Origin of the sequence: Modestobacter sp. VKM Ac-2982 (assembly GCF_026967935.1) — a bacterium.
Taxonomy (GTDB): domain Bacteria; phylum Actinomycetota; class Actinomycetes; order Mycobacteriales; family Geodermatophilaceae; genus Modestobacter.
The window spans coordinates 628,075-684,891 of record NZ_JAPVBL010000002.1; the positions used below are offsets into that span (position 1 = coordinate 628,075).

Annotated in this window: 56 protein-coding genes (2 of these 56 cut by a window edge); 40 read left to right on the plus strand and 16 right to left on the minus strand. The window is 73.6% G+C overall.

Features of this window, described 5'->3' with window-relative positions:
* Together O2W20_RS09825 and O2W20_RS09830 are read left to right on the plus strand one after the other, a co-directional pair.
* On the plus strand, positions 1-888 hold the 3' portion of the coding sequence (locus O2W20_RS09825; RefSeq protein ID WP_269172812.1) for a M20/M25/M40 family metallo-hydrolase. Its footprint begins 435 nt before the window's first position; the window shows 888 of its 1,323 coding nt (coding positions 436-1,323); the start codon falls outside the window, past its left edge; its stop codon occupies positions 886-888.
* A 4-nt stretch (positions 889-892) separates the two neighbouring features.
* Positions 893-1,717 (plus strand): SDR family oxidoreductase, encoded by an 825-nt coding sequence (locus tag O2W20_RS09830; protein ID WP_269185495.1) that lies wholly within the window; start codon positions 893-895, stop codon positions 1,715-1,717.
* A 6-nt stretch (positions 1,718-1,723) separates the two neighbouring features.
* Here the strand turns inward: O2W20_RS09830 and O2W20_RS09835 are convergent, their stop codons facing one another.
* Positions 1,724-2,464, minus strand: coding sequence for a GAF and ANTAR domain-containing protein (locus O2W20_RS09835; RefSeq protein WP_269172810.1), 741 nt, complete (start codon positions 2,462-2,464; stop codon positions 1,724-1,726).
* Between the two features lie 138 nt (positions 2,465-2,602).
* Between O2W20_RS09835 and O2W20_RS09840 the strand changes: the two genes are divergently transcribed.
* Positions 2,603-3,559, plus strand: coding sequence for an NADPH:quinone oxidoreductase family protein (locus O2W20_RS09840; protein WP_269172809.1), 957 nt, complete (start codon positions 2,603-2,605; stop codon positions 3,557-3,559).
* Between the two features lie 59 nt (positions 3,560-3,618).
* On the opposite strand, the gene O2W20_RS09845 is transcribed toward O2W20_RS09840, so the two are convergent.
* Positions 3,619-3,822: a DUF5703 family protein gene (locus O2W20_RS09845; RefSeq protein ID WP_269172808.1), complete on the minus strand. Its 204-nt coding sequence runs from the start codon at positions 3,820-3,822 to the stop codon at positions 3,619-3,621.
* 148 nt (positions 3,823-3,970) lie between these two features.
* Between O2W20_RS09845 and O2W20_RS09850 the strand changes: the two genes are divergently transcribed.
* Positions 3,971-4,225, plus strand: coding sequence for a hypothetical protein (locus O2W20_RS09850; RefSeq protein WP_269172807.1), 255 nt, complete (start codon positions 3,971-3,973; stop codon positions 4,223-4,225).
* A 66-nt stretch (positions 4,226-4,291) separates the two neighbouring features.
* Here the strand turns inward: O2W20_RS09850 and rpsD are convergent, their stop codons facing one another.
* The gene (gene rpsD / locus O2W20_RS09855) at positions 4,292-4,897 is read right to left on the minus strand and encodes a 30S ribosomal protein S4 (protein ID WP_269172806.1); all 606 of its coding nucleotides are present in this window, start codon (positions 4,895-4,897) and stop codon (positions 4,292-4,294) included.
* Positions 4,898-4,965: 68 nt separating this feature from the next.
* On the opposite strand from rpsD, the gene O2W20_RS09860 reads away from it, so the two are divergent.
* Entirely contained in the window at positions 4,966-5,760 is a 795-nt protein-coding gene (locus O2W20_RS09860; RefSeq protein WP_269172805.1) for a DUF2470 domain-containing protein, read from the plus strand.
* A 54-nt stretch (positions 5,761-5,814) separates the two neighbouring features.
* Here O2W20_RS09860 and O2W20_RS09865 read toward each other — a convergent pair whose 3' ends face one another.
* The 3 genes from O2W20_RS09865 to O2W20_RS09875 are packed head-to-tail and all read right to left on the minus strand — an operon-like array spanning position 5,815 to position 9,063.
* Positions 5,815-6,081, minus strand: a complete 267-nt coding sequence (locus O2W20_RS09865; protein WP_197058299.1) for a GlsB/YeaQ/YmgE family stress response membrane protein — start codon at positions 6,079-6,081, stop codon at positions 5,815-5,817.
* Between the two features lie 57 nt (positions 6,082-6,138).
* Positions 6,139-8,079, minus strand: a complete 1,941-nt coding sequence (locus O2W20_RS09870; RefSeq protein ID WP_269172804.1) for an AAA family ATPase — start codon at positions 8,077-8,079, stop codon at positions 6,139-6,141.
* A 3-nt stretch (positions 8,080-8,082) separates the two neighbouring features.
* On the minus strand, positions 8,083-9,063 hold the full coding sequence (locus O2W20_RS09875; RefSeq protein ID WP_269172803.1) for an aldo/keto reductase: 981 nt from the start codon (positions 9,061-9,063) through the stop codon (positions 8,083-8,085).
* A gap of 160 nt (positions 9,064-9,223) precedes the next feature.
* Between O2W20_RS09875 and O2W20_RS09880 the strand changes: the two genes are divergently transcribed.
* The 7 genes from O2W20_RS09880 (at position 9,224) to O2W20_RS09910 (ending at position 15,110) form a co-directional block, all read left to right on the plus strand.
* A complete protein-coding gene (locus O2W20_RS09880) occupies positions 9,224-10,057 on the plus strand; it encodes an undecaprenyl-diphosphate phosphatase (RefSeq protein ID WP_269172802.1) in 834 nt (277 codons plus the stop codon).
* 72 nt (positions 10,058-10,129) lie between these two features.
* Entirely contained in the window at positions 10,130-10,831 is a 702-nt protein-coding gene (locus O2W20_RS09885) for a histidine phosphatase family protein (protein ID WP_269172801.1), read from the plus strand.
* Between the two features lie 10 nt (positions 10,832-10,841).
* Positions 10,842-11,393 (plus strand): DUF3090 family protein, encoded by a 552-nt coding sequence (locus O2W20_RS09890; protein ID WP_269158438.1) that lies wholly within the window; start codon positions 10,842-10,844, stop codon positions 11,391-11,393.
* 12 nt (positions 11,394-11,405) lie between these two features.
* Positions 11,406-12,269 carry an SCO1664 family protein gene (locus tag O2W20_RS09895; RefSeq protein WP_269172800.1) on the plus strand — a complete coding sequence of 288 codons (864 nt, stop codon included), beginning with the start codon at positions 11,406-11,408 and terminating at the stop codon, positions 12,267-12,269.
* A gap of 56 nt (positions 12,270-12,325) precedes the next feature.
* Positions 12,326-12,712, plus strand: coding sequence for a VOC family protein (locus O2W20_RS09900; RefSeq protein ID WP_269172799.1), 387 nt, complete (start codon positions 12,326-12,328; stop codon positions 12,710-12,712).
* A 68-nt stretch (positions 12,713-12,780) separates the two neighbouring features.
* Positions 12,781-14,064, plus strand: a complete 1,284-nt coding sequence (mshC, locus tag O2W20_RS09905; protein ID WP_269172798.1) for a cysteine--1-D-myo-inosityl 2-amino-2-deoxy-alpha-D-glucopyranoside ligase — start codon at positions 12,781-12,783, stop codon at positions 14,062-14,064.
* A complete protein-coding gene (locus O2W20_RS09910; RefSeq protein WP_269172797.1) occupies positions 14,061-15,110 on the plus strand; it encodes an HD domain-containing protein in 1,050 nt (349 codons plus the stop codon). The genes mshC and O2W20_RS09910 overlap by 4 nt, the downstream gene beginning before the upstream one ends.
* Before the next feature lie 89 nt (positions 15,111-15,199).
* On the opposite strand, the gene O2W20_RS09915 is transcribed toward O2W20_RS09910, so the two are convergent.
* A complete protein-coding gene (locus tag O2W20_RS09915; RefSeq protein ID WP_269172796.1) occupies positions 15,200-16,060 on the minus strand; it encodes a PAC2 family protein in 861 nt (286 codons plus the stop codon).
* A 212-nt stretch (positions 16,061-16,272) separates the two neighbouring features.
* Between O2W20_RS09915 and metH the strand changes: the two genes are divergently transcribed.
* Positions 16,273-20,073, plus strand: coding sequence for a methionine synthase (gene metH / locus O2W20_RS09920; RefSeq protein ID WP_269172795.1), 3,801 nt, complete (start codon positions 16,273-16,275; stop codon positions 20,071-20,073).
* Positions 20,074-20,160: 87 nt separating this feature from the next.
* Here the strand turns inward: metH and O2W20_RS09925 are convergent, their stop codons facing one another.
* Entirely contained in the window at positions 20,161-21,528 is a 1,368-nt protein-coding gene (locus O2W20_RS09925; RefSeq protein ID WP_269172794.1) for a CopD family protein, read from the minus strand.
* Positions 21,525-22,073 carry a copper resistance CopC family protein gene (locus O2W20_RS09930; RefSeq protein WP_269172793.1) on the minus strand — a complete coding sequence of 183 codons (549 nt, stop codon included), beginning with the start codon at positions 22,071-22,073 and terminating at the stop codon, positions 21,525-21,527. Before O2W20_RS09930 ends, O2W20_RS09925 begins: the two co-directional genes overlap by 4 nt.
* 354 nt (positions 22,074-22,427) lie before the next feature.
* Between O2W20_RS09930 and O2W20_RS09935 the strand changes: the two genes are divergently transcribed.
* From O2W20_RS09935 to O2W20_RS09945, 3 genes are all read left to right on the plus strand, one after another.
* The gene (locus O2W20_RS09935) at positions 22,428-23,204 is read left to right on the plus strand and encodes a hypothetical protein (protein WP_269172792.1); all 777 of its coding nucleotides are present in this window, start codon (positions 22,428-22,430) and stop codon (positions 23,202-23,204) included.
* A gap of 78 nt (positions 23,205-23,282) precedes the next feature.
* A complete protein-coding gene (locus tag O2W20_RS09940) occupies positions 23,283-23,987 on the plus strand; it encodes a class F sortase (RefSeq protein WP_269172791.1) in 705 nt (234 codons plus the stop codon).
* A gap of 31 nt (positions 23,988-24,018) precedes the next feature.
* Positions 24,019-24,756 carry an HAD family hydrolase gene (locus O2W20_RS09945; RefSeq protein ID WP_269172790.1) on the plus strand — a complete coding sequence of 246 codons (738 nt, stop codon included), beginning with the start codon at positions 24,019-24,021 and terminating at the stop codon, positions 24,754-24,756.
* Positions 24,757-24,811: 55 nt separating this feature from the next.
* On the opposite strand, the gene O2W20_RS09950 is transcribed toward O2W20_RS09945, so the two are convergent.
* Positions 24,812-25,768 (minus strand): RecB family exonuclease, encoded by a 957-nt coding sequence (locus O2W20_RS09950; RefSeq protein WP_269172789.1) that lies wholly within the window; start codon positions 25,766-25,768, stop codon positions 24,812-24,814.
* Between the two features lie 82 nt (positions 25,769-25,850).
* Between O2W20_RS09950 and O2W20_RS09955 the strand changes: the two genes are divergently transcribed.
* From O2W20_RS09955 to O2W20_RS10000, 10 genes are all read left to right on the plus strand, one after another.
* Positions 25,851-26,798, plus strand: a complete 948-nt coding sequence (locus O2W20_RS09955) for a tRNA (adenine-N1)-methyltransferase (protein ID WP_269172788.1) — start codon at positions 25,851-25,853, stop codon at positions 26,796-26,798.
* Between the two features lie 143 nt (positions 26,799-26,941).
* Positions 26,942-28,732 (plus strand): proteasome ATPase, encoded by a 1,791-nt coding sequence (gene arc / locus O2W20_RS09960; protein WP_269172787.1) that lies wholly within the window; start codon positions 26,942-26,944, stop codon positions 28,730-28,732.
* Positions 28,733-28,834: 102 nt separating this feature from the next.
* The gene (dop, locus tag O2W20_RS09965) at positions 28,835-30,340 is read left to right on the plus strand and encodes a depupylase/deamidase Dop (RefSeq protein WP_269172786.1); all 1,506 of its coding nucleotides are present in this window, start codon (positions 28,835-28,837) and stop codon (positions 30,338-30,340) included.
* Between the two features lie 96 nt (positions 30,341-30,436).
* Positions 30,437-30,646, plus strand: coding sequence for a ubiquitin-like protein Pup (locus tag O2W20_RS09970; RefSeq protein WP_269172785.1), 210 nt, complete (start codon positions 30,437-30,439; stop codon positions 30,644-30,646).
* Between the two features lie 252 nt (positions 30,647-30,898).
* The gene (locus O2W20_RS09975; protein ID WP_269172784.1) at positions 30,899-31,309 is read left to right on the plus strand and encodes an endonuclease VII domain-containing protein; all 411 of its coding nucleotides are present in this window, start codon (positions 30,899-30,901) and stop codon (positions 31,307-31,309) included.
* A 112-nt stretch (positions 31,310-31,421) separates the two neighbouring features.
* Entirely contained in the window at positions 31,422-32,264 is an 843-nt protein-coding gene (gene prcB / locus O2W20_RS09980) for a proteasome subunit beta (RefSeq protein ID WP_269172783.1), read from the plus strand.
* Between the two features lie 3 nt (positions 32,265-32,267).
* Positions 32,268-33,185, plus strand: coding sequence for a proteasome subunit alpha (prcA, locus tag O2W20_RS09985; protein WP_269172782.1), 918 nt, complete (start codon positions 32,268-32,270; stop codon positions 33,183-33,185).
* A gap of 59 nt (positions 33,186-33,244) precedes the next feature.
* Positions 33,245-34,603: a Pup--protein ligase gene (gene pafA, locus O2W20_RS09990; protein WP_269172781.1), complete on the plus strand. Its 1,359-nt coding sequence runs from the start codon at positions 33,245-33,247 to the stop codon at positions 34,601-34,603.
* 21 nt (positions 34,604-34,624) lie between these two features.
* On the plus strand, positions 34,625-35,689 hold the full coding sequence (locus tag O2W20_RS09995; protein WP_269172780.1) for a hypothetical protein: 1,065 nt from the start codon (positions 34,625-34,627) through the stop codon (positions 35,687-35,689).
* A gap of 44 nt (positions 35,690-35,733) precedes the next feature.
* The gene (locus O2W20_RS10000) at positions 35,734-36,483 is read left to right on the plus strand and encodes an SDR family oxidoreductase (protein WP_269172779.1); all 750 of its coding nucleotides are present in this window, start codon (positions 35,734-35,736) and stop codon (positions 36,481-36,483) included.
* A 130-nt stretch (positions 36,484-36,613) separates the two neighbouring features.
* Here the strand turns inward: O2W20_RS10000 and O2W20_RS10005 are convergent, their stop codons facing one another.
* Positions 36,614-37,732 carry a DUF3866 family protein gene (locus O2W20_RS10005; RefSeq protein WP_269172778.1) on the minus strand — a complete coding sequence of 373 codons (1,119 nt, stop codon included), beginning with the start codon at positions 37,730-37,732 and terminating at the stop codon, positions 36,614-36,616.
* A 75-nt stretch (positions 37,733-37,807) separates the two neighbouring features.
* Here O2W20_RS10005 and O2W20_RS10010 point away from each other — a divergent pair, with 75 nt between their 5' ends.
* The 8 genes from O2W20_RS10010 (at position 37,808) to O2W20_RS10045 (ending at position 45,994) form a co-directional block, all read left to right on the plus strand.
* Positions 37,808-38,785, plus strand: a complete 978-nt coding sequence (locus tag O2W20_RS10010) for a helix-turn-helix transcriptional regulator (protein ID WP_269172777.1) — start codon at positions 37,808-37,810, stop codon at positions 38,783-38,785.
* Positions 38,782-39,747, plus strand: a complete 966-nt coding sequence (locus O2W20_RS10015) for a helix-turn-helix transcriptional regulator (protein ID WP_269172776.1) — start codon at positions 38,782-38,784, stop codon at positions 39,745-39,747. The genes O2W20_RS10010 and O2W20_RS10015 overlap by 4 nt, the downstream gene beginning before the upstream one ends.
* Before the next feature lie 50 nt (positions 39,748-39,797).
* Positions 39,798-40,004 carry a hypothetical protein gene (locus tag O2W20_RS10020; RefSeq protein WP_269172775.1) on the plus strand — a complete coding sequence of 69 codons (207 nt, stop codon included), beginning with the start codon at positions 39,798-39,800 and terminating at the stop codon, positions 40,002-40,004.
* A gap of 103 nt (positions 40,005-40,107) precedes the next feature.
* Positions 40,108-40,434, plus strand: coding sequence for a Sec-independent protein translocase subunit TatA (tatA, locus tag O2W20_RS10025; RefSeq protein ID WP_269172774.1), 327 nt, complete (start codon positions 40,108-40,110; stop codon positions 40,432-40,434).
* A 91-nt stretch (positions 40,435-40,525) separates the two neighbouring features.
* Positions 40,526-41,389, plus strand: a complete 864-nt coding sequence (gene tatC, locus O2W20_RS10030) for a twin-arginine translocase subunit TatC (RefSeq protein ID WP_269172773.1) — start codon at positions 40,526-40,528, stop codon at positions 41,387-41,389.
* Positions 41,390-41,405: 16 nt separating this feature from the next.
* Complete coding sequence (locus tag O2W20_RS10035) at positions 41,406-42,302, plus strand: diacylglycerol kinase family protein (protein ID WP_269172772.1); 897 nt, start codon at positions 41,406-41,408, stop codon at positions 42,300-42,302.
* Between the two features lie 80 nt (positions 42,303-42,382).
* Positions 42,383-45,220, plus strand: a complete 2,838-nt coding sequence (locus tag O2W20_RS10040; protein ID WP_269172771.1) for a DEAD/DEAH box helicase — start codon at positions 42,383-42,385, stop codon at positions 45,218-45,220.
* A gap of 522 nt (positions 45,221-45,742) precedes the next feature.
* The gene (locus O2W20_RS10045; protein ID WP_269172770.1) at positions 45,743-45,994 is read left to right on the plus strand and encodes a DUF4333 domain-containing protein; all 252 of its coding nucleotides are present in this window, start codon (positions 45,743-45,745) and stop codon (positions 45,992-45,994) included.
* 9 nt (positions 45,995-46,003) lie between these two features.
* Here the strand turns inward: O2W20_RS10045 and O2W20_RS10050 are convergent, their stop codons facing one another.
* Entirely contained in the window at positions 46,004-46,912 is a 909-nt protein-coding gene (locus O2W20_RS10050) for a 5'-3' exonuclease (protein WP_269172994.1), read from the minus strand.
* Between the two features lie 75 nt (positions 46,913-46,987).
* Between O2W20_RS10050 and O2W20_RS10055 the strand changes: the two genes are divergently transcribed.
* Genes O2W20_RS10055 through O2W20_RS10070 form a run of 4 tightly spaced genes read left to right on the plus strand, consistent with a single transcriptional unit; the run spans position 46,988 to position 51,171 of the window.
* A complete protein-coding gene (locus tag O2W20_RS10055; protein ID WP_269172769.1) occupies positions 46,988-48,139 on the plus strand; it encodes a M24 family metallopeptidase in 1,152 nt (383 codons plus the stop codon).
* A complete protein-coding gene (locus O2W20_RS10060) occupies positions 48,114-48,596 on the plus strand; it encodes an Lrp/AsnC family transcriptional regulator (protein ID WP_269172768.1) in 483 nt (160 codons plus the stop codon). Before O2W20_RS10055 ends, O2W20_RS10060 begins: the two co-directional genes overlap by 26 nt.
* 56 nt (positions 48,597-48,652) lie before the next feature.
* Positions 48,653-48,988, plus strand: coding sequence for a cupin domain-containing protein (locus O2W20_RS10065; protein WP_269172767.1), 336 nt, complete (start codon positions 48,653-48,655; stop codon positions 48,986-48,988).
* Between the two features lie 38 nt (positions 48,989-49,026).
* Complete coding sequence (locus O2W20_RS10070) at positions 49,027-51,171, plus strand: intein-containing Rv2578c family radical SAM protein (RefSeq protein WP_269172766.1); 2,145 nt, start codon at positions 49,027-49,029, stop codon at positions 51,169-51,171.
* Between the two features lie 18 nt (positions 51,172-51,189).
* Here the strand turns inward: O2W20_RS10070 and O2W20_RS10075 are convergent, their stop codons facing one another.
* Positions 51,190-52,035, minus strand: a complete 846-nt coding sequence (locus O2W20_RS10075; RefSeq protein ID WP_269172765.1) for a hypothetical protein — start codon at positions 52,033-52,035, stop codon at positions 51,190-51,192.
* Positions 52,036-52,203: 168 nt separating this feature from the next.
* Between O2W20_RS10075 and O2W20_RS10080 the strand changes: the two genes are divergently transcribed.
* Both O2W20_RS10080 and O2W20_RS10085 read left to right on the plus strand, forming a co-directional pair.
* The gene (locus tag O2W20_RS10080) at positions 52,204-53,361 is read left to right on the plus strand and encodes a glutamate--cysteine ligase (protein WP_269172764.1); all 1,158 of its coding nucleotides are present in this window, start codon (positions 52,204-52,206) and stop codon (positions 53,359-53,361) included.
* A gap of 44 nt (positions 53,362-53,405) precedes the next feature.
* The gene (locus O2W20_RS10085; protein ID WP_269172763.1) at positions 53,406-54,272 is read left to right on the plus strand and encodes a lysophospholipid acyltransferase family protein; all 867 of its coding nucleotides are present in this window, start codon (positions 53,406-53,408) and stop codon (positions 54,270-54,272) included.
* Positions 54,273-54,275: 3 nt separating this feature from the next.
* Here O2W20_RS10085 and O2W20_RS10090 read toward each other — a convergent pair whose 3' ends face one another.
* The 3 genes from O2W20_RS10090 to O2W20_RS10100 form a co-directional block, all read right to left on the minus strand.
* Entirely contained in the window at positions 54,276-55,712 is a 1,437-nt protein-coding gene (locus tag O2W20_RS10090) for a lipase maturation factor family protein (protein ID WP_269172762.1), read from the minus strand.
* Positions 55,713-55,725: 13 nt separating this feature from the next.
* Positions 55,726-56,238, minus strand: a complete 513-nt coding sequence (locus tag O2W20_RS10095; protein ID WP_269172761.1) for a GNAT family N-acetyltransferase — start codon at positions 56,236-56,238, stop codon at positions 55,726-55,728.
* Positions 56,239-56,373: 135 nt separating this feature from the next.
* Positions 56,374-56,817: the end of a KamA family radical SAM protein gene (locus O2W20_RS10100; RefSeq protein WP_269172760.1), read on the minus strand. The gene runs 924 nt beyond the window's last position; only the last 444 of its 1,368 coding nucleotides appear in the window; its start codon lies off the right edge, out of view — the gene reads right to left on this strand; it ends in the stop codon at positions 56,374-56,376.

Consider the following 56,817-nt stretch of genomic DNA (forward strand, 5'->3'; position numbering starts at 1 on the left):
GTGCTCGCCTTCGTCGCCGACGAGGAGGCCGGCGGACGCAAGGGCGCGCACTACATGGTCGACCACCACGCCGACCTCTTCGAGGGCTGCACCGAGGCGATCAGCGAGGTCGGCGGCTTCAGCATCACCGTCCGCGACGACCTGCGCCTCTACCTCGTGCAGACCGCCGAAAAGGGCCTGGCCTGGATGAAGCTCACGGCCCAGGGCCGCCCCGGGCACGGCTCCTTCGTGCACGACGACAACGCCGTCACCCGACTGGCCGCGGCGGTCGCCCGGATCGGCACCACCCGGCTCCCCACCGTGATCACCCCGCCGATGCGCGAGTTCCTCGACGCGGTCAGCGACGCCTACGGGGTGGAGATCGACCCGGACCAGCCCGACGAGGCGCTGGCCCGGCTGGGCAGCATCAGCCGGATGATCGGCGCGGCCCTGCGCAACACGGTCAACCCCACGATGCTCGACGCCGGCTACAAGACCAACGTCATCCCCGGCTCCGCCAGCGCGACCATCGACGGCCGCTTCCTGTACGGGCAGGAGGCGGAGTTCGAGAAGCAGCTGGACGAGCTGATCGGCGAGGGCGTCACCCGGGAGTGGATCGCCTACGACCAGGCCGTGGAGACGACGTTCGACGGCCCCTCGGTCGACCTGATGGTCCAGGCACTGCAGGCCGAGGACCCGGGCGCCCGCGCCGTCCCGTTCACCATGAGCGGCGGCACCGACGCCAAGAGCTTCGAGACCCTGGGCATGCGCTGCTTCGGCTTCTCCCCGCTCAAGCTCCCCGCCGAGCTCGACTTCGCCTCGCTGTTCCACGGCATCGACGAGCGCATCTCCATCGACTCGATGCAGTTCGGCATCCGGGTGCTCGACCGGTTCCTGCGCCAGGCGTGATGTGATGCCGGGCGTGACCGACACCGCTCCCGCGCCCGGATCGCCCGCCCCTGGCGATGTCGCCCTCGTCACCGGAGGGACCGGCGGCTTCGGCCGCGCCCTCGCCGCCCAGCTCCGCGAGCGCGGGGTGACCGTCGTCCTCGCCGACCTGGACAGTGCGGCCAACCGCGAGGTCGCCGCGGGCCTGGGGGCGCACTTCGCTGCCCTCGACGTCACCGACCGGGCGGCCAACGCCGCCGTGGTCGCCGCGGTGGAGGCAGAGCACGGCCGGCTGGACGCCGTCTTCCTCAACGCCGGCATCGCCGGGCAGTCCCGGCACGCCTTGGACGTCGACGAGTTCCTCAAGGTCGTCGACGTCGACCTGTTCGGCGTCGTCTATGGCACCGAGGCGGCGCTGCCGGCGCTGCGCCGTGCCGGCGGCGGGTCGATCGTGGTGACCGCCTCGCTGGCCGGCCTGTCGCCGATGGCCACCGACCCCGGCTACAGCGTCGCCAAGGGCGGGGCGGTGGCCTTCGTCCGGTCGATGGCCTCCCGCCTCGTCGACGACGGCATCACCATCTCCGCGATCTGCCCCGGCTTCGCCGACACCGCGATCATCGACCCGCTGCGCGACGAGTTCGCCGCCGCCGACTTCCCGGTGCTGTCGGCCGGCGAGGTGGCCGAGGCGATGGTCGCCGCCTGGGCCGGCGCGGAGCCTGGCGCGGCCTACGTCGTCCAGCCGGGCGTGGGGGCCGTCCCGTACAAGTTCAAGGGGGTGCCGGCCGCCCGGACGACGAGCGGCGAGACCGCCGTCGTCCCGGCCGCGCTGCGGCCGCCCTCGATGCGCTGAGCCGGGTCAGACCTCCAGCGAACCGGTGTGCACGATCTGCTCGGCGACCACCCGGAGCTTCCGGTTGGTGCGCTGACTGGCCTCGATCAGCCACCGGTGGGCCTGTTGCTCGGTCATGCGCCGGCGCGTCATCACCACGCCGATGGCGGTGGCGATGGTGCGGTTGGTGACCAGCGCCGTCTCCAGGTGGGCGACGCGCTCCTCGGCCTCCGCCTGCGCGGCGAGGGCCGACTCGACCACCGCGCGGTCGAGCTCGCGCGCCGCGGCCACGGTGACCAGGTCGGCGGCCGCCCCCAGCACCGCCAGCTCCGCGGCACCGAACTCAGGGCGGGTCCGGGAGCCGACCGACAGGGTGCCGAGCACGGCCGGTCCCGCGGTCAGCGGGAAGCTGGCGTACGCGGTGGCGTCCAGTTCCCGAGCCAGGGCCAGCCGCTCGTCCGGGTCGGCGTCCACCCGGGCGTGCGCCTCCGGGCGGCGCCGTTCGGCGACCATCCCGCAGACGGCGACACCGAGCGGGACCACCGCGAGGTCCGGTCGGTGCTGCTCGGCCACCCCGATGGTGGTGTGCAGGCGCAGTTCGCCGGCCGCCGGGGGCAGCTCGTACCGGATGGAGAAGTCCAGCCCGAACGGCCGGTTCAGGTCGTCGACGAGGCGTTCGACGAGGTCCTGAGACGGGCTGCCGGCAGCCAGGTCGGCGCCCAGCCGGCCCAGCGTCCGCACGGCGACGGGATCGATGGTGGTGCTCACGGGGGTTCGCCCTCCGGTGTCCGGCGACGCCGTCCTCTCGACGCCAACCGTTCCAGAGTACGAGGCGCTCGGTTGTACGCAATGAGTCGTCGGGCCCCGGGTGACCGGCGTCACCGCCACTCTGGCAAGGTGCCGGGCATGCGTGCATGGCGAGTCCACTCCCTGGGGAACCCGGCCGAGGTCATGTCCCTCGACGAGGTCGAGCAGCCCACGCCGGCCGACGGCCAGGTGCTGGTCAAGGTGCGGGCGGCCGGGTTGAACTTCCCCGACGTGCTGATGGCGATGGGGCAGTACCAGGAGCGGCCGCCGCTGCCGTTCACCCCCGGCGTGGAGCTGTGCGGCGAGATCGTCGAGACCGGCCAGCGGGTGCTCGGCTCACCGTCCGGCGGACCCGGCGCCTTCGCCGAGTACGCGCTGATGGACGCCGCCGCGGCCTGGCCCGTGCCCGACGCGATGTCCGACGAGCAGGCCGCCTCGCTGTACCTGACCTACCAGACCGGCTACGTCGGTCTGCACCGTCGCGCGGCGCTGCAGGCGGGGGAGTGGCTGCTGGTGCACGCCGGGGCCGGTGGCGTCGGCACGGCGGCGATCCAGCTCGGCAAGGCCGCCGGCGCAAAGGTGATCGCCACCGCCGGTGGGGAGCGCAAGACCGAGGTCTGCCGCTCACTCGGCGCCGACCACGTCATCGACTACACCGCCGAGGACTTCGTCCCGTTGGTCAAGGAGATCACCGGCGGGCACGGGGCCGACGTCGTCTACGACCCGGTGGGTGGCGAGGTGTTCGACAAGTCCCGCAAGTGCATCGCCTTCGAGGGGCGGCTGGTCGTCGTCGGCTTCACCAGCGGCACGATCCCGCAGGCGCCGGTCAACCACGCGCTGGTCAAGAACTACAGCATCGTCGGGCTGCACTGGGGCCTGTACCGCAAGCACGACCCGGCCCGGATCGGCATGGTGCACGAGGCGCTGTGCGAGCTGTTCGACGACGGCGCCATCGCCCCACTGGTCGGCCAGTCGCTGCCGCTCACCGAGCTGCCGCAGGCGATGGCCGCCATCGCCGACCGCAGCACCGTCGGCAAGGTGGTCCTCACCCCCTGAGGAAGGACCCCGTCCTGCTCAACCCTCGCAAGCTCGGGCCGAGCCTCTGGACGGGGCCGTCAGACCATGGGGCGGGGGAGGTAGGACAGCCGCGCTCGGCGCCGCATGATCACCTTGCGGGTGCCGTCGGCGTGCAGCTGGAGCCGGGCGAGCTCCCAGCCGCCGCTGTCGGACTGCATGCTCATCAGCTGCGCGGCCGCGGAGCGGGAGATGCCCGCCGGGATGCGCAGCGGGGCGTACTCGTACTCGCCGGGTGCTGACACCTCGTCGATTGTGCCTGCCGGACGCCGGTGGGTCATGTGGTGGTCACCACGACGCCACCCGGACCGGGTGTCGCACCGGCGGAGTGCGGGCAGGGGAGGACGGCGCGGCCCGGCACCCGGCCAGGCCCCCGACCAGCGAGGAGCCCCCATGACCGACCCCGAAGCCACCGACGCCGACCGCCTGGAGCAGCAGCGGACCGTCGCCCCGGCCGGCCCGGAGCTCGCCGACGAGGTGAGCCCGCCGGGCGCCGACGTCCCGGAGGCCGACGCCGTCGAGCAGCAGCTCACCGCGACCCCGGGCACCTCGGCCGGCCTGCGGGACGCCGATCCCGAGGCCGATGAGTACGACGTCCTGGAGCAGCAGGCGGCCGTCCCCGATGACGAGGACGAGCAGCGGGGCTGACCCTCGGACGCCCTCGGTGGGCGCCGCCCGACGGCCGGGGCCGGATCGGCCCCGGCCCGGCCCGGCTCAGCGGGAGTAGTACTCCACGACCAGCTGCTCCTCGCAGACCACCGGGACCTCGGCGCGCTGCGGCCGACGCAGGACCACGCAGCGGAGCTCGGAGAGCTGGACCTCCAGGTACGCCGGGGCGGCGGCGTGCGCGCCGGAGGCGGCGACCTGGAAGGGCAGCTTGGCCTTGCTGCGCTCGGCGATCTCGACGACGTCGTAGGGCTGCACCTGGTAGCTCGGCCGGTCGACCCGCTTGCCGTTCACCGTGACGTGCTGGTGGCTGACCGTCTGCCGGGCCTGGTAGATCGTGCGGGCGAACCCCGCGCGCAGCACGGTCGCGTCCAGCCTGGCCTCGAGCTGGTGGGTGATCAGCTCCTCGCCGGTCTTGCCACCGGTGCGCTTGGCCCGGTCGAACGCCGAGCGGAGCTGGGTCTCGCTGATGTCGTACTGCGCGCGCAGCCGCTGCTTCTCCAGCAGCCGGGTCTTGTAGTCGCTGGTGTTCTTGCGCTTGCGGCCGTGCTCACCGGGCGGGTAGGCGCGCCGCTCGAAGTAGCGGACGTCCTTGGGGGTGAGCGGGATGCCCAGCGCACGAGAGCGCCGGACCTTGGGGCGAGAGCTGTTCACACGGTCCTCCGGGTTCGGTTAGGCTCACCTTACCGCGATGTCGAGTCGTCCTGAACCCGGAGTGCCGCATGACACGATCGACCCGCCCCGCTGCCCCGGGGCCCTCGTCCGATGCAGTCCGGCCCACCGGAGCCGAACGGGCCCGCACGGTGGCCGGCCGGCCGGCCGCTGCGGTCTGCGCCGCCGGCATCGACGGGAGCCGCGTGCTCGGGCACGCGATCACCGCCGAGGGCCAGGTGCTGGTGGTGGTGCCGACCGACGGTGAGGTGTGCAGCGCGGTGCGGTCGTCACCCGACGGAGACCTCGCAGCACTGCTGATGGTCACCGACCACGCTCCGGTGCCGCTGCGGGAGCCGGTGCGCGCCCAGGTCTGGCTGTCCGGGTGGCTCACGCCGTTGCTCGAGACCGACCAGCGGGACGCCGCGCTGGCCTTCGCCGACGTCGCCCCGGTGGGGGCGCTGCTGGACGTCGGGCGCAGCGCCACCCTGCTGCGGCTGGACCTGGCCGAGGTCGTGCTGGGGGAGTGCGGCGCGGTCACCGAGATCGACCCCGACGACTTCCTCGCCGCCGTCCCCGACCCGCTGGCCGCGGTGGAGGGGCAGGCGCTGCAGCACCTGGACGTCGCCCACCCCGAGGAACTGGGCCTGCTGTGCTCGCGGGTGCCGGCCGCCTGGGTGGGGAAGGGCGACGTCGTCCGCCCGCTCGGCCTGGACCGCTACGGCTTCCGGCTGCGGATCGAGCAGCGGTCGGGCCACCGGGACGTGCGTGTCCCGTTCGCCGACCCGGTCTCCGGCGCCGACGACCTCGGGCCGGCCGTGCACCGGTTGATCTGCGCCGTGAGACGCGCCTGCCCCGGGCGCTGACCGCGAGGTCTGCGCCCGGGGGCAGGGGAGTCGTGCTGGAGAGCAGGTGCGAGGTCAGTGGACCTTGCGCCGGCCGCCGCTCATGCCCTCGGCGACACCGATCAACAGCACCGCGGCGACGATCGCGACGATGCCGCCGATGATGTTGAGCTCGCCGAAGTCACCGGTGCCCAGGAGGGTGGCGACGACGCCACCGATCAGGGAGCCGACGACACCGAGGGCCAGAGTGGCCAGGATGCTGAGGTTCTGCTTGCCCGGCTTGATCAACCGCGCCAGCGCACCGACGATCAGGCCGAAGACGAGAAATCCGATGATGCCCATGGGCTCGTGTTTTCCCGCAAGATCAACGCGGCAAACGCACGCCGGCTGACGGGTGGGTCACTCCGCCAGCTCGGCGAGCAGGGCCGCCAGCCGGGTCCGCCGCGGCCGGACGTCGACCTCCCGCACCGCGCGGGCCAGGGCGGCGCCGCTGGCGTGCACGATCGACAGGTGCCGCTGGGCCCGGGTGAGCGCGGTGTAGACCAGCGGCCGGGACAGCATCCCGCCGGCCTCCGGTGGCAGCACCACGACGACGCCGGGCCACTCCGAACCCTGAGCGCGGTGCACGGTGATCGCCCAGCCGTGCCGGAGGTCGCCCAGCGCCTTGCCGATCACCGTGACCGGTCCGGAGCTGAAGTCGACGGTGAGCGAGCCCTCGCCGGTGCCGGTGACCACACCGACCTCGCCGTTGGCGAAGCCGATCGGCTCCAGCTCCAGGTGGTTGGCGGTGGCCACCACCCGGTCGCCGACGTCGAACCCGAACACCGTGCCCTCGCCCGGGTTGAGCTGTGCCTTGAGCGCCTTGTTCAGCTCGATGGTGCCGGCCGGTCCGCGGTGCACCGGGGTGACGACCTGCACCGTCGACGGGTCGATGCCCAGCGCGCGGGGGATCGAGTCGGTGACCAGCTGGACGACCCGCTTGGCCGCCTCGGCGCTGCCGGTGGCCGGCACGATGACCACCTCCCGGTCCGGGGACTCCACCTGCACCAGCTCGCCGCCCCGCACGCCGGTGGCCAGCCGGGCGATCGCCCCACCGGCGGCCTGGCGGTGCAGCGTGGTCAGCTCGGTCACCGGCACCACGCCGGAGTCGATCAGGTCACCGAGGACGTGGCCCGGTCCGATCGAGGGCAGCTGCGCCGGGTCGCCCACCAGCAGCAGGTGGGTGCCGTCGGGGCAGGCCTCCAGCAGCGCCGCGGTCAGCTCGACGTCGAGCATCGAGGCCTCGTCGACCACGACGACGTCGGCGTCCAGCGGCCACTCCTCGTTGCGGGCGAACCCGCCCGTCATGCCCTGGGCGCCCAGCAGCCGGTGCACGGTCACCGCCGGGTGGTCGGTCAGCTCCTCCAGCCGCTTCGCCGCCCGGCCGGTCGGCGCCGCCAGGGCGACCTCGGTGCCCTTGGCCTGCAGCAGCTTCACCAGCGAGGCCACGGTCCGGCTCTTCCCGGTGCCCGGCCCGCCGGTCAGCAGCGAGACGCCGGCGCCGAGCACCTGGGCGACGGCCGCCTGCTGTGCCGGGTCCAGGCCCTTGGCCACCGACCGCACCGATGCCGGGTCGGCGATCCGCCCGCTCGTGGCCGCCAGCCGGTGCACGTTCTCCGCCACCGCCTCCTCCGCCATCCCGTACCGGGCCAGTGACAGGGTGCGCAGCGCCGGGTCCGGCTCGGGCAGCTCGTCGGCGTCGTCGGCCGGCTCGACCAGCGGCGGTTCGTGCTCGAGGACCTCGCCGGACTCCACCGCGGCCACCACGGCGGCGGCCGGGTCCGCGATCCCCTCGGCGCGCAGCGCCGCCACCACCAGGTCGGCGGGGAGCACGGTGTGCCCGTCCCGGGTGGCAGTGCGCAGCGTCAGCGCCACGATGGCCCGGCCGCGGCGGGTGTCCTGCCGGTCGGCGCCGGACAGGACGGCGATCGCCAGCCGGTCGGCCTCGGCCAGCGTCACCCCGGTCAGGCCCAGCAGCGCCCAGGGGTCGTCCCGGAGCCGGCGGGCGGCGTCCGGACCGAGCGCGTCTGCTGAGTTGACGGCCAGCCGAGCGTTCAGGCCGGCGCCGACCAACAGCTCGACCACCTCGTAGGTCGACCGCGCGGCGAGGAAGGAGCTGAACAGCCGCTCGGCGCGCTGTCGGCCCACCCGGGGCAGCTTGAGCAGCCGGTCGGCGCTGACGTCGTCCGGGCCGGTGATGCCGGCGGCCGGCAGGTCGGCCGCGGTCCGCTTGCCCAGGCCCGGCCACAGGCCCGCGGTGCAGAAGGCGGCGAAGACGGGGTCGCCGGCGGGTGTGCTCATGACTCAGTGCTCCCGACGCTGCTCGGGATAGGAGAAGTGCGGTGCGGACACGTCGTCCAGCGCGGTCGTGATCGCCGGCGGCAGCCGGACGCCCTCGGCGTCGAGGGCGGCCTGCAGCTGCTGGGCGGTCCGGGCGCCCACGATCGGGGCGACCACGCACGGCCGGTCGCGCAGCCAGGCCAGCGCCACGCCCAACGGCGTGGTGCCCAGCCCCTCGGCCGCGGTGATCACCGCCTCCACCACCCGGTCCGCGGTCGCCGAGCGCAGCCCGTCGATGAACCCCTGCCACTGCGCCGATGCGCCGCGGGAGTCGGCGGGCGCGCTGTGCCGGTACTTGCCGGTGAGCAGCCCCCGGCCCAGCGGCGACCACGGCAGGATGCCCAGCCCCAGCGCCTCCGCGGCCGGCTGTACCTCGCGCTCGACGCCGCGCTGCAGCAGCGAGTACTCGACCTGGGTGCTCACGATCGGGGTGCGCCCGGGCCAGGCGCGCTGCCAGGTGGCCGCCTGGGCGGTCTGCCAGCCGGAGAAGTTGCTCACCCCGACGTAGCGGGCCCGGCCGGAGGAGACGGCCAGGTCGCAGGCGGCCAGCGTCTCCTCCAGGGGGGTGGCGTCGTCCCAGGCGTGCAGCTGCCAGAGGTCGACGTGGTCGATCCCCAGCCGCTCCAGCGACGCGTCCAGCGCCGAGAGCAGGTGCCCGCGGGAGGCACCGCGGCCCATCGGTCCGGGCCCGGTACGGCCCGCCGCCTTCGTGGCGACCAGCACGTCGTCCCGGGGGACGACGTCGGCCAGCAGCCGCCCGAGGGTTCGCTCGCTCTCGCCGTCGGCGTACACGTCGGCGGTGTCGACCAGCGTGCCGCCGGCGTCGACGAAGGCCGTCAGCTGCATCGCGGCCTCGTCCTCGTCGGTGTCGCGGCCCCACGTGAGGGTGCCCAGCCCCAGCCGGGAGACGACGAGCCCACTGCGCCCGAGCGCCCGCTGTTCCACGACGGGTCAACCTACCGTTGCCCACCGACGTCCCCGGCAGCGACGAACGTCTCGTGCCGGGGTGCCGGGCCCCGGTGTCCCGGCCACCTAGGGTGCCTGTCGTGCGCGAGCCCTCGACCTGCCCTGACCACCGCCCGGCCGAGCAGCGGAGGCGCTGACCGTGGGCTGGTTCGAAGCTCTCGTCCTCGGGGTGGTCCAGGGCCTCACCGAGTTCCTGCCGATCTCCTCCAGCGCCCACCTGCGCGTGGTCGGCGAGGCGTTCGGCTGGGGGGACCCCGGGGCGGCGTTCACCGCGATCACCCAGATCGGCACGGAACTCGCCGTGCTCATCTACTTCCGGCACGACATCTGGCGGATCATCACCGCCTGGGTCCGGGGGCTGTTCGACCGCTCGGCCCGCAGCGACCCCGACGCCCGGATGGGCTGGCTGATCATCATCGGCAGCCTGCCGATCGTCGTCCTCGGGCTGCTGTTCCAGGACTCGATCGAGACGACCTTCCGCGACCTGCGGATCATCGCCGTCGCGCTGATCGTCTTCTCGCTCATCCTCTACTGGGCCGACCGGGTGGGCAGCACCGAGCGGGACCTGCCCGACCTGACCGTCAAGCACGGCCTGACCTTCGGCTTCGCCCAGGCGATGGCGCTCATCCCCGGCGTCTCCCGCTCCGGCGGCACCATCACCGCCGGCCGGTTCCTCGGCTACAACCGGGCCGCGGCCGCGCGGTACTCGTTCCTGCTCGCCGTCCCCGCCGTGCTCGGCGCCGGGTTCTTCCAGGCCTACGAGTCCCTGACCGGCGACACCGAGGGCGGAGCACTGTCCTGGGGCCCGACGCTCCTGGCCACGGTCATCGCCTTCGGGATCGGCTACGCGGTCATCGCCTGGCTGCTGCGGTACCTGGCCCACGGCAGCTTCGCCCCGTTCGTGGTCTACCGGATCGCCCTCGGTGCGCTGGTGCTGGCGCTGGTCGGCACCGGCGTCCTCGAGCCGACCTGATGGAGGACCCCGTCCTCCTCACCCCCTCGCGAGCTCGGGGCGAGCCTCTGGACGGGGCCTTAGAGTCGTCTGGTGACCACCGTCGTGCTGCTCCGACACGGCCGGACGACGGCCAACACCGCCGGCGTGCTCGCCGGCTGGACCCCTGGGGTCCAGCTGGACGACGCCGGCCGGGCGCAGGTCCAGGCGGTCGCGCAGCGGCTGTCCGGCGTCCCGCTGGCCGCGGTGGTGAGCAGCCCGCTGGAGCGCTGCCAGCAGACCGCCGGCACGGTCGCCGAGGGCCGGGCCCTGGACGTGCAGACCGACGACCGGTTCGGCGAGGCCCGGTACGGCGACTGGACCGGGCGCCCGATCAAGGAACTGGTCAAGGAGCCGCTCTGGAAGGTCGTGCAGCAGCACCCCTCTGCCGCGGTCTTCCCCGGCCCCGAGGGCGAGGGGCTCGCCCAGACCCAGGCGCGCGCGGTGGCCGCCGTCCGGGAGTGGAACGCGAAGCTCGGCCCCGACGCCGTCTGGCTGGTCTGCAGCCACGGCGACGTGATCAAGTCGATCTTGGCCGACGCCCTCGGGCTGCACCTGGACTCCTTCCAGCGGATCGTCGTCGACCCGGCGTCCCTGTCGGTCGTCACCTACACCGACACCCGGCCCTTCCTGGTCCGGGTGAACGACACTGGCGGGGACGTGTCCGCCCTCATCCCGCCGAAGAAGAAGCGCGGCCGGCGCAAACCCTCCTCCGACGCGGTCGTCGGGGGCGGCGCGGGCTCCGGCGCCGCGTAACCTGATCTCCGTGCCTCGTCAGGTCTTCCTCTTCGACCGTCCCTCCCGGTTCGTCGCCGGCACGGTGGGCCAGCCCGGCGACCGCACCTTCTACCTGCAGGCCTCCGACGAGGCCGGCCGCACGATCAGCGTGGCGCTGGAGAAGACGCAGGTCCAGGTGCTGGCCGACCGCATGAGCGAGCTGCTCGACGAGGTGGCCAACCGCGCCGCCGTCGTCGTCCCGCCCGACGCCGACGTCGACGACCTCGAACCGCTCACCGCCCCCGTCGACGAGGAGTTCCGCGTCGCTGCGATGGGCCTGGCCTGGGACGGCGAGGAGGACGCCGTCGTCGTCGAGGCCGTCGCCGCCGGCGAGGAGCCGATCGAGGAGGACGCGATCCTCTCCGACAGCGACGAGGGCCCCGACGCCCTGCGCGTCACGATCACCCCGGTCGCCGCCCGGGCGTTCGTCGCCCGCGCCCGCCGGGTGATCGCCGCCGGCCGGCCCTCCTGCCCGCTGTGCTCGCTGCCGCTGGACCCGGCCGGTCACGTCTGTCCCCGGCAGAACGGCTACCGCCGCTGACCCGGCGCAGCGATGACGGCGCCTGATCCCCGCGACGACCGGCTGGAGCACCCGCTGACCGACGAGCCCCTCGAGCTGGACGACGAGCTCGACGACGACGAGCTGGACGGCGACGTCGTCGAGCTGGACCTCGCCGGGCTCGACCACGGCGACCGCCGGCCACCCAGCGGCGCCGACGAGGTCGCCACCCTGCTCCGCGAGGGTGCGCTGGACATGGAGGGCCGGCTGCTCGACGCCAGCAACGTCACCCTCATCGGGGCGATCCGCACCGAGGAGCTGGCCGCCACCTGCGTGTACAAGCCGGTGGCGGGGGAGCGGCCGCTGTGGGACTTCCCCGACGGCACGCTCGCCGGCCGGGAGATCAGCGCGCACCTGGTGTCGGAGGCCACCGGCTGGTCGATCGTGCCGCCCACCGTCCTGCGCGAGGGCCCGTTCGGCCCCGGCATGGTCCAGCTCTGGATGGACGCCGACCCCACCGTCGAGCTCACCGAGTTCGTCCGGCTCGACGTCCCCGAGCTCCGCCGGATGGCCGTCTTCGACGCCGTGGTGAACAACGCCGACCGCAAGGGCGGCCACATCATCCCGATGCCCGGCGGCCACGTGTACGGCGTCGACCACGGCATCTGCTTCTCCGCCGAGCCCAAGCTGCGCACCCTGCTGTGGCGCTGGGCCGGCAAGCCGCTCACCGCCGAGGCGGTCACCGTCCTGCACGAGCTGGACGACCAGCTGCGCGGTGAGCTGGGCGACCAGCTGCACGAGCACCTCACCCGGCGCGAGGTGCGGCGCACCCAGCAACGGGTGGCCGAGCTGCTCCGCACCGGCGTGCACCCCCAGCCCAGCGGGGAGTGGCCCGCGCTGCCCTGGCCGCCGTTCTGAGCTGCGCGGGCAGCTGATCGGCTGACTTCTCGGGACCGGGGTGCCAGGGTGGGGGAGTGCCTCATCGGAGCCGACTCGCGATCCTGTTGATCGACCTGCCGCCGCACCTGCACGACCGGGGCCAGGCGTTCTGGTCCGCCGCGACGGGCCACCCCGTGGAGCCCGACACCATCGACGACGCGTGGTCCTCGCTCGGTTCCTTCGCCGACGGCTTCCACCTGGAGGTCCAGCGCACCGGGGTGGGCACCCCGCCGCGCTGGCACGTGGACATCGAGACCGACGACGTGCACGCCGAGGTGGCCCGGCTGGAGGCCCTCGGGGCGATCCGGATGGTCGACATGGGCGGGTTCTGGCAGATGAAGGACCCCGCCGGGCTGCTGTTCTGCGTGGTCGGCATCCAGACCGGGGAGGAGTTCGAGCGGCACGCCACCACCTGGCCGTGATGGCCCGGCCGGCCCGGTAACGGCGGGCGGCGTGCCGCCCTGTCGGTGGCCGGATCTAGGCTCCTGCCGTGCTCTCCTGGCCTGCCCCGCTGCTCCCCACCCTGCCCGGGTCCGGCCCCGCCCTGCGGCTGTACGACACCGCCCGCGGCGAGGTGGTCGACACCTCCCCGGGCCGCACGGCCCGGATGTACGTCTGCGGCATCACGCCCTACGACGCCACCCACCTCGGCCACGCCGCCACCTACCTGGCCTTCGACCTGGTCAACCGGGTCTGGCGCGATGCCCGGCACGCCGTGCACTACGTGCAGAACGTCACCGACGTCGACGACCCGCTGTTCGAGCGGGCCGACCGCGACGGCGAGGACTGGATCGTCCTGGGTATGCGCGAGACGGCGCTCTTCCGCGAGGACATGACCGCGCTGCGGGTGCTGCCGCCGGAGGACTTCGTCGGCGCCGTCGAGTCGATCCCGCGGATCGCCGCCCACGTGGAGACCCTGTGGGACGCCGGCCTGGCCTACCAGCTGGACGACGGCACCGGCGACGTGTACCACGACGTCGCCCAGGCGCCCGGGTTCGGCTCCGAGTCCGGCTACGACGAGGAGACCATGCTCCGGCTGTCCGCCGAGCGGGGCGGCGACCCCGACCGGGCGGGCAAGCGGCACGCACTCGACCCGCTGCTGTGGCGGGGCGCTCGCGAGGGTGAACCGTCCTGGCCCGGGCCGCGCGGCGTCGAGGGCCGCCCGGGCTGGCACGTCGAGTGCGCGACGATCGCACTCGACAAGATCGGCATGGGCTTCGACGTCCAAGGGGGCGGGAGCGACCTGGTCTTCCCGCACCACGAGTACTCCGCCGTCCACGCCGAGGCGCTCACCGGCAGCAAGCCCTTCGCCCGGGCCTACGTGCACGCCGCGATGATCGGGCTGGACGGCGAGAAGATGAGCAAGAGCCGGGGCAACCTGGTCTTCGTCTCCCGGCTCCGCGGCGACCGCACCGACCCGATGGCGATCCGGCTGGCCCTGCTGTCCGGGCACTACCGCACCGACCGGGCCTGGACCCCGGACCTGCTGGCGCAGGCACAGCGGCGCTTGGACACCTGGCGGCGCGCGGCCGAGCTGCCCGTGGGCGCCCCGGCCGGCCCGGTGCTGGCCGCCGTCCGGGAGCGGCTGGCCGACGACCTCGACACCCCCGGCGCGATCGCCGCCGTCGACCGCTGGGCCGCCGCGAGCCTCGCCGAGGCAGCCTCCGGTCCGGGCCTGCCCGCCGCGCAGGCGAGCGACGACTGGGACGAGCAGTCCCCGGCCGTCGTCCGCGACCTCGTCGACGCGCTGCTCGGCGTGGCCCTGGCGCCGTGACCGGGCCGCCGTCGGCGTTCCGGCTCGCCGACCGGGGCACCCGGGAACGAGCCGAGGAGCTGCTGGCCCCCGGCGCGGCCCGGTCGGTCGCCACCCGCGGCCGGGCCCGGCCCGAGCCCGAGGACGCGCTCCGGACGGCGTACGAGCGCGACCGCGACCGGATCCTGCACGCCAAGGCGTTTCGGCGGCTCAAGCACAAGACGCAGGTGTTCCTGCACCCCGACGGCGACCACTTCGTCACCCGGTTGACCCACACCCTCCAGGTCACCCAGGTCGCCCGCTCACTGGCCGCGGCCCTGTCGCTCAACGAGCCGCTCGCCGAGGCGATCGCACTGGCCCACGACGTCGGCCACTCGCCCTTCGGCCACATCGGCGAGGAGGCGCTGGAGCCCTACGTCGAGGGCGGCTGGCACCACGCCGCCCAGGGGGTCCGGATCGTCGAGGTGCTCGAGGACCTCAACCTCACCTGGGAGGTCCGGGACGGCGTCCGGGCGCACAGCTGGAAGATCAGCCCGCCGCCGGCCACCCACGAGGCCGAGTGCGTGCGGTACGCCGACCGGATCGGGTACCTGTCCCACGACGCGCTGGACGCCGTGCGGGCCGGTGTCCTGCGGGCCGGTGACCTGCCCGCCCGCACCCGCAGCACGTTCGGCGCACCGGGCAGCGCGATGGTCGGGGCGATGATCGAGGCGGTGGTCGAGGGCACCCTGTCGGCGGCCAACACCACCGGCGCCGTCGTCATGGCCCCCGACGCGCTGGAGGCCATGCAGGAGCTGCGGGCCTTCATGTTCGCCCGGGTGTACGAGTCCGACACCGCCGCCGGGCAGAAGCACGTGGCCATCGAGGTGATCCGCCGGCTCGTCGACCACCACCTGGCCCACCCCGAGCTGATCCCGGCGAGCTACCGGGACACCGAGGCCGACCCGGTCACCCAGGTCGTCGACTACGTGACCGGGATGACCGACCGGTTCGCCCTCACCACCTATGACCGGCTCTTCGACGACACCGCCACCATCCGGATGCGCCCGCTGCTCGTCACCCCCTGAGCGGGAGGGCCACCACGAGAACGGGCTGAGGGTCGTCATCCCGTGGAGATGACGACCCTCAGCCCGCGCTGATCATGAAGCGGCCGGGCTCAGCTCGTGCCGCCGCGGCGGCGCAAGTACCTCTCGAACTCGCGGGCGATCTGGTCGCCGTTGGCCTGGGACAGGTCGGTCGCGGTCTGCCGCTCCTCGAGCGAGCGCACGTACTCCACGACCTCCTCGTCCTCCTGGGCCATCTCGTCGACGGTCTTCACCCACTCGTCGGCCTGCTCGGGCAGGGTGCCGAGCGGGACGGTGACCTCCAGGACCTCCTCGACCCGGGTCAGCAGCGCCATCGTCGCCCGGGGGGCGGGGGGCTGGGAGACGTAGTGCGGCACGGCTGCCCAGAAGCTCACCGCCGGCAGGCCGGCCTGCACGCAGGCATCGGCGAAGACGCCCAGGATGCCGGTCGGGCCCTGGTAGGTGGACGTCTCCACGCCCCACTGGCGCGCCGACTCCGCGTCGTAGGCCGACCCCGTCACCGGGGTGGGACGGGTGTGCGGCGTGTCGGCCAGCAGCGCTCCGAGCGCGACCACCGTCTGGGCGCCGAGCTCCTGGCACAGCTCGATCAGCTCGTCGCAGAAGCTGCGCCAGCGCATGTTCGGCTCGATGCCGCGGATGAGGACGACGTGCCGCTCACTGCCCGGCGGCTTGGCCACCGAGAGGCGGGTGGTGGGCCACTCGACCCGGCGGCTGACGCCGTCGACCAGGGAGACCGTCGGCCGGTTGACCTGGAAGTCGTAGTAGTCCTCGGGGTCCAGCGCGGCGAGCGGGGTGGCGTCCCAGATCAGTTCCAGGTGCTCCACGGCGCCGGTGGCGGCGTCCCCGGCGTCGTTCCATCCCTCGAACGCGACCACGACCACGGGGTCGTCCAGCTCGGGCAGGTCGTCAGCGTCGGACTTCGGATCGATCACCCTTCGAGCCTACGTCGATCCCGCCAGCCGGCCCGGCCGCGCGTGGGGTGGCTGGGGCGCCCGGACCCCCGAGGTGCACGCGGGCAGGGGAGCGGAGTGAGACGATGGGGGCGCTGTTCGAGGACGACGAGGTCGCTCGCCCGTCGGAGTTGCCAGGGCCCTGGCGCCGGACGCCTCCGTGACCGTGCCCGATCGACGACCGAGGACTGCCCGTGCCTGTCTCCCCGCACGTCCGCCCCGACGCCACGTCCGCGCTCACCACGCTGCTCACGCAGCGGATCCTGGTGCTCGACGGGGCGATGGGCACGGCCATCCAGCGGGACCGGCCGGACGAGGCGGGGTATCGGGGCGAGCGGTTCGCCGACTGGCCCAGCGACGTCCAGGGCAACAACGACCTGCTCAGCATCACCGCGCCGGAGCTCATCAGCGGCATCCACCGGGAGTACCTCGAAGCCGGCGCCGACCTGATCGAGACCAACACCTTCAACGCGACCCGGATCTCGCTGCTCGACTACGGGATGTCCGACCTCGCCTACGAGCTGAACGTCGCCTCCGCCCAGCTCGCCCGGGCCGCCTGCGACGCGATGACCGAGCAGACCCCGGACCGGCCGCGCTACGTCGTCGGCGCGCTGGGCCCGACCAGCCGGACGGCGTCCATCTCACCCGACGTCAACGACCCCGGCGCCCGCAACGTCAGCTACGACGAGCTGGTCGAGGCCTACCTGGAGCAGGCCAACGGGCTGGTCGACGGCGGGTCGGACGTGCTGCTGATCGAGACGATCTTCGACACCCTGAACGCCAAGGCGGCGGTCTACGCGCTGGAGACGCTGTTCGAGGAGCGCGGGCGCCGCTGGCCGGTGATGATCTCCGGCACGATCACCGACGCCTCCGGGCGCACCCTCTCCGGGCAGGTCACCGAGGCCTTCTGGCACTCCATCCGGCACGTCAGGCCGCTGCTCGTGGGGCTGAACTGCGCGCTGGGCGCCGCGGAGATGCGGCCCTACATCGCCGAGATCTCCCGGATCGCGGACACCTTCGTCTCCTGCTATCCCAACGCCGGGCTGCCCAACGCCTTCGGCGAGTACGACGAGTCGCCGGAGGAGACCGCGGCGGTCGTCGGCGAGTTCGCCGAGAGCGGCTTCGTCAACGTCGTCGGCGGCTGCTGCGGCACCACGCCCGCGCACATCGCCGCCATCGCCGGCGCGGTCGCCGGCCGGCCGCCGCGGACGCCGGTCCAGGTCGCCCCGGCGCTCCGGCTGTCCGGGCTGGAACCGCTGACGGTCACCGGGGACAGCCTGTTCGTCAACGTCGGCGAGCGGACCAACATCACCGGCTCGGCCCGCTTCCGCAACCTCATCAAGGCCGGCGACTACCCGGCCGCGCTCGCCGTCGCCCGCCAGCAGGTGGAGGCCGGTGCCCAGGTCATCGACGTCAACATGGACGAGGGCATGATCGACGGGGTCGCGGCGATGGACCGCTTCCTGAAGCTGGTCGCCACCGAGCCGGACATCTGCCGGGTGCCCACGATGATCGACTCCTCGAAGTGGGAGGTCATCGAGGCCGGGCTCAAGTGCGTCCAGGGCAAGGCGATCGTCAACTCCATCTCGCTGAAGAACGGCGAGGAGGAGTTCGTCACTCAGGCCCGGCTGTGCCGCAAGTACGGGGCCGCGGTCGTGGTGATGGCCTTCGACGAGGACGGCCAGGCCGACAGCCTGCAGCGCCGCCAGGAGATCTGCCGGCGCGCCTACGACGTCCTCACGGGTGAGGTGGGCTTCCCGGCCGAGGACATCATCTTCGACCCCAACGTCTTCGCCGTGGCCACCGGCATCGAGGAGCACGCGACCTACGGGGTCGACTTCATCGAGGCCACCCGGTGGATCAAGCAGAACCTGCCCGGCGCGCTGGTCTCCGGTGGCGTCTCGAACGTCTCGTTCTCCTTCCGCGGCAACAACCCGGTGCGCGAGGCGATCCACGCCGTCTTCCTGTTCCACGCCATCGCCGCCGGCATGGACATGGGGATCGTCAACGCCGGCGCCCTGGAGGTCTACGACGAGGTGCCGGCGCTGCTGCGCGAGCGGATCGAGGACGTCGTCCTCAACCGCCGCCCGGACTCGACCGAGCGGCTGCTGGAGATCGCGGCCGACTTCGCCGGCGACGGGGTGGCCAAGGAGGTCGCCACCGAGGAGTGGCGGTCCCTGCCGGTGGGGGAGCGGATCACCCACGCCCTGGTGAAGGGGATGGACGAGTTCGTCGAGGACGACACCGAGGAGCTGCGCGCGGAGATCAGCGCCCGCGGCGGCCGGCCCATCGAGGTGATCGAGGGGCCGCTGATGGCCGGCATGAACGTCGTCGGCGACCTGTTCGGGCAGGGGAAGATGTTCCTGCCGCAGGTGGTGAAGTCCGCGCGGGTGATGAAGAAGGCCGTCGCCTACCTGATCCCGTTCATCGAGGCGGAGAAGCAGCCCGGCGACGTCGAGCGCAGCAACGGCAAGGTCGTGATGGCCACCGTGAAGGGCGACGTCCACGACATCGGGAAGAACATCGTCGGCGTCGTCCTGCAGTGCAACAACTACGACGTCGTCGACCTGGGCGTGATGGTGCCGGGCCAGCGGATCCTGGACGCCGCCAAGGCCGAGGGCGCCGACGTCATCGGGCTCTCCGGGCTGATCACCCCCTCGCTGGACGAGATGGTGAACCTGGCCACCGAGATGGAGCGGCAGGGGTTCACCATCCCGCTGCTGATCGGCGGGGCCACCACCTCCCGCGCGCACACCGCGGTGAAGGTGGCGCAGAAGTACTCCGGCCCGGTGATCTGGGTGAAGGACGCCTCCCGGTCGGTGCCGGTGGTCGCCGCTCTGCTGTCGGACGAGCAGCGCCCGGCCCTGCTCGCCCAGACCGACGCCGACTACGCCGCGCTGCGGGAACGGCACGCCGCCCGGACCGACACCCGGAAGCTGCTCCCGCTGGCCACCGCCCGCGCGGCGGCGACCCCGATCGACTGGAGCGCCCACCACCCGCCGCGGCCCCGGATGCTGCTGCAGCAGACCAAGGACGTCTGCGCCGGGCCGAGCTGCGACCACCGGCACGGGGTGGCCACCCAGTTCGTGCGGAGCTTCGCCGACTACCCGCTCGCCGAGCTGCGCGAGTACATCGACTGGCAGCCGTTCTTCAACGCCTGGGAGATGCGCGGCCGGTTCCCCGACATCCTGCACAACCCGACCACCGGCGAGGCGGCCCGGCGGCTGTACGAGGACGCCCAGTCGATGCTCGACCAGATCGTCGCCGAGCGCTGGCTGCGCGCCAGCGGCGTGTTCGGGCTGTTCCCGGCCAGCCAGGTGGGCGGCGACTCCATCGAGGTCTACACCGACGAGTCGCGCACCGCCGTCCGGGCGACGCTGCACCAGTTGCGGCAGCAGACCGAGGGCCGGGACGGGTCGCCGCGCAAGTCGCTGGCCGACTTCGTCGCGCCCAGGGCGACCGGGCTCCGCGACCACGTGGGCGCGTTCGCCGTCACCGCCGGGCTGGGGTCGGCGGAGAAGGTGACCGAGTTCAAGAAGGCGAACGACGACTACAGCGCGATCCTGCTGGAGTCGCTGGCCGACCGGCTGGCTGAGGCGTTCGCCGAGCGGCTGCACGAGCGGGTGCGCACCGAGTTCTGGGCCTACGCCCCCGACGAGCACATGGACGCCGACGGGCTGATCGCGGAGAAGTACGCCGGCATCCGCCCCGCCCCGGGCTACCCGGCCTGCCCCGAGCACACCGAGAAGCAGACGATCTGGGAGCTCCTCGACGTCGAGGCGGCCACCGGCATCCAGCTCACCGAGAGCATGGCGATGTGGCCGGGGGCGGCGGTCAGCGGCCTGTACTTCGCCCATCCGGAGTCGCGGTACTTCGTGCTGGGCCGGATCGGCCGGGACCAGGTCGAGGACTACGCCCGGCGCAAGGGCTGGACCGTGGCCGAGGCGGAGCGGTGGCTCTCACCCAACCTCGGCTACCGCACCGAGGACGAATAAAGGACCCTGGGCCCCCTCACCCTTCGCAGGCTCAGGGCGAGCCTCTGGACCAGGGCCGACGGTGGAGCTCCGCGCAGGTTCACGGGGTCACTCGACGACGAGGACGTCGGTGTGCGTCGCCGAGTGGGCGCTGCTGAACCGGTACTGACCCGGCTGGTCGGGTGCGGGGAAGGTCAGCAGCGTCCCGGCGGCGACGTCGACGTCGAACGAGCCGTCGTCCGCGGTGATCGTCACCGGCTGACCGCTGGCGTTGTGCACGGTCACCCGCGCCCCGGCGGCGACCGGGCCGGCCACGTGGAAGCGGTCCTCGTCGACCAGCACGCCGACCGAGAGCTCGCCGTGGTCGTGCCCGGCCATCGGGTCCGCGGCCGCCGCGGGACCCGCCGGGGCGGCCGTGGCTGATCCGACCTCGGCTGCGACCGGGGGCGGTGAGGCCGCCAGGGCCACCGCCAGGGCGACCGTCGCCAGCAGCACGGCCGTCTCCACGACGGCCAGCCGCCGGAAGGCGCCCGGCTGCCCCGCCCGCAGCTGCGGCAGGGTCCTGCGCCGGTGCTGCCAGCCCAGCAGGCCCACAACGGTCAGCCCGAGCGTCTTGCCGAGCAGCAGCACGCCGTAGCCGGTGCCCAAGGCGGCGACCACGGCCTCGGCGCCGCCCAGGACGACCCCCGCCGCCAGCACCCCGGACACCGCGGTGGCCCCGAAGCACCACAGCGCGACCCCGCTGTACCGCCCGGCGGCCGCCGGTGCGGCCTGGCCGTACCGCAGGAGCGCGCCCAGCCCGCCGACCCACAGGCTGGCCGCGATGACGTGCACGGCGAGGGTGGTCACCGCGACCAGGTGGTCCTCGGCGGCGGAGGAGTGCCCGCTGAGCACCACCGGGACGACCAGTGCGGCCAGCGCACCGGCCAGCAGCAGCCGCGCACCCCCGCGGCCGGTGCCGGCGCGGGCCGCCACCGCGAGCGCTGCGGTGAGCGCAGCGACGAGCAGCACGGCACGACCGGCGCCGGTGTCGAGGAGGAACACCCGGACCGAGTACCCGTCCAGCGCGGTCGGGGCCACGCCCACCAGCCGGCTCACGGTGAGCAGGCCGCCGAGCAGGGTCGCCACCGACCAGGCCAGCGCCCATGCCGACGCCGACGCCACGGCGCGCCTGGCCTGCGGGGCCGGCTGCCCGGCGCCCGCCGGCAGCAGGACGGCGGCGAACAACAAGGTGCCCACCGTGCCGATCGCCGCGATCCGGCCCGCCAGCGTGACCACCGGCGCTCCCCACTCCACCAGCAGGCCTGCCTCGCGCAGCCCGGAGGCCGCGGGAGCCGCCGAGCCGCTGCCCACGGCGATCGCCCAGCCCAGGACCGCGAGCAGACCGACAACCGCGGCTGCGGCCGCCGGCACCTGCCACCCGGGCCGCTCCGGCGCGCGCTGTTCCTGGTCCGGGCGGATCACGGTGCTGGTCACCGCCGGCTGCGCAGCCGGCCGAGGACCAACGCAGCCGCCGCGCCGAGCGCCAGGACGCCACCGACCAGCCAGCCGACCGGGAGCGCGGGGTCGGCCGCCGCGGCCGCAACCGACAGGGGCGCCGCGTCCGGGGCCGGCGTGCTCCCCGCCGCGACGGTGAAGTCCCAGGAGCCGGTCAGCGGGTGTCCGTCGGAGGAGGTGCTGCGCCACTGCACGGTGTAGCTGCCCGCGGGGAGCCCCGCCGACAGCGGCTGGACGACGGTCGTGTCCTGGATCGCGGCGGCGCCGGTCGACACCACGGCGCCGTCCGGGCCGAGCACCAGCACCTCGGTGCCCAGCGGCAGCGGCGTCCCGCTGAAGTCCAGCTCCACCGAAGACGGGGCCGTGGGCACCGCGGCACCGGCTGACGGGCTGCTGCGCACGAGCGCGTCGTGCGCCCGGGCCGGAGGCGCCCCGATGCCCAGGAGCAGCACGGCGAGCAACCCCACCAGCAGCACCGGCCCGGGGCGCGGACCGGCGATCGGGAGGGCGCGCAGAACAGTCATGCCCGTTCTTCGTCCGCGACCGCTGTTCCGGTTGGTCCGGCCCCGGCCGGACGGCACCCGCTGATCGTCGTCCCCGCCCGTACGAGGCCGGACTCCCACCCGGTGCACAGCCCGGGATCAGGAATTACTGAGGGGGCAGTGAACCGATCCGGCACCACCTGCCGAATGCAGGGTGGTCAGCGCGGCAGCGGGGTGATCCCCGCTGGGGGATCCGCCGGCTGTCCGGGGTCGCCAGACCTGTTCCGCGGCGGGGGCAACGATGCGCCCGCCGACCGACCGGACGAGCGGTGTCAGCCGCCGTCCGCTGCTCCCACCTCACGGTGGGAGCGGCACTCCGATCACGAGGAGCACACCTTGCGCAAGGCACACGCACTCCCGGCCATCGCCATCGCCGCCGCAGCGTTCCCGCTGCTCACCATGAGCACCGCGTTCGCCCACGAGGGGGCCACCAGCTACCAGGCCGACCTCGGTGCGGTGAACCAGTCCGGCGTCAGCGGCACCGGCATGGTCACGCTGGACGGCAACACCGCCACGGTGATGGTCGAGGCGTCCGGGCTGCTCGCCGGCTCGCCGCACGCCCAGCACTTCCACATCGGCGCTCTGGGCGAGTGCCCGACCAACGACCTCGCGGACGACGCGGACGGCGACGGCTTCGTGAGCGTCACCGAGGCCGCCAAGTACTACGGCGCCATCGGCTCCTCGCTGACCACCACCGGCGACACCAGCCCGGACAGCGGCCTGGCCATCGACCGCTTCCCGACCGCGGACGACGGCACGATCAGCTACGAGCGGACCTTCGAGGTCACCGACGACGTCCACGCGGCGTTCGAGGCGGGCACGGCCGTCCTGGTCGTGCACGGCATCGACAAGGACGGCTCGGGTGCCTACGACGGTGACGTCATGAGCGACCTCGACCCGTCGCTGCCGATGGAGGCCACCGCCCCCGCCGCCTGTGGCGCGCTCGAGGTGGCGCAGATGGGTGCCACGCCGGCCGGTGGCGCCGAGACCGGTGCCGGCAGCACCTCCGGTACCGAGAACACCGCCGTGATCGGCGTCGGCGTCCTGGCCGCGGCCGGTGCCGCGGGTGCCGGTGCGATCGCCTACCGCCGTCGTCAGGCCGAGCAGGCCTGATCCGGCTCCGGGTCGCGCGGGGAGGGCTGACCTCCCCGCGCGACCCGGCCCCCTCCCACACTCTTGGAAGGACCCCCTGTGAGCGAGCAGAGCAGCCGTCGGCCCGGCCCTCGGGCGTGGACGGCGCTGGCCGTCGCGCTCGTCGTGGTGGCCGTCGTCGCCGTCGTGGTGGCGGTGACCGGACAGCAGCAGGCCCCGCAGCCGGCGGCCGCTCCCAGCCAGGGGGAGAGCTCGACGGCCACGGCGGCACCCACCCCGTCGACGCCCGGTGCTGCGCCTGCACCTGCTGAGCCGGCGGTCCCGGCCTCGGGCGAGCAGGTGGCTCAGCCGGTGTCGGTCAGCATCCCGAGCATCGAGGTGAGCAGCGACCTGCTGCGCCTGGGTCTCAACGACGACGGCACCGTCGAGGTCCCGCCGCTGGGCCCGGACGACCAGGCCGGCTGGTACGAGCGTGGCCCGGCTCCCGGCGCCACCGGCCCGGCGGTCCTCCTCGGGCACGTCGACTCGGCCGAGCACGGGCCCGGAGTCTTCTTCGACCTCGGTGCGCTGCAGCCCGGCGACGAGGTCGAGGTGGCCCGCGTCGACGGCACGGTCGCCGTGTTCGCCGTCGACCGGGTGGAGCGCCACCCCAAGGACGACTTCCCGACCATCGCCGCCTACGGGAACACCCCCGACGCGCAGCTGCGGCTGATCACCTGCGGTGGCGACTTCGACTCCTCGGCCCGCAGCTACGAGGACAACGTCATCGCCTTCGCGACCCTGGTCCGCACCGAGCCGGCCTGATCGGCCCCGACGGCCTCCCTAGACTCGAGGGGTGTCGGTGACCTCGGTGGGCAACCCGTCGGACTCGATGCAGTCGCTGCAGGCGGTGCTGTTCGACATGGACGGCACGCTGGTGGAGACCGAGGAGCTGTGGGGCGAGGCGATGGCCGCCCTCGCCGGCCAGCTGGGCGGTGTGTTCTCCGCCGCGGCGCGGGAGCAGACCGTCGGCACCTCGATGCGGGTCGCCATGGGCGTGCTCTACGCCGACCTGGGCATCGAGCGCAGCGAGGAGCAGCGCCGCGTCGACGCCGGCTGGGTCGAGGAGCAGACCGCCGTGCTGATGACCAGCCGCGGGATGCCGTGGCGGCCCGGCGCCCGGGACCTGCTCGTCGCGGTACGGGACGCCGGCCTGGCCACTGCACTGGTCACGACGACGCCCCGCCGGATCGCCACCCTGGTGATCGACCAGATCGCCGGGGACCTGGGGGGCTCGCCGTTCGACCTGACCGTCTGCGGCGACGAGGTGCCCGCCCGCAAGCCCGACCCCGCGCCCTACTTGCAGGCGATGCGGTCGCTGGGCGTGGACCCGGCGGGTTCGGTCGTCATCGAGGACTCCCAGGTCGGGGTCACCGCCGGGCTGGCCTCCGGGGCCACGGTGCTCGGCGTGCCGTCGTTGCAGTCACTGGAACCACTGCCGGGACTGACCCTGCGGTCGTCCCTCGTCGACCTCACCGTGGCCGAGCTGCGTCGGCTGGTCGAGCAGCGCGAACTGGCGCCTACGACGGCCTGACCTGGTGCGACGCCGCCGTTACAGCGACTGCATCGAGCTGCAGCGGGACGCTCGGTCAGTCGCCGGCGAGCGGCAGGGCGGTGCGCCAGCCCGCTGCGGCCGCGGCGTCGGCCGGGAAGGGCGGGGGAGTGCCACCGAAGGCCGGGCAGAGCGCCTGGTGGTCGCACCAGCTGCACAGCCGGCTCTTGTTCGCCCGGAAGTCACCGGTCGCGACCGCCCGCTCGATCGCGGCCCAGATCGCCTGCAGGGTGCGCTCGAAACGCAGCAGCTCCGCCTCGTCGGGGGCGTAGGTGAGCGCGTCGCCGTCCTTCAGGTACAGCAGCTTGAGCTGGGCGGCGACGACGCCCCGGGTGCGCCAGAGGACCAGCGCGTAGAACTTCATCTGGAACAGCGCCTTGGCCTCGAAGGCCTCCCGCGGCATCCCGCCGGTCTTGTAGTCGACGACCCGCAGTGCACCGGTGGGGGCGACGTCGAGCCGGTCGACGTAGCCGCGCAGCAGCAGCCCGTCGGGCAAGGTGACCTCGACCAGCTCCTCGCGGCCGTGCGGCTGGATGCGGGTCGGGTCCTCGAGCCGGAAGTAGGTCTCCACCAGCTCACCGGCCGAGGCGAGCCACGCCTCCAGGCTCTGCTTCTCCGCCGGCTGCCCCTCCGCTGCGGCCTCGAACAGCTCGGCGACGCCCGGCTCCTCCCGCAGCTCGTCCCAGGCCGGCGCCACCAGCGTCTGGGCGGCTGCGACGGTGCGCTCGGCGGCGGGCAGGTCGTAGAGCTTCTCGAGCACCGTGTGCACCAAGGTGCCCCGGACCGCGGCCCGGGACTTCTTCTCCGGCAGCCGGTCGATGGTGCGGAAGCGGTACAGCAACGGGCAGGACTTGAAGTCCGCGGCCCGGGAGGGCGAGAGGGACGGCCGCCGGGGGGCGGAGTCCGCGGCCGTCGTCCGTGCTGGTGCGGCACCCGGGGTGGCCTCGGCGGACTCGTCCGTCGCGCGGGCTGCCTTCTCGGCCGTCAGTGACATGGCCCCGAGGTTAGGTCGTGCCCCCGACAGTTCCGAGTGCGCGCGCCGAGGGCGCCCGCCGCCGTCCGTACCCTCGTCCCACGTGGACGTACAGCAGCAGCAACCCGCCGACGAGACCCCGACCGCGACCGAGGTGCTCGCCGACGTGCCGCTCGAGCCGGTGGTGGTCGAGGGCGAGCCGGCCCCGACCGAGGCGCCCGAGCCGGTGGACGGCGCCTTCCGGGTCGGGGACCGGGTGCAGCTGACCGACCCCAAGGGCCGGCACCACACCGTCGTCCTCGAGCCGGGCAAGGAGTTCCACACCCACCGCGGTGCCATCAGCCACGACGAGCTGATCGGTGCGCCCGAGGGGTCCGTCGTCCACTCCTCGGCGAACACCGGGTACCTGGCGCTGCGCCCGCTGCTGGCCGACTTCGTCCTCTCCATGCCGCGCGGCGCCCAGGTGATCTACCCCAAGGACGCCGCCCAGATCGTCGGCTTCGGCGACGTCGGCCCCGGGATGCGCGTGCTGGAGGCCGGCGCCGGCTCCGGCGCGCTGACCTGCTCGCTGCTGCGCGCCGTCGGGTCGACCGGCAGCCTCACCAGCTACGAGCGGCGCGAGGACTTCGCCGACGTCGCCCGCGGCAACGTGGGTGCGTTCTTCGGCGAGGTGCCCGAGAACTGGTCGCTTCGGCTGGGCGACCTGGCCGACCACCCGGCCGCGGAGGTCGTGGACCGCGTCGTCCTGGACATGCTCGAGCCGTGGGCCGTGCTGCCCACCGTCGCCGCCGCCCTGCGCCCCGGCGGCGTGCTGATCGGCTACGTGGCCACGACCACCCAGCTGTCGACCTACGTGGAGGCGCTGCGCGCCCAGGGCGTGTGGACCGAGCCCCACGCCTGGGAGACCATGCTGCGGCCCTGGCACGCCGAGGGCCTGGCGGTCCGCCCGGAGCACCGGATGGTCGCCCACACCGCCTTCCTGGTCACCGCCCGCCGGCTGGCCGAGGGGGCCGTCGCGCCGATGCGGCAGCGGCGCAAGAAGCTCGCCTGACGCCTCGGCCGACGCGGCCGACACGTGTCGGGGGGATGACGTCCGGGCGCACCGCGCGCACCCGTTCCGAGCGTGCGGCGCCGTCAGCTCCCGCGTGTATAGATTGGCGTCCTGGCTCCCCCCGATGTGTGTGGAGGTGCGCGATGGGCCCCGGTACTGGCACTGGCCCCGACGAGTTCCGAGCGCGGCGTGAGCGTGACGTCGCCTCCCTGGTCAAGCAGATCTCCTACCTCGAGGAGGAGATCAGCCTCCTTCGACGGAAGGTCACCGACAGCCCGCGCCAGGTGCGCGCGCTGGAGGAACGGCTCGCCGAGGCGGAGGGCCGCGCGGCCTTCCTGTCCGAGCGCAACGACAAGCTGGCCGGCACGCTGCGCGACGCGCGCGAGCAGCTGGTCACGCTCAAGGAGGAGGTCGAGCGGCTGGGGCAGCCCCCGTCCGGCTACGGCGTATTCCTGGAGCGGTTCGAGGACGGCACCGTCGACGTGTTCACCAGCGGCCGCAAGCTGCGGGTGTCGGTGTCACCGGCCGTCGAGGTCACCGAGCTGCAGCACGGCCAGGAGGTCATGCTCAACGAGGCGATGAACGTCGTCGCCGCCCGCGGGTTCGAGCGCGCCGGTGACGTGGTGATGCTCAAGGAGCTGCTGGAGCCCGTGCCCGGGTTCCCGCGCCGCGCCCTGGTCATCGGGCACACCGACGAGGAGCGGGTGGTCCACCTCGCCGACTCGCTGGAGGGGCAGCCGCTGCGCAGCGGTGACTCCCTGCTGCTGGAGTCCCGCTCGGGCTACGTCTACGAGCGGATCCCGAAGAGCGAGGTCGAGGAGCTCATCCTCGAAGAGGTCCCCGACATCGACTACTCCGACATCGGTGGGCTCTCCCGGCAGATCGAGCAGATCCGGGACGCCGTCGAGCTGCCGTTCCTGCACGCCGACCTGTTCCGCGAGTACGAGCTGCGGCCGCCGAAGGGCATCCTGCTGTACGGCCCGCCCGGCTGCGGGAAGACGCTGATCGCCAAGGCGGTGGCCAACTCGCTGGCCAAGAAGGTCGCCGAGCTCAACGGCGACTCCGACCGGAGCCAGGGGAAGTCGTTCTTCCTCAACATCAAGGGCCCCGAGCTGCTGAACAAGTACGTGGGGGAGACCGAGCGGCACATCCGGCTGGTGTTCCAGCGGGCCCGGGAGAAGGCCAGCGAGGGCACGCCGGTCATCGTCTTCTTCGACGAGATGGACTCGATCTTCCGCACCCGCGGGTCCGGCGTCTCCTCCGACGTGGAGAGCACGATCGTGCCCCAGCTGCTCAGCGAGATCGACGGCGTGGAAGGGCTGGAGAACGTCATCGTCATCGGCGCCTCCAACCGCGAGGACATGATCGACCCGGCGATCCTCCGCCCGGGGCGCCTGGACGTGAAGATCAAGATCGAGCGGCCGGACGCCGAGGCCGCGCGGGACATCTTCACCAAGTACCTGACGACGACGCTGCCCATCCACGCCGACGACCTGGCCGAGCACGGCGGCAGCCGCGAGGCGACCATCGCCGGGATGATCCAGAGCACCGTCGAGCGGATGTACACCGAGACCGAGGAGAACCGCTTCCTGGAGGTCACCTACGCCAACGGTGACAAGGAGGTCCTGTACTTCAAGGACTTCAACTCCGGGGCGATGCTGCAGAACATCGTCGACCGGGCGAAGAAGATGGCGATCAAGGACCGCCTGGAGACCGGCGTCGGCGGCCTGCGGGTCGGGCACCTGATGAACGCCTGCGTCGACGAGTTCAAGGAGAACGAGGACCTGCCCAACACGACCAACCCCGACGACTGGGCGCGGATCTCGGGCAAGAAGGGCGAGCGGATCGTCTACATCCGCACGCTCATCAGCGGCAAGGGCGCCGACAGCGGCCGCGCGATCGACACCGCGACCAACACCGGCCAGTACCTGTAGCCACACCTGGCTCCGACCGGCCCCTGCTGCGCTGCGGTACGGGCCGGTCGGCGTCCAGGCGCCGCCCACCGGCTGTTCCGCTCGGCCACCTAACCTGACGGCATGAGCGTGCGACGGGTGATGGGCACGGAGCTCGAGTACGGCATCTCGGTGCCGGGGCAGCCAGGGGCGAACCCGACGACGCTGTCGAGCCAGGTGGTGAACGCCTGGGCCGTCGCCGAGGCGCCGACGCCGCGCCGGCCGCGCTGGGACTTCGAGGAGGAGTCGCCGCTGCGTGATGCCCGCGGCTTCGACCTGTCCCCGGCGCAGGCACTGGACCACAACGACCTGGACGACGACTCGGGGATGGCCAACGTCATCCTCACCAACGGGGCCCGGCTCTACGTCGACCACGCCCACCCGGAGTACTCCACGCCAGAGGTCACCAGCCCGCGCGACATCGTGCTGTGGGACAAGGCGGGGGAGCAGGTGATGGCCGAGGCGGCGCGCCGTGCCGCCCGCGTGCCGGGCACCCAGCCCATCCAGCTCTACAAGAACAACACCGACGGCAAGGGCGCGTCCTACGGGGCGCACGAGAACTACCTGATGAGCCGGTCGACGCCGTTCATCGACATCATCCGCGGACTGATCCCGTTCTTCGTGACCCGCCAGGTGTTCGCCGGCGCCGGCCGGGTGGGGATCGGCCCCGAGGGCCGCACCGACGGCTTCCAGCTGTCCCAGCGCGCCGACTTCTTCGAGGTCGAGGTGGGCCTGGAGACGACGCTCAAGCGGCCGATCATCAACACCCGGGACGAGCCGCACGCCAACCCCGAGGACTACCGCCGGCTGCACGTGATCATCGGCGACGCGAACCTCGCCGAGCTGTCGACCTACCTCAAGGTCGGGACGACGTCACTCGTCCTGGCCATGATCGAGGCGAAGGCGCTCAGCCAGGACCTCACCATCGAGGAGCCGGTCGAGGCCCTGCAGGCGATCAGCCACGACCCGTCGCTGACCCATCGGGTGCGGCTGCGCGACGGCCGCCGGCTGACCGCGATCGAGGTGCAGCGGGAGTACCTGTCCCAGGCACAGAAGTTCGTGGCAGACAACGGGGACGACGACGAGCAGACCGCCGACGTGCTCGCCCGGTGGGCCGAGGTGCTCGACGAGCTGGCCGTCGACCCGATGCGGCTGGCCGACCGGCTGGACTGGCCGGCCAAGCTCCGGCTGCTGGAGGGGTACCGGCAGCGCGACGGTCTCAGCTGGGGCGACGCCCGGCTCAAGCTGGTCGACCTGCAGTACTCCGACGTCCGCCCGGACAAGGGGCTCTACCACCGGCTGGTGGCCCGCGGCTCGATGCAGCGGCTGCTCACCGACGCCGAAGTGACCGAGGCGATGACCCGCCCCCCGTCGGACACCCGGGCCTATTTCCGCGGCGAGTGCCTGCGCCGCTACCCGGGGCAGGTCGCCGCGGCATCGTGGGACTCGGTGGTCTTCGACGTCGGCCGGGAGAACCTGGTGCGCATCCCGACCATGGAGCCGCTGCGGGGCACCCGAGAGCACGTCGGTGCGCTGTTCGACTCCACCTCGACCGCCGCCGAGCTGGTCGACCGGATCACCGCCCGCTGACCACCCGCGCCACCGGCTCGCGTGTGCGGCGGACTGTCGCACCTCGCGGGTAGCTTCTGCCTCAGCACGACCCAGCAGCGAGCTCTGGAGGGTGAGATGGCCACGAGGGACACCGGCGGGCAGCAGAAGGCCACGCGCACGCGCGAGGAGACCGAGGAGGTCGAGGCGTCGGTCGACACCGAGGCCGCCGAGCGGCGCCAGGAGATGACCGACGACGTCGACTCGATTCTCGACGAGATCGACGGCGTCCTCGAGGAGAATGCCGAGGAGTTCGTGCGCTCCTATGTACAAAAAGGGGGGGAGTGAACAAGATCATCTTTTTATCTTTGTTCGATGGAGACGAAGTTCTGTCGCGATTGCGGCACCCATCGGCCAGTCGCTGAATTCACCCGGAACAAGCGCGCCCGGGACGGTCTGGCGTTCTACTGCCGAGAGCACCTGGCGGAGCGGTCAGCCCGAAGCCGGGAGGCACGGAGAACGGCCCCTCGGCGACACAGGTCACTGCCCAAGGGCCTCGTCGTGCCCGCCGGTCACAAGTGGTGTCCTGACTGTGGCGGGGTGCTGTCGCTGGAGGCGTTCCCGCGTTCGCGAGCGAACTCCAACGGACGCGGTAGCTACTGCCTGGCCTGCCACAACGAACGGGGCCGCAAGTCGCTTGCCGAGCGAGGCGGCAGTCGCACGTATCACCTGTCCCGGCGCTACGGCATCTCGGCTGAGGAGGCCGACCTGATGCTGGTCGACCAGAGCGGTCTCTGTGCGATCTGCGCCAAGGCTCCGGCGGCGCACGTCGACCACGACCACGACAGCGGCGCTGTCCGGTCCCTCCTGTGTTTCAACTGCAACGGCGGGCTGGGGCAGTTCAAGGACGACCCCGCGCTGCTCCGGGTGGCCGCCCGGTACGTCGAGTCGCATCGCGCCGGCCAGCTCGTCGGCCCGCCCCCGGGCCAGCAGTGGTGGCCGACCGACTGACCGCCCCGCCGGTAGGGTCGGCGGGGCGTCGGCCCGGCAGCTCCGCGGCCGCCCGGCGCAGCAGAGGCAGCAGCACGGACCGCCGTCGGACGACGGCAGGAGAGGCGGATGGGTGACCGAGACGTCAGCTGGTCGGAGCGGGTTCCCGCCCGCGTACCTGGACCGGGTGGGCTCCTCGTTCACCGACTTCCTGGGCACCACCGCCCCCGACCTGCTGCCCGGCCGGCGCACCGTCCCGACGATGTCCGTGGCTGACCTGGCGCCGCACGCCACCACGATCGTCGCCGCCACGTTCGACGGCGGTGTGCTGATGGGCGGCGACCGCCGGGCGACCATGGGCAACCTGATCTCCAGCCGGGACATCGAGAAGGTCTACGCCGCCGACTCCTGGTCGGTGATCGGCATCGCCGGCGCTGCGGGCATCGCGATCGAGATGGTCCGGCTCTACCAGGTCGAGCTCGAGCACTACGAGAAGATCGAGGGGATGACGATGTCCCTCGACGGCAAGGCCAACCGCCTCGCCGCGATGATCCGGGGCAACCTCGGCGCCGCCATGCAGGGCCTCGCCGTCGTCCCGCTGTTCGCCGGCTACGACCTCGACGCAGCCGAGGGGGTCAGCCCGGGCCGGATCTTCAGCTACGACGTCACCGGCGGGAACTACGAAGAGCGCGGCTATTCCTCGGTCGGCTCCGGCTCGCTGTTCGCCCGCAACTCGCTGAAGAAGACCTGGCGCCCCGGCCTCGCCGCCGACGCCGCCACCCGCACCCTCGTCGAGGCGCTCTACGACGCCGCCGACGACGACTCCGCCACCGGCGGGCCCGACACCGTGCGCCGGCTGTACCCGATCGTCTACCGGGTCGACGCCGAGGGCGCCGTCCGGCTCCCGGACGACGAGGTCGCCGCCATCGCCACCACCATCGTCGCCGAGCGCTCCGCCGCAGACGGGCAGGGCTGAGCCATGACCATGCCGTACTACGCCTCGGCCGAGCAGGTCATGCGCGACCGCTCGGAGTACGCCCGCAAGGGCATCTCCCGCGGTCGCAGCGTCGCCGTCCTCACCTACGCCGACGGCGTGCTCTTCATCGCCGAGAACCCCAGCGCCACGCTGCACAAGGTCAGCGAGCTCTACGACCGGATCGGCTTCGCCGCCGTCGGCCGCTACTCCGAGTTCGAGAGCCTGCGGGTGGCCGGCATCCGGCTCGCCGACGTCCGTGGCTACTCCTACAACCGGCGCGACGTCACCGGCCGGGTCATCGCCAACGCCTACGCCCAGACCCTGGGCGCGGTCTTCACCGAGCAGATGAAGCCCTTCGAGGTCGAGCTCTGCGTGGCCGAGGTGGGCGAGGACTCCGCCTCCGACCAGCTCTACCGGCTGACCTTCGACGGGTCGATCGTCGACGAGGCCTCCTTCGTCGTCATGGGCGGGCAGGCCGAGGCGGTCAGCAACCACTTGCGCGAGCACTTCACCGCCGGCATGAGCCTGGAGCAGGCCCTGCGGGTCGGTGTCCGCGCGCTGTCCGCGGTCAGCCCGGTCACTGCGGCCAACGGCGGCGCGCACGACCAGCTGCCCGCCGAGCAGCTCGAGGTGGCGGTCCTCGACCGGCGGCGTCCCAAGCGGGCGTTCCGCCGCGTCGTCGGTGCCGCGCTCACCAACCTGCTCTCCGACCAGCAGACGGCCACCGAGCCCACCGAGAGCCCGGCCGAGGCCGCCGCCACCCACGCGCCCAGCGCGCCGGCGCCGGGCACCCCCGCCGGCCTGGGCGACCCTGCGGCCGTCGACACCGCCGGCGGGACCGAGCAGGCCTCCGCCCAGCCCAGCACGCAGGACGGCGTGGGCGGCGGCACCGACGGCGAGACTCCGGACAGCGAGCAGTGAGCGGCGCGGCGCACTCGGGACACGAGCCGAGTGCGCCGCGGACGCCTACGCTCGGCGAGGTGGAACGACGGATCTTCGGCATCGAGACCGAGTACGGCGTCACGTGCACCTTCAAGGGGCAGCGCCGCCTGTCACCTGACGAGGTCGCCCGCTACCTGTTCCGCCGGGTGGTCTCGTGGGGCCGCAGCTCGAACGTCTTCCTGCGCAACGGCTCCCGGCTCTACCTCGACGTGGGCAGCCACCCCGAGTACGCCACCGCCGAGTGCGACGACGTCACCGAGCTCGTCGTCCACGACAAGGCGGGGGAGCGGATCCTCGAGGGGCTGCTGATCGACGCGGAGCAGCGCCTGAACGAAGAGGGCGTCACCGGCGACATCTACCTGTTCAAGAACAACACCGACTCGGCCGGCAACAGCTACGGCTGCCACGAGAACTACCTGGTCGGCCGGCACGGTGAGTTCAGCCGGATGGCCGACGTGCTGATCCCGTTCCTGGTCAGCCGGCAAATGGTGGTCGGCGCGGGCAAGGTGCTGCAGACCCCGCGTGGAGCGGTGTACTGCGTCAGCCAGCGGGCCGAGCACATCTGGGAGGGCGTCTCCAGCGCCACCACCCGGTCGCGGCCGATCATCAACACCCGCGACGAGCCGCACGCCGACGCCGAGAAGTACCGCCGGCTGCACGTCATCGTCGGCGACTCGAACATGAGCGAGACGACGACGCTGCTCAAGGTCACCATCACCGACCTGGTGCTGCGGATGATCGAGCAGGGCGTGGTGCTGCGGGACATGACCCTGGAGAACCCGATCCGGGCCATCCGGGAGATCAGCCACGACCTGACCGGCCGGCGCAAGGTCCGGCTCGCCAACGGCCGGGAGATGTCGGCCCTGGAGATCCAGCAGGAGTACCACGACCGGGCCGCCGAGTTCGTCGACCGCGAGGGCTACGGCCCGGTGCACCGGCAGATGCTCGAGCTGTGGGGGCGCACGCTCAAGGCCGTCGACAGCGGGGACCTCTCCTTGATCGACCGGGAGATCGACTGGGCCATCAAGCACCAGCTGCTCCAGCGGTACATGGCCAAGCGCGACCTGTCGCTGTCCAGCTCCCGGGTCGCCCAGATGGACCTCGCCTACCACGACATCCGCCGCAACCGCGGTCTGTACTACCTGCTGGAGAAGGCCGGCCAGGTCGAGCGGGTCGCCCACGACCCGGCGATCTTCGAGGCGAAGAACGTCCCCCCGCAGACCACTCGGGCGAAGCTGCGGGGTGAGTTCATCCGCCGCGCCCAGGACAAGCGCCGCGACTTCACCGTCGACTGGGTGCACCTCAAGCTCAACGACCAGGCGCAGCGCACCGTCCTGTGCAAGGACCCGTTCAAGTCCGTCGACGAGCGCGTGGAGAAGCTGATCGCCAGCATGTAGGCCGTTGGGCAGACTGCGCGGGTGACCGACCGCGCTGACGCCCTGCTGTCCGGGCCCCGCGGCCGTCGGCTGTGCGCCGAGCTGTTGGCAACCCCGGAGGGACGGTCCGTTCCGCTGTGGCGCTGGCAGTCCCGGGCGGCTCCGCTCGCCCATCCGGATGAGCGAGCCCGGGCGCGGGACGACGTGCGAGCCGCGCTGGCGACCACGGACCTGACCGCGGTCGGGTCGCCCGGGGAGCTGGTGCGCGCCCTCCAGGCCACGGTCGACACCGCGCGGTACTGGCAGGAGCCCGACGTCGTCGACGAGGTGCTCGCCGACGACGAGGTCGCCGCGCTGCTGCGTCCGGTGGCCGCCGCCGTCGTCGCGGCTCCGGCGTCCCGGTGGTGGGCCACGTCCCTCGACCCGGCGGACCAGCAGACGGTGGTCTGGGAGCCGGCGGACACCCTCCCGCGGCTGACCGGCTCCCGGCCGGCGCTGCACCGCTGGCGGGAGCACACCGAAGAGGACGAGCGCCGGGCCGCGCGCGAGCGCCCGACCGATCCCCGGGCCGCGTGGTCCGGCGAGTGGTGGTCGACACCGATCACGGCAGACCTGGTCGTCACCACCCGGACGCTGCCCGGTCTCACCACGCAGGCCGGGCAGGCGGCCGTCCGGTTGGTGCTGGCCGAGGACGAGCTGGGTTGGCAGACGGCCGCCACCTGGCCGGTGCCGGTGCCCGACTGGGCCCGCGTCCTGGAGATCACCGGACCGCAGGACTGGTCCGACCTGGTGCGGCGCCACCCCCTGTGGGTCACCGCGTCGCGGCGGCACGACTGGTGGCGGGTCACCGGTTCGGACGGCCCCTGGCTCGTCCCTGACTGGTCCGCCGTCGTCGCGGAGTTCGACGCGGTGCACCTGACGGTCGACGGCTACCTCAGCACCGCCGGCCGCGCCCTCCCAGTGGAGCTGCCGGGCGCACCGGCGTACACGGTGCTCAGCGGCTGGGACCCGGACGCCGCCTGGTGGGTCACCGACCTGTTCGACCTCGGCGAGCCGACGTACTGGCGGCGCCGGGACGACGACCCGCCACGCTGGGCACCTGCCTGAGCAATCCGGTCGACGGGCGCCCGACCGGTCCGCAGACTGCGCGCATGGGCACCGTCCTCGTCACCGGCGTCAGTCGCCGCAGCTCCATCGGCTTCGCGGTCGCCCGGCGGCTGCTGGACCGCGGGGACCGGGTCGTCGTCCAGTCGTGGGCACCGCACGACGCGGAGCAGCCCTGGGGCGGCGACGACCTGGCCGCCGTCCTGGCCGAGCTGGGGGACCCGCCGCACGTCGTCGCGGACCTGGCCGACCCGGCTGCCCCTGCCCAGCTGGTCGCGGCCGCCCGGGACGCCGTCGGCCCGCTGAGCACGCTGGTCGCCGCGCACGCCCGCAGCGCGAACGGCCGGCTCGCGGAGGTGACCGCCGCCGAGGTCGACCTCTGCTTCGCCGTCAACGCCCGCGGCAGCCTGCTGCTCACCCAGGCCTTCGCCGCCCAGTACGAGCCGGCCGCCGGCCCGGGGGCCGTCGTCCTGTTCACCTCCGGCCAGCACCGGGGACCGATGTCCCGTGAGCTGCCCTACGCGATCAGCAAGGGGGCGATCCAGCAGATGACGCTGTCCCTCGCCGACGAGCTCATCGACGCCGACGTCACCGTCAACTGCCTGAACCCCGGCCCGACGGACACCGGCTGGGCCGACCCGGCCGAGCAGGGGACCGTGACCCGGCTGATGCCCCGGGGACGCTGGAACCGCGCGGCGGAGGCGGCCGCCGTCGTCGCCTGGCTGACCGGCCCGGACGCCCGCTCGGTCACGGGCCAGACCATCGACGCCGAGGGCGGCTTCCGCCGCTGGCGTTGACCCGGTCACCGTCGGCGGTGACCGGGTGGGTCACTCTCGTCATGTGACCGTTATCCCCAACTCACGGCCGAAGTTGCCGGCCGACTGCCACTGCCAGCGCCGAGGACGGGGCCTCTCGACGTGAGTGCGCTCAGGCCGGAGGCGGCCCGAACAGCGTGAGCTGGGCGGCGAACCGCCCGGCCGCGGCCGCGGCCAGGAAGTAGGCGCGGTCCTCGGCCAGGCCGCGGCCCATCGTCGACAGCCGAACCGGTGAGGCGGCCAGGGCGTCCTCCAGGCCGACCGCGTCCACCCACTCCACCGGGTTCCGCTCCGGCTGCCCGGCCAGGTCCTCCTCGACCTGGGTGCCCAGGTCCGAGCCGAGGCCGCGGGGCGCGACGAGGGTGACCCCGCCCATGGCGACCCGGCCGAAGGCCGTCAGCGAGTGGTGCGAGACGCCGCGGTGCCGGGGGCGCGGGTCGGCGTCGGAGATGCGCAGCGCACCGACGGCCCGCCCGCCGAGCACGTGGACCGCGTTGCAGGCCTCGCCCGCGGCGACGCCGGAGAAGCCCCAGGGCGTCCCGGTGCCCAGGTTGCCCGGGCCCTGGGTGACGATCGTGACGTCGGCCCGCAGCACGTGCCGGGCGGCCAGCAGCCCGGTGTGCACGGTGACCGCCTCCACGTCGCCGCCGAACGCCTGCCCCACGGTGACCACCCCGGCCAGCGAGCCGGCCAGGGTGTCCAGGGTCCGGGAGAACGCTGCGGGGAGCGCGCCCCCGTCGGTCATCACGTAGGCCACCCGCAGCGCCGGGTCGGTGACGTGCACACCGGCCAGCACCGCGGGCAGAGCGGAGTGCAGGTCGGCGACGACCACCGGCATGCCGTCGAGGTCCTCGGCGCCGGCGATCGTCTCGTGGTGCGGGGTCTCCTGCTCGTCGACGCCCTGCACGGTCACCTGCAGCGGCGTGTACCGGCCCTTGACCAGGTGTCCGGGGCCGGTGGGGTCCGGCGGCAGCCGGTCGGGGACGGCGACGACGAGCGCGTACCCGCCGGTGCCCAGCCGCTGCGCCCAGGCGGTGGTGTTCAGCAGCACCTCGTCGCCCACCTGGGGCAGCCCGACGAGGGAGGGGTGCGCCAGCGCCCGCAGCGTGCCGTCCTCGGGCACCTCGACGGTCAGCTCCTGCGCGTCCCGCCACGACCGGCCGAGTTCGGTGACCCGGCCGCGGCGCCAGCGGATCCGGGAGCCAGGGGCGGGAGACGGTGCATCGGTCACCGGGGGAGGCTAACCAGCGAGGCCGCCGGCCGCTGTGCACTGAGGCCCCTGGCCGCTGAGCACTAGCCTGGTCCCGTGGCAGCCAAGCGGGCAGAACGACTGGTCAACCTGGTCATCGCCCTGCTCGGGACCAGGCAGTACGTCTCGGCGGCGAAGATCCGCTCGATCGTGCCCGGCTACGAGCCCGACGACGGCACCGATCGCGCCGACGAGGCGTTCAAGCGGATGTTCGAGCGGGACAAGGCCGAGCTGCGGGAGATCGGCGTCCCCCTGGAGACCGGGCGGACCAGCGCCTTCGACACCGAGGACGGCTACCGCATCGCCCGGGCCGACTACGAGCTGCCCGAGATCACCCTGACCGCGGAGGAGGCCGCCGCCGTCGGGCTGGCCCTGCGGCTGTGGCAGTCCGCGCAGCTCGCCGGCGCCGCGCAGAGCGCCCTGGTGAAGCTGCGCGCCGCCGGGGTGGAGGTCGACCAGTCCCGGGGCCTGTCCATCCAGCCGCGACTGGACGCCGGTGAGCCGGCCTTCGAGCCCTGCTACGCGGCGGCGCGCGACCGCCGGGCGCTCGCCTTCGACTACCGCCGTCCCGACGAGCAGACCGCCAGTCGCCGCCGGGTGCAGCCGTGGGGCCTGGTGGCCTGGCACGGCCGCTGGTACCTGGTCGGCCACGACCTGGACCGGCAGGCGGCCCGGGTGTTCCGGCTGTCCCGGGTCACCGGGACGCCGCGGGCCAGCGGACCGGTCGGTGCGTTCGAGCCGCCGGCCGACCTCGACCTCGCCTCGGTGGTGGCCGGCTCGGAGCGGCGGGAGGAGCAGCTCGTCGTCGTCCGGGCCCGGCCGGGCACCGCGATCGGCCTGCGCCGGCACGCCACGTCGCTCGGGCCCGCGGACGACGGGGACGACCGGCTGGAGCTGCGCACCACCGCGCCCTGGGCGCTGGCCGACCAGCTGGCCGCCTACGGCCCGGACGTGCTCGTCGAGGCTCCGCAGCGGATGCGCGAGGCGGTCGTCGAACGGCTCAGCCGGCTCGCCGCCGCGGGGGAGCGGGCATGACGGCCCCCAGCACGGCCGAGCGGATGACCCGGCTGCTCGCGCTGGTGCCCTACCTGACCGCCCGCCCCGACGGGGTCCGGCTGGCCGACGCGGCCGCCGACTTCGGGGTCACCGAGGCCCAGCTGCGCCGCGACCTGGACCTGCTCTGGGTCTGCGGCCTCCCCGGGCACGGCCCGGGCGACCTCATCGACCTGGCCTTCGAGGGCGACCGGGTGCGGATCACCTTCACCGCCGGGATGGTCCGCCCGCTGCGGTTGTCCACCGACGAGGCGGTCGCGCTGATCGTCGCGCTGCGCACCCTGCTGGAGCTGCCCGGGCTGGCCGAGGGGGAGGCGGTGAGCCGGGCACTGGCCAAGGTGTCGGCCGCGGCCGGGCACCCGGCGGAGGTGCGGGCGCCGGTGGCGGTCAGCGTCGACGCCCGTGCGCAGTCCCTCGCCGTCGTCCGCGACGGGCTGGAGCGGCACCGCGCCCTGCACCTGCACTACTACGTGCCCAGCCGGGACGAACGCACCGAGCGCACCGTCGACCCGATGCGCCTGCTGCTGGTCGACGGCCACTGGTACCTGGAGGCGTGGTGCCGGAACGCCGAGGGCGTCCGGCTGTTCCGGCTGGACCGGATCGACGACGTCGCCGTGCTCGACGAGGCGGCCGCGCCGCCGCCCCAGGCGCACGAGCGCGACCTGGCCGACGGGCTCTACCAGCCCGGCGCGGCGGAGCCGCTGGTCCGGTTGCGGCTGGCCCGCACGGCCCGCTGGGTCGCCGACTACTACCCGGTGGAGGAGCAGACCGAGGTGACCGACCCGCCGGGTGGGCTGGCGGTCACGGTGCGCACGTCGGACCTCGGCTGGGCCCGCCGACTGGTGGCCTCGCTGGGCGGGGCGGCCACGGTGGACGAGCCGGTCGAGCTCGCCACCCAGGTCGCCGAGGAGGCCCGCGCCGCGCTGGCCCGGTACACGGACTGACCCGCAGCTCACCGGGGCCCGGGAGAGCTGCGCCGGTTAGGCTCCGCCCCGTGCTGCTGATCGTGTGGATCGTCGTCCCCGTGCTGGCCCTGCTGGTGCTCGGCGTGCTCGGGTACGGGTTGTTCGGTGCCGCCGGGCGGCTCGACGGCGAGCTGCGGGCGCTCGAACGTGACGTCCGCCCCGTGCTGGCCGAGGTCCAGGCCGCCGCGGAGAAGGCCGCCGCCCAGCGCGCGGACCGCTCGGGGACCGACGACTGAACCGGAGGTGGACGGCGTGGGTACAGCCGTCCGCAGGCCTGGACCCACGGAGTTCCGGGCGTAGAGTCAGCCTGGCACGCCCCCCACGACTCGGAGGAGTCCGATGAACCTCGGCCCCATGGAGATCGGCCTCATCATCCTGGCCGTCCTGCTGCTCTTCGGCTACAAGAAGCTGCCCGACGCCTCCCGCTCGATGGGCCGGTCGATGCGCATCTTCAAGAGCGAGATGAAGGGCATGAAGGACGACGACGTGCGCGCCAAGGACGAGGCCCGCACCTCCCCGGTCACCGGCGAGATCGTGGCCCCCGCGGTGAACCCGGGCGCCGTCGACTACGAGGCCGAGGCCGCCGCCGCCGAGACCCGGGCCGCCGAGATGCGGGCGCGCGCGGAGCAGGTGCGTTCGTCGGCAGCCGCCGACGGCACGCGCTGACCCCAACCACCGACCACTGCCGCCCGTGACCCTGGCAGGGCGAGTGCGTGACCGTCGACCGCGGCGTCCCGAACGGGACGCCGCGGCGACGATGAGCCTCATCAGCCACCTCCGCGAGTTCCGCAACCGCGTGGGCATCGCGCTGCTGTTCGTGCTGATCGGCACGGCAGTGGCCTTCTGGTGGTACGAGCAGGGCCTGGGGGAGTTCATCCGGGCGCCGTACTGCGGCCTGGACACCGACCTGCGCGCGCTCGGCACCGGCGGCGACGGCGACTGCGAGCTGCTGATCACCGACGTATTCGGGGGCGCGCTGATCCGGCTGAAGATCGCCTTCCTCGTCGGTGTGGTGATCTCCGCGCCGTTCTGGCTGTACCAGGTGTGGGCGTTCATCACCCCGGGGCTGAAGCGGAACGAGAAGCGGTACGGCCTGTCCTTCGTGGCGGTGTCCAGCAGCCTGTTCGCGCTGGGGGCCGCGCTGGCCTACATCGCGCTGTCCAAGGGCCTGGAGCTGCTGCTCGGCCTGGCCGGCGACGGCGTGGCGATCGCGCTGACCGCGCAGGACTACCTCGGCTTCGTCATCTCGCTGCTGATCGCCTTCGGGGTGAGCTTCGAGCTGCCGCTGGTCGCCGTCGTGCTCAACCTGGTCGGCGTCCTCTCCTACGAGGCGCTGTCGAAGAGCCGGCGCTGGCTGTACTTCCTGACCATCGTCTTCGCCGCGTTCATCACGCCCACCCAGGACCCGTTCACGATGCTGCTGATGGCGGCACCGATGTGCGTGCTTTTCGAGATCGCGATCCAGATCGCCCGGGTCGTCGACAAGCGGCGGGCCAAGCGGGCCGAGGCCGAGGGCCTGGCCGGGCTGGACGACGACGACGCCTCGCCGGGCATCGAGGCGGCCAGCCCGCTGGACACCACCCCGAGCCCGATCGACGAGCCGGAACACCTCCGACGCTGAGCCGGCCGGTCACGGCGTGACGCGGCCTGAGGTCGCCGTCCTGGTCAACGCCGCGGCCGGTCGGGGGCGCGCCGCCCGGGCGACGGCGGCGGTCATCGCTGCGCTCACCGACGGCGGGGTGCGCCCGCGGGTCCTGGCGGCCGCCACCCGGACCGCGGCGGAACAGCAGGTCGCTGCGGCGGTGGCCGACGGGGTCGCCGCGGTCGCCGCCCTCGGTGGCGACGGCGCCGCGCACGCCGCCCTCCAGGCGGTGGCCGGCACCGCCACCCCGCTGGCCCTGCTGCCCGCCGGGAGCGGCAACGACCTGGCCACGGCCCTGGGCGTGCCGGCCGACCCGGTGCAGGCCGCCCACGCGCTCACCGCGGACCTGCACGCCGGCCGCAGCCGGCAGATCGACGCCGCCCGCACCGGCGAGCGGTGGTGGGGCACCGTGCTGTGCTGCGGCTTCGACTCGGCGGTCACCGACCGGGCCAACCGGCTGCGCTGGCCCCGCGGCCCCCGCCGCTACGACCTGGCGATCCTGCTGGAGCTGGCCCAGCTGCGGCCCCGCGCGGTCACGATCACCGTCGACGGCGCCGTCCGCGAACGGGAGGTCACCCTGGTCGCGGTCGGCAACACCCCCTGGTACGGCGGCGGGCTGAAGATCGCGCCCGGCGCCGACCCGGCCGACGGGCTGCTGGAGGTCGTCGTCATCGGGCCGGTCAGCCGTCGGGAGCTGGTGCGCACCCGCCCCCGGCTGGCCGCCGGCAGCCACGTCGGCCACCCCGCCGTGAGCGTGCTCCGCGGCCGCGAGGTCGGCCTCGCCGGTACCGGCCTGACCACCTGGGCCGACGGCGAGCCGATCGGCGCGCTCCCGGCCACGACGGTCTGCGTGCCCGGCGCCGTCACCGTCCTCGGCACCACCCCCTCCTGACCGCCTACCACCAAAATGGCCATTTCGGTGGTGGAGGGGGACGGCCGGTGGCACGTGGGAAGAGCGCCTAACGTGGGGGCATGTCGAGCCCGGCTGAGCGTTACGCGGCTGCCCGCCGGCGGAACGCACACCCCACCCTCTCGGACTTCACCGCCGACCTCGGCTTCTCCCTGGACCCGTTCCAGGTGGAGGCGTGCGAGGCGCTGGAGGAGGGCTCGGGCGTGCTGGTCTGCGCCCCGACCGGCGCCGGCAAGACGGTGGTGGGGGAGTTCGCGGTCCACAAGGCGCTGCAGGAGGGCCGCAAGGCCTTCTACACGACGCCGATCAAGGCGCTCAGCAACCAGAAGTACCGCGACCTCTGCGACCGGTACGGGTCGGCGAAGGTCGGGCTGCTCACCGGGGACAACGCCATCAACGGCGACGCCCCCGTGGTCGTGATGACCACCGAGGTGCTGCGCAACATGCTCTACGTCGACTCCCCGGCGTTGACCGACCTCGGCTACGTCGTGATGGACGAGGTCCACTACCTGGCCGACCGGTTCCGCGGCGCGGTCTGGGAAGAGGTGATCATCCACCTCCCCGAGCACGTCCGGCTGGTCTCGCTGTCGGCCACGGTCAGCAACGCCGAGGAGTTCGCCGACTGGCTGGTCACCGTCCGCGGGGACACCCGGGTCGTGGTCAGCGAGGTGCGGCCGATCCCGCTCTGGCAGCACATGCTGGTCGGCGGGCGGGTGTTCGACCTGTTCGCGCTGCGGCCAGCGGCGCACGCGGCGGAGTGGGAGCAGACCCCGCGCGGTCTGTCCACCCGCGAGCGCGGCCGCGCCGTCGTCGACCCGGAGCTGGTCCGCTACGTGCACGAGCAGGAGAGGCGCTTCGACAGCTGGTCCGGTGGTGGGGGCGGCACCCGGGGCGGGTTCAGCCACAAGCCCCGCTACCGGCCGCCGTCCCGGCCGGAGGTGATCGAGCGACTCGACCGCGCCGGGCTGCTCCCGGCGATCACCTTCGTGTTCAGCCGCAACGGCTGCGACGCCGCGGTGCACCAGTGCCTGGGCTCGGGGATGCGGCTGACCGACGAGACCGAGCGCCGGGCGATCGCCGAGATCATCGACCGGCGCACCGGTTCCCTGCCCGAGGAGGACCTGCACGTCCTGGGCTTCTGGGAGTGGCGGGAGGGCCTGCTCGCCGGGTTCGCCGCCCACCACGCCGGGCTGGTTCCGGCGTTCAAGGAGACCGTCGAGGAGTGCTTCGTCCGCGGCCTGGTCAAGGCGGTGTTCGCCACCGAGACCCTCGCGCTGGGCATCAACATGCCGGCGCGCACCGTCGTCCTCGAGCGGCTGGTGAAGTGGAACGGCGAGGCCCACGCGGACGTGACCCCGGGGGAGTACACCCAGCTGACCGGCCGGGCCGGCCGGCGCGGCATCGACATCGAGGGGCACGCCGTCGTCGTGTGGGCGCCCGGCGTCGACCCGGCGGCCGTCGCCGGGCTGGCCAGCACCCGCACCTACCCGCTGCGGTCCTCCTTCCGGCCCAGCTACAACATGGCCGTGAACCTGGTCGGTGCCTTCGGCCGGGATCGCGCCCGTGAGCTGCTCGCCTCCTCCTTCGCGCAGTTCCAGGCCGACCGGTCGGTGGTCGGCCTGGCCCGTTCGGCCGCCCGGCACGAGGAGGACGCCACCCGGCTGCTCAAGGAGATGAACGCGGGGCTGAGCGCCGCCGTGCTGGACGTCGCCGGGTACGCCCGGCTGCGGATGGAGATCTCCGAGCGGGAGAAGGCGCTGTCCCGTGACACCCAGGCCAAGCGCCGGATGGAGGCCGCCGAGTCGCTGGCCGCGCTGCGGGCCGGGGACGTCATCCGGGTGCCGAGCGGACGACGCCAGGGGCTGGCCGTGGTGCTCGACCCGGGGGTCACCGAGCTCACCGACCCCCGGCCCCTGGTGCTGACCGAGGACAAGTGGGCCGGTCGGCTGGCCTCGGGCGACTTCCCGTCCCCGGTGAGCGCCCTGGCCCGGGTGAAGGTGCCGAAGAACTTCAACCACCGCAGCCCGCACGCCCGTCGGGACCTCGCCTCGACGCTGCGCAACGCCCGCGCCGAGAACGGCCTGGGCGCCCGGCGCACCAAGGGCAGGTCCGCGGCCGACGACGACCCGGTGCTCGCCGACCTCCGGCACGCGCTGCGCGTCCACCCGGTGCACGGGCTGCCCGACCGGGAGGACCGGGTGCGCGCCGCCGACCGCTGGCTGCGTGAGCTGCGCGACGCCGAGCGGCTGCGCAGGCAGATCGCCGACCGCACCAACTCGCTGACCCAGCAGTTCGACCGCACCTGTGACGTCCTCACCGAACTGGGCTACCTGCAGCCGGTGGCGGCGCTGGACGCCGAGGGTGCCGCCCCGGGCTCGGCCGTGGTGACCGAGGCCGGCCGCCGGCTGGGCCGGATCTGGTCGGAGACCGACCTGCTGACCGCGGAGTGCCTGCGCGCCGGGGCGTTCCGCGGGCTCACCCCGGCCGAGCTCGCCGGCTGCGTCTCCGCGCTGGTGTTCGAGGCCCGCCGGGACAGCGCCGCCCAGCCCTCCGTGCCCGCCGGGAAGGTCGCCGGGGCCCTCGCCGAGATGCGCAGGGTGCACACGGCGCTGTCCGACGTGGAGCGGGAGCACGCCGTCCCGGTGACCCGCGACCTGGACCTGGGCTTCGTCTGGGCCGCCTACCGGTGGGCCGACGGCCAGAGCCTCGACCGGGTGCTGGCCGGGGCGGAACAGGCCGGGACCGAGCTCTCCGGCGGCGACTTCGTCCGCTGGGCCCGGCAGCTGATCGACCTGCTCGACCAGCTCGCCAAGGTCGCCGACGACCCGCTGGCCGGGGTGGCGCGCGCCGCCGTCGGCCGGGTGCGCCGCGGGGTGGTGGCGGTCGCCGTCACCGACTGAGCCGCGGCCGGCGGGCCGGTGGGACACAATCGGCCCGCCCCGGGTGCCGGGCCCGATCGAGGAGCGACGATGAGCCAGCCGCCACAGGGCGAGGACCCGCAGTCCCGGTGGGTGCGCCCGACGGGTGCCTCGCCCGGCTCCTGGCCGGCGGCACCCGGAGGCAGCGGCGCGCAGGGCGATGGGGGGCCGCCCTCCACCGCACCGGGAGGGCCCGCGGAGCAGCGGGGCTGGGGCGGGTCTCCCCGGCACAGCCAGCCGGGCCCGTACGGCTCATCCCCGTACGGGCCTCCACCTCAGTACGGTCCACCACCCCGGTACGGCCAGCCGGATCAGTACGGGCAGTCCGGCGGCTGGGGTCCGCCGACCGGCGGGCCCGGTCGGTCGGGCGGCTGGGGCCCGCCGTCGGGGCAGTTCCCCGACCAGCAGGGGTTCCCCGGCGGCTGGGGTCCGCCCGCGCCCCCGGCCCGGACCCCGTCCCGGCGGCCGCGGCGGCTGGGCCTGCTGCTGCTCGCGGTCCTGCTGGTGGCTGCCGCGCTCACGCTGCCGTCCCCGTTCGGCTCCACCCGGCTCGACCCGGCGGCGGTCGAGCGCGCCGTCGCCGGCCAGTTCGAGGACCGGGAGGGGATCGCGCTGGACCTCAGCTGCGCCGAGGAGCTCCCGGTGCGCGCCGGCGCCACCTACTCCTGCGCCGGCCGCACCACCGACGGCGAACCGGTCACCGTCACGATCACGCTCCGCGGTGAGGACGGCGACTACACCTGGGACGCGGGCTGACGGGGCGGTTCAGCCCTGGCCCCACCCCAGCGCCGACCCCAGCCGGCGGACCGAGGACTCAAGCCCGTGCTCCTCGGCCAGCGCCGCGAGCGCCTCGGCGTCGGCCGGCTCGCGGGGCAGTGCGCCGTCCACCGGTGGCAGGTCGATGGCGGTGACGACGGCGACCACCTCGGGGGCGGCGTCGAGGTAGTCCGCGGCCGCGTGCAGCTTCTTCAGCACTGCCGCGGTCAGCGGCGCCTTCGGGACGGCGGTGCGGGCGGCCGCCGCCCGGATGCCGGCCAGGGAGCCGAACTCGTTGATCAGCGCGGCGGCCGTCTTCGCGCCGACGCCGGACACCCCGGGGAGCCCGTCGCTGGGGTCGCCGCGGAGGACCGCGAAGTCGGCGTAGGAGCGGCCCGGGATGCCGTACTTGGCCGCCACCGCCGCCTCGTCGACGAACTCCAGGTCGTTGATGCCGCGGTTGGTGTACAGCACCCGGACGTCGCGGGCGTCGTCGACCAACTGGAAGAGGTCCCGGTCGCCGGTGACCACGTCGACCGGCCCGCGGGCCCGGGTGGCGAGGGTCCCGATCACGTCGTCGGCCTCGTAACCGGGGGCGCCCACCCGGGTCAGCCCTGCGGCGGCGAGCACGTCGGCCAGCACCGGCACCTGCGGCCCGAGCTCGTCGGGCACCTCCTCACCGCCCGCCGGCGCCACCCGGTGCGCCTTGTAGCTGGGCAGGGCCGCGACCCGGAACGCCGGGCGCCAGTCGTCGTCCCAGCAGGCGACCAGCCGTTGCGGCCGGTGGGCGACGACCAGCCGGGCGGTCATGTCCAGGAACCCGCGGACGGCGTTGACCGGCCGGCCGTGCGGCCCGGTCACGCTGGTCGGCACCCCGTAGAAGGCGCGGAAGTACAGGCTCGCCGCGTCCAGCAGCATCGTCGTCACGCCGGGCACGGTAACGGTGCGATGACGACGGTCGGACCTGTCGTGCTCCGTGGATAGTCTGCGCACGTGGTCGCCGTCTCTCCTCCTCCCTCCTCCCCGCTGGTGTCCATCGACCGGGTGCACGCGGCCCGCGCCGTCGCCGACGAGCTGGGCATCGACGTCGTCGTCGTCACGCCCGGCTCCGACCTGCGCTACCTCTGCGGCTACGACGCGCACGCCATGGAGCGGCTGACCGCCCTGGCCGTGCCCCGCCGGGGCGAGCCGCTGCTGGTGGTGCCGCGGCTGGAGGCGCCGATGATCGTCGCCTCCCCGGCCGGTTCGCTGGGGCTGGAGGTGCTGGCCTGGGACGAGACCGACGACTCCTTCGCCCGGCTGGCCGAGGCGGTCACGGCCCGGCTGGGCAAGGCGCCGGCCCGGGTGGCCGTCGGCTCGCGCACCTGGGCCGAGCACGCGCTGGGCATCCAGCGGGCGCTGCCCGGTTCCGCGCTGGAGCTGGCCAGCCCGGTCATCGACCGGCTGCGGATGGTGAAGACGCCGGCCGAGATCGAGGAGCTGGCCATCGCCGGTTCGGCGATCGACCGGGTGCACGCCCGGATGGGGGAGTGGCTGCGGGTCGGGCGGACGGAGGCCGAGGTCGGGGCCGACGTCGCCGCGGCGATCCTGGCCGAGGGCCACGTCGGCGTCGACTTCACCATCATCGGCTCGGGCCCCAACGGCGCCAGCCCGCACCACGAGGTCTCCGACCGCGTGGTCGAGGCCGGCGACGTGGTCGTCGTGGACATCGGCGGGGAGACCGCGACCGGCTACCGCTCCGACTGCACCCGCACCTACCTGGTCGGCGGGTACGCCGCGCGCGGTCTGGTCGAGTGGTTCTCCGTCCTGCAGCGGGCGCAGGCGGCGGCCGTCGCCGCGGTGCGCCCCGGTGTCACCTGCGCCCAGGTCGACGCCGTGGCCCGCGACGTCATCACCAAGGCCGGCTTCGGTGAGCACTTCATCCACCGCACCGGGCACGGCATCGGGCTGGACACCCACGAGGCGCCCTACGTCGTCGCCGGCAACGACCTGCCGCTGGAGCCGGGGATGGCCTTCTCGGTCGAGCCGGGCATCTACCTGCCCGGCCGCTACGGCGCCCGGATCGAGGACATCGTCGTCTGCACCGACGACGGGGTCCGCAACCTCAACAACGGTCCCCGTGAGCTCGTCGAACTCCCCGGCTGAGCCGGGCGGGCCCGCGGCGGCCCAGGACGTCGACCGCGAACTGCTGAGCGCCCTGGCCCGCGACGGGCGGGCCAGCTTCACCGACCTGGCCGAGCGGGTCGGGCTGTCGGTGTCCGCGGTGCACCAGCGGGTCCGCCGGCTGGAACAGCGTGGGCTGATCACCGGCTACGCGGCACAGCTGGACGCCAAGGGGCTCGGGCTGCCGCTGACCGCGTTCGTCTCCATCACCCCGATCGAGGCCGCACAGCCCGACGACGCGCCGACCCGGCTGGCGCACCTGTCGGCCATCGAGGCCTGCCACTCGGTGGCGGGGGTGGAGAGCTACATCCTCAAGGTCCGGGTGGCCTCACCCGATGCGCTCGAGGCGCTGTTGCACGAGATCCGGTCGGCGGCCAACGTGACCACCCGGACCACCGTCGTCCTCTCCACCTTCTACGAGGACCGCCCGCCGGTCTGACCGGGCGGCGGGCACGGGACCGGACCGGACGACGTCGGCCGGCGCTACGTTGGCCCATGGACCTCGACCCGATCAGCAGCAACCCCGACAGCTACCGCGTGGTCTTCGAGAACGCCCGCGTCCGGGTGCTCGAGTACGAGGACGCGCCGGGCCACCGCACCACCCCGCACCGGCACCCGGACAGCGTGATGATCACGCTCAGCTCGTTCCGGCGGCGGCTGTCCACCGGCGGTCGGGAGGTCGACGTGGAGCTCCCCGCCGGAGCCGCCCGGTGGCTCCCGGCGCAGGAGCACGCCGGGGAGAACATCGGCGCGACGCCGACGCACACCGTCTTCGTCGAACTCAAGGACGGGGACGCCACCACACCGTCCGGGAGGCTCGGACCGGACTGACCTGAGGTGGCTCGACAGCCGGTCGAACATGTGTTCGGATGGGCGGCATGCGGTGGGACGCCCAGCGGCTGGACTTCGACGAACCGACCACCCTGCCCGGGCTGCCCGACGTCCGTGGCCTGCTGCGCAGCGTGCAGGTGCCGGAGTTCCCGGGCCTGACGTTCCACGAGGTGCGGGCCAAGAGCGCACTGAACGCGGTACCGAAGGGCTCCGCGATGCCGTTCGGCCACACGATCAACCCCTACCGGGGCTGCTCCCATGCGTGCGTGTACTGCCTGTCGGGCGACACCCAGGTGCTGATGGCGGACGGCTCCCAGCGGGCCATTGCCGACCTGGTGGTGGGGGACCGGATCATCGGGACGGAGAAGAGAGACCGGTATCGCCGGTATCTCGAGACCGAGGTGCTGGCGCACTGGTCGACCGTCAAGCCCGCCCACCGGGTGACGCTCGCGGATGGCACGACGATCATCGCGAGCGGTGACCATCGATTCCTGACCGGGCGTGGTTGGAAGCACGTCACCGGCGCCAGCTGCGGAGCGGGTCAGCGCCCTCACCTGACGACCAACGACGAACTGCTCGGCTTCGGCCGGTCAGCTCCGACGGTCGACGTCTGCGAGGACTACCGACGGGGCTACCTGACCGGCATGGTGCGCGGCGACGCCCACCTCAAGGTGTACCGCTACCAGCGAGCCGGGCGGGTCCATGGCGACCTGCACCGGTTCCGACTGGCGTTGGCCGACCTGGACGGCCTACGGCGATCTCAGGCCTACCTGACGCAGGCGGGGATCTCGACCGATTGGTTCGAGTTCTCCGCTGTCACCCCCGAGCGCCGCGCGATGAGCGCCATCAGGACGTCGTCAGCCGCCTCCGTGTCCCGGATCTTCGAACTCATCGCCTGGCCGGAACAGCCGTCAGATGCCTGGCAGCGGGGTTTCCTGGCCGGCGTCTTCGACGCCGAGGGCAGCCGGAGCCAGCACGTCCTCAGGATCACCAACGCCGATGACGAGATGCTCGAACGGACGAGTGCCGCCTTCACCGCATTGGGCTTCGACAGCGTCCTGGAGGACAGGCGCCTGGCGAACCGGGTACGGACGGTCCGCCTGCGCGGCGGGCTGAAAGAGCACCTGCGCTTCATCCACCTCGTCGACCCGGCGATCCGCCGCAAGTGCCAGGTACAGGGCACAGCCATCAAGAGCACGGCTGATCTACGAGTGACCGAGGTCCGGGACCTCGGTCTGGAGATGCCGATGTACGACATCACCACCGGCACGGGGGACTTCATCGCGAACGGCGTCGTGAGCCACAACTGCTTCGCCCGGGGGACGCACGAGTGGCTGGAGCTGGACAGCGGCGCCGACTTCGACCAGCAGATCGTGGTCAAGACCAACGTCGTCGACGTGCTGCGACGTGAGCTGGCCCGGCCGTCCTGGCAGCGGGAACACGTCGCCCTGGGCACCAACACCGACCCGTACCAGCGGGCCGAGGGCCGCTACCGGCTGATGCCCGGGATCATCGACGCGCTGGCCCGGTCGGGCACCCCGTTCTCGGTGCTGACCAAGGGCACGCTGGCCCGTCGCGACGTCCCCCGACTCGCTGCCGCATCGCGCGACGTCCCGGTGGGGATGGGCGTGTCGATGGCCATCTGGGACGACGACCTGCACGCCGCCCTGGAACCCGGCGCCCCCACGCCCCGGGCGCGGCTGGACCTGGTGCGGGCGATCACCGACGCCGGGCTGCCCTGCGGGGTCTTCCTGGCCCCGGTGCTGCCCGGCCTCACCGACCGGATGGACCACCTGGAGGCAGCGATCGGTGCCATCGCCGCGGCCGGGGCCACCGGGGTGACCGTGTTGCCGCTGCACCTGCGCCCGGGTGCCCGGGAGTGGTTCACCGCCTGGCTGTCCCGGGAGCACCCCGGGCTGGTCGGCCGGTACCGCCAGCTCTACGGCCGCGGCGCCTACGTGCCGGCCGAGTACCGCACGTGGCTCGCCGGCCGGGTGGCCCCGGTGCTCGCGCGGTACGGCCTGGACCGGCAGAGCGGGGGAGTGGCACGGGGCGTCGACACCGGCAGCGGCCTCGGGCTGCCCGGGGACGAGTCGGCGGGCTTCCCCGCCGGCAGCCTCCCCTCCCGTCGGCCGGCGCCGACAGTGGTCGAGGAGACCCCCGAGCAGCTCTCGTTGTGCTGAGCGGGAGCTGGGTGTCGCTCAGCCGGCCAGCCGGGCGCGACGACCGACGGTCCGCAGTGCCCGCACCGCTCCGCGCGGGCCCACCGGCGGCGCCCCGCCGGCCAGCGCCAGCCGACGGTAGGAGTCGTAGGAGAGCGTGAGGTAGTCGGCCGCCAGCTCCTCGACCTGCTCCCGGCGGCTCGGCGGGGCCGTTGCGCGCATGGCGGTGGCGGTACGGACGGCGTGCTTGGCGAACGTCACCTGCAGGGCCTGGGTGGAGAGCTGCCCACCGACGTGCGAGCTCGGGCCAGGCCCACGCCGCAGGGCCGGCAGCACCCAGGGGCTCGCGGCGAGGCCGGGGAACCGGCTGCGGACGGCCTCCCAGGCGTGCCAGGCGGTGAGCGCACCGGGCACGGACCACTCACCGTCCTCTGTGCACACGTGGAGACGGCGGGTCGTCGCGTGCACCTGGTCGCGGCGCAAGGCCCGGAACTGCCCCACCGTCCCCGGCCAGCCCAGGGCGAGCGCACACCAGGCGACCGAGCGCAGGTGCTCCGGCGCCTCGCCGCGCACCCGGGTCAGTTCCCGCAGGTCGAGGGTGACCGGGTCGGGCTCGGGCGTGGTGGCCCGGGGGACTCCGATCCCGCCGTAGCGGGCCACCTTGCTGTACAGGGCGATGGTGGCCGGCTTCCACTCGCGAGCCTCGGCCAGCGGCTCGAGCCCGGTCTCGGCCAGGGCATCGGGCCCCAGCCCCAGCTCCAGAGCCGCTTCGACCAGCCGCCGCCACTGCGGCTCGTACCCGGGCGGCACGGGCAGCCGGGCCCAGGCGCGCACTGGGGGTGGAGCCGGCATGTGCGGCAGCGGCGGCTGCCATGCACCTGACATGGCAGGACACTACCGTTATCCCCAACAATGTCGCAACTTGTCGTTGTCGTCATCTGACATGGACACCAGACGCGCCCTCCGGGCGCGCATCAGCAACCACGCTGATCTGGACTGCAATCCGTCCGGCCCAGCCAGCAGGGTCACCCCGGTCCCGGTGACCATGGGTCGGTGCGCACCGTGGGAGTCGAGGAAGAGCTGCTCGTCGTGGACCCGGCGGGCACGCCCGTGCCACTGGCTCCGGAGGCCCTCGAGGTGGCCGCCCGCCGCGGCGAGGGGGAGACGGTCCAGGAGCACGACCGGGCCGAGCAGTCGGACGCGCCGCCCGACCCCGGCGGCGCCTCGGGTGGTCCGCGGCTGGTGCCCGAGTTGAAGGAGCAGCAGATCGAGCTGGGCACCCGGGTCTGCCACGGGCTCGACGAGGTGGCCGCGGAGCTGCGGCACTGGCGTTCCCGTGCCGATGCGGCCGCTGCGACGGTGGGCGCCCGGGTGGCGGCCCTGGCCAGCTCGCCGGTGGCGGTGGAGCCGGAGACGACGCCGGGGGAGCGGTACGCGGAGATGGTCGAGGTGTTCGGCCTGACCGCCGCGGAGGTCCTCACCTGCGGCTGCCACGTGCACGTCTCCGTGGACGGCGACGAGGAGGGGGTCGCCGTCCTCGACCGGATCCGGGTGTGGCTCCCGGTGCTCACCGCGCTGACCACCAACTCACCGTTCTGGTCCGGGCGGGAGACCGGCTACGCGAGTTTCCGCTCCCAGGTCTGGAACCGCTGGCCCTCGGCCGGCCCGAACGCCGTGTTCGGCACCCCGGCGCGGTACCACCAGCTGATCGCCGACCTGGTCGCCACCGACACGGTGCTCGACGAGGGGATGGTCTACTTCGACGCCCGCCTCTCGGCGACCTGGCCGACGGTGGAGGTCCGGGTGTCCGACGTGGCACTGCGGGTCGAGGACGCCGTCCTGCTGGCCGGGCTGGTGCGCGGTCTGGTGGAGACGGCGGCCCGGGAGTGGCGGGCCGGCGTCGCGGCCCCCGAGGTCCGGACCGAGGTGCTCCGTGTCGCCGGCTGGCGGGCCGGCCGCTCAGGCCTCACCGGGGACCTGGTCGACCCGCGGACCGGCCAGCCCGCCCCGGCGGCCGAGGTGGTGGCCGCCCTGGTCGAGCACGTCCGCACGGCCCTGCGCGACAGCGGGGACGCCGAGCGGGTGGAGGAGGGCGTCGCCGCCGTGCTGCGCCGCGGCACCGGGGCGACCCTGCAGCGTGCGGTCCTCGGCGAGACCGGTGACCCGGCCGCCGTCGTCCGGGCCGCGGTCGCCGCCACCCACGGCGACTGAGACCGCAGCGCCGCTCTCGGATCCGGGTTGGTTAGGGTCCGCTCATGTACACGGCCAGCTGGGGCGACGTCGCCCGCCGGGACCTGTTCGGGCCGAAGCCGGACCCCCGGGACCGCCCGTACCGGTTGGTCATCCGGGTGGTCCTCATCGTCTTCCGGCTGTTCCGCTTCCGCTTCGACCTCCGCGGGCAGGAGCACGTGCCGGCCACCGGTGGGGCGGTCATCTGCAGCAACCACGTCTCCTACTTCGACTTCACCTACCTCGGGCTCGCGGCGCTGCCGCAGCACCGGCTGGTGCGGTTCATGGCGAAGGCGGCCATCTTCGGGCACTGGTTCGCCGGGCCGTTCATGCGCGCCATGCACCACATCCCGGTCGACCGCAAGGCCGGGGCCTCGGCCTTCGACGCCGCCGTCCTCGCGCTGAAGGAGGGCAACGTCGTCGGGATCTTTCCTGAGGCGACGATCAGCACGTCGTTCACCGTCAAGGACGTCAAGGCGGGCGCGGCCCGGATGGCGGTCGAGGCCGGGGTGCCGGTGCTCCCCGCCGCGGTGTGGGGTGGGCACCGCGTCGCCACGAAGGCGCACAAGTTCGTGCTGCGCCGTGACGTGCCGGTGACGGTGATCATCGGTGAGCCGCTGTACCCGGAGCCGGGGGAGAAGCCGCAGGCCCTGCTGCGCCGGATCAAGGCGGCGATGGTGGACCTGCTGGACGAGGCGCAGCGCACCTACCCGGACCAGCCGGCCGGGGACGACGACCGCTGGTGGCAGCCGGTCCACCTGGGGGGCACCGCGCCGACCCCGGAGATCGCCGCCGTCAACGACGCCGACTACGCCGCAGGCAACCGGACGAAGGTCAAGGCCCCGCACCCGCTGGCCCGCGCCAAGCAGCTGCTCGCCCGCGCCCGCCGCTGACCCTCAGCGCACCCGCGTGGCGACGTCGGCGGCGGTGAGCGGGGCGACCATCTCCCGTTCGTACGTGCGGTGCCACCAGGCACCCGTCTCCCGCCGCTCCTCCCGGGTGGTGAACCGGTAGCGGTAGACCAGGACGCGCACGGCGGCCGGGCGATCGGTGCCGAAGGGCGCCGACCGCAGCAGCCGCAACGTGGCCCGGTCGGCGGCCAGCAGCTTGGCCAGGAACGGCAACAGCCAGGCCCGGCCGTAGGCGGGGGAGAGGGCCACGAACCACATCAGCCAGTCCAGCCGCAGGTGGTAGGGCGCCCACTGGGGCGGACGGCGGTGGACGTCGCCGGGCTTGCCGCGGAACTCGTACTCCCGCCACACCGCGTCGGGCCCGGGGTCGTCGGTGGCCTCCACGACCAGCTCCCGGCGCACCTTGGTCACCGAGCCGAAGGCGCCGTAGCTGTTCACCAGCCGGAGCGGGTCGAAGCTGGTGTTCATCCGCTGCGCGGGGGACAGCAGGTTGCGCACCGGCGCCACGCTGAGGGCGGCGACCAGCACCGCAAGCCCGAGCACCACCGCGACGAACCAGGTGGGGGAGGAGAGCTGGTCGGGACGGTCGACCGGCAGGACGGCGGCCAGCCAGCGCCCGTCGACCACCGACAGGGCCAGCACCAGGGTGAGCGCGTTGAGCCAGGCGAAGTTGCCGCTGACCAGCAAGTACCCCTGGGTGACCACGATGACCAGCGCCGCCACCCCGGCGATCGGCTGCGGCGCGAGCAGGCCGAACACGACGACCAGCTGGGTGACGTGGTTGGCCAGCGTCTCCACCCGGTGCAGCCGCGGGCTCAGCCGGTGGAACCACCAGCTCAACGGGTTGGGCATCGGCTGGGTCTCGTGGTGCCAGGACAGGCAGGTGAGGTCGCGCCAGCACTGGTCGCCGCGCATCTTGATCAGCCCGGCCCCGAACTCCAGCCGGAACAGCAGCCAGCGCAGCAGCCACATGCCCAGCGTGGGCGGGGCGACGTGCGCGGGGCCGAGGAAGACGGCGAGGAACCCGGCCTCCAGCAGCAGTGACTCCCAGCCGAAGCCGTACCAGATCTGGCCGACGTTCACGATCGACAGGTAGAGCGCCCAGAGCACCCCCCACAACGCCATCCAGCCCGCCAGGGGCAGGCGGTCGGCCAGCCCACCGAGGGCGGCGAGCGAGAGCACGATGCCGGTCCAGCAGCAGCCGGCGAAGAACCGGTCGGACCAGTGCAGGTGGAACAGGCTCGGCGCCCGTTTCCAGGAGGCCCACTCCAGGTACCGGGGGACCGGGGTCAGGCCGTCGGTGCCCAGCAGCGCCCGCCCCTGGCGCAGCGCGGCGACGAACGCGATCAGGTAGACGAGCGCGAGTCCCCGGGTGAAGACCCAGCGGCCCGCCCAGGCGCCAGGGTCGGCGAACCAGTCCACGCCCATCCTCGGCTCACTCCGCCGGCGCCTCGAGCCGGAAGGCCTCCAGCTCGGTGCCGTACCAGCGGGTGGTGCGGCCCAGCGGCTGCATGCCCAGCTTCTCGCAGACCCGCAGCGAGGCCTCGTTGCCCGGCCGGACGACGGCGTAGACCTCCAGCAGCCCGTCGTCGAACGCCCGGTCGACGACCGCCCGGGCCGCCTCGGTGGCGTAGCCGCGCCGCCAGCTGTCGGGGTGCAGGTGCCAGCCGACCTCCACCTCACCGACCCCGTGGGGGAGCGGTTTGAGCAGCACCGTCCCCGCCGGTGGCCCCCCGCTCCGGGGCTCGATGGCCCAGCACCCGTGCGCCGGGTCCAGCTCGTGCACCAGCCGCCAGCGCTCGACCAGCTCGGCGGGCGGCACCGTCAGTGCCCCGCCCAGCCAGCAGGTCACCTCGTCCCGGCTGTACAGGTCGGCGAGGCGAGCGAGGTCGGCGTCGCCCGTCGTCCAGGCCCGCAGCCGCAGCCGGTCGGTGCACAGCAGTTCCACCCACGGGGAGCTACCGCCGTCCGCCGCGGAGGAAACGCCTCAGCGGGGTCGCCGTCCTCGCGGTACGGGTGCGGACCGCACGCCCCAGGGTGAGGTCCGCACCCCGCACGTGAGGCTCGCGGGCAGCGGGGTCCTTCAGCAGCCGACGGGGGTCAGCCGGCGGTCGCGCTGGGCGGCCCACCAGGCGCGGCCCTCGGCGGGCAGGCCGGCGATCGGGTCGTAGTAGGCGTACCGCCGGTCGAGGGCGTCGGCGTCGGTGCGCTCGATGCCGGTGCGGTAGTTCTTCGTCCAGTAGGAGATGCCCCGCTCCCGGTCGTACTCGGCGACCTGGTGCACCCAGCGCTTGCCGACGTAGGGCACGTCGCAGACGATCCGCGGCGTCGCGAACCCGGGCAGGTAGCCCATGACGTCGTGCTGCAGGGTCTGCGCGGTGGCCAGCGAGACCCGCCAGTGCTCGGCGCTGGGGATCATGTCGCACATGTAGAAGTAGTAGGGCGTGATCGAGGCGCCGTCGAGGAGGGCGAAGCACAGGTCCAGCAGCTGCCCGGCGGTGTCGTTCACCCCGGCCAGCAGCACGCC

Coding starts and splice junctions, on each gene's coding strand:
- O2W20_RS09830 (WP_269185495.1), top strand. CDS start 893: ATGCCGGGCGTGACCGACACCGCTCCCGCGCCCGGATCGCCCGCCCCT.
- O2W20_RS09840 (WP_269172809.1), top strand. CDS start 2,603: ATGCGTGCATGGCGAGTCCACTCCCTGGGGAACCCGGCCGAGGTCATG.
- O2W20_RS09850 (WP_269172807.1), top strand. CDS start 3,971: ATGACCGACCCCGAAGCCACCGACGCCGACCGCCTGGAGCAGCAGCGG.
- O2W20_RS09860 (WP_269172805.1), top strand. CDS start 4,966: ATGACACGATCGACCCGCCCCGCTGCCCCGGGGCCCTCGTCCGATGCA.
- O2W20_RS09865 (WP_197058299.1), bottom strand. CDS start 6,081: ATGGGCATCATCGGATTTCTCGTCTTCGGCCTGATCGTCGGTGCGCTG.
- O2W20_RS09870 (WP_269172804.1), bottom strand. CDS start 8,079: ATGAGCACACCCGCCGGCGACCCCGTCTTCGCCGCCTTCTGCACCGCG.
- O2W20_RS09895 (WP_269172800.1), top strand. CDS start 11,406: ATGACGGCGCCTGATCCCCGCGACGACCGGCTGGAGCACCCGCTGACC.
- O2W20_RS09930 (WP_269172793.1), bottom strand. CDS start 22,073: ATGACTGTTCTGCGCGCCCTCCCGATCGCCGGTCCGCGCCCCGGGCCG.
- O2W20_RS09950 (WP_269172789.1), bottom strand. CDS start 25,768: ATGTCACTGACGGCCGAGAAGGCAGCCCGCGCGACGGACGAGTCCGCC.
- arc (WP_269172787.1), top strand. CDS start 26,942: ATGGGCCCCGGTACTGGCACTGGCCCCGACGAGTTCCGAGCGCGGCGT.
- dop (WP_269172786.1), top strand. CDS start 28,835: ATGAGCGTGCGACGGGTGATGGGCACGGAGCTCGAGTACGGCATCTCG.
- O2W20_RS09970 (WP_269172785.1), top strand. CDS start 30,437: ATGGCCACGAGGGACACCGGCGGGCAGCAGAAGGCCACGCGCACGCGC.
- prcA (WP_269172782.1), top strand. CDS start 32,268: ATGACCATGCCGTACTACGCCTCGGCCGAGCAGGTCATGCGCGACCGC.
- O2W20_RS10000 (WP_269172779.1), top strand. CDS start 35,734: ATGGGCACCGTCCTCGTCACCGGCGTCAGTCGCCGCAGCTCCATCGGC.
- O2W20_RS10015 (WP_269172776.1), top strand. CDS start 38,782: ATGACGGCCCCCAGCACGGCCGAGCGGATGACCCGGCTGCTCGCGCTG.
- tatA (WP_269172774.1), top strand. CDS start 40,108: ATGAACCTCGGCCCCATGGAGATCGGCCTCATCATCCTGGCCGTCCTG.
- tatC (WP_269172773.1), top strand. CDS start 40,526: ATGAGCCTCATCAGCCACCTCCGCGAGTTCCGCAACCGCGTGGGCATC.
- O2W20_RS10040 (WP_269172771.1), top strand. CDS start 42,383: ATGTCGAGCCCGGCTGAGCGTTACGCGGCTGCCCGCCGGCGGAACGCA.
- O2W20_RS10050 (WP_269172994.1), bottom strand. CDS start 46,912: ATGCTGCTGGACGCGGCGAGCCTGTACTTCCGCGCCTTCTACGGGGTG.
- O2W20_RS10065 (WP_269172767.1), top strand. CDS start 48,653: ATGGACCTCGACCCGATCAGCAGCAACCCCGACAGCTACCGCGTGGTC.
- O2W20_RS10070 (WP_269172766.1), top strand. CDS start 49,027: ATGGGCGGCATGCGGTGGGACGCCCAGCGGCTGGACTTCGACGAACCG.
- O2W20_RS10075 (WP_269172765.1), bottom strand. CDS start 52,035: ATGTCAGGTGCATGGCAGCCGCCGCTGCCGCACATGCCGGCTCCACCC.
- O2W20_RS10085 (WP_269172763.1), top strand. CDS start 53,406: ATGTACACGGCCAGCTGGGGCGACGTCGCCCGCCGGGACCTGTTCGGG.